Genomic DNA, 56,997 nt, shown 5'->3' on the forward strand with positions numbered 1-56,997 from the left:
TTGCCCGGCAGGTAGAACAGGTTGCCCGGGTGCGGGTCGGCATGGAAAAGCCCGTCCTGCACGATCATCCGGAGCACCGCCTGCGCGCCGCGCTGCGCCAGCACCGTGCGGTCAAAGCCCGCCTCGGTGGTCAGTGCTGCCAGGGCGCTGCCCGGCGTGCCATCGATGAAGTCCTGCACGTTGATGCGCTCGCGCGTGTAGGCCCAGTGCACGCGGGGGATCACGATGTGGGGCAGTGCCGCCATGTTGGTGGCAATGCGCTCGGCCTGGCGGCATTCGCCGGCCAGGTCCAGCTCGCGGCGCAAGGATCGTGCGAATTCGCGCACCAGTTGCTGGGGCCGGTAGGGCTTGAGCGAGGGCAGCTCGGCCTCGGCCAGCGCCGCCAGCCGCACCAGCAGGCGCAGGTCCGCGTGGATGGTGTCAGTGATGCCGGGGCGGCGGATCTTGACGACCACTTCGGTGCCGTCGTGCAGCCGCGCGCGGTGCACCTGGGCAATCGATGCGGCGGCCAGCGGCGTGGTATCGAACCAGGCAAACACAGCTTCGGGCTCGGCGCCCAGGTCCTCGCGCAGCTGCGGGCGCAGTGCGTCGATGGGCACCGCAGGCACGTGGCTGTGCAGCTTCTCGAATTCTGCAATCCACTCGGGCCCAAACAGGTCGGCGCGGCCCGCGAGGATCTGGCCGAACTTCACAAACGCCGGGCCCAGCTCCTCCAGCGCCAGCCGCACCTGCACCGGGGGCTCCACGCGGGCCAGGTCGGCGGCGTGCGTCCAGTTCAGTGCCTGGCCCGCGCGCTCCAGCCGGTCGGCCAGGCCCAGGCGGCGCACGGTGTCGCCAAAACCGTGGCGCACCATCACGCCCAGAATTTCCTTCAGGCGCCCCAGGTCGCGCGCGGTGTCCAGCGTCTCGATCAGCATGGGGGGATGATAGGCCCCCTGCACCGGGCGTGGGGCCGCGCGGATCAGTCCCACGTGGTGAGGCGTGGCGCCGCTTTGCGGGCGAGCGGGGCGGCCACCATCACCGCCCGGAAGGCGAACAGCCAGCACGTGAGCCATGCGCCTGTCCACAGGCCCAGGAAATCCTGGTGGGGTTGCACATGGCAAAAAGTGCAGATGCCCGGCGGACGGTTTTTGGTGCCTGGAACAGACCAGCCCCAGCGTCCGACGCCGCAGCGCGACGGGCTCACTCTGCCTTGGGCGTGCCCAGCTTGCGGTACACCGTGGCGCGGCTGATGCCCAGGGTGCGCGCTGCTTCGGCGACGTTGCCGCGCGCGTCCCGCACGGCGCGCCGGATCATGGCGACCTCGGCCTCGCGCAGCGGGGCTGGCGCGGGGGTTGCCCCCGCGATCTGCAACCTGTGCGCTGCGCCCGGGTTGCGCGGGTGTGTGGACGGTATTGCCAGGGCATGCAGTCGCAGGCCCGACCACAACGGGAGATCCAGCGGCTGCCTACTGTGCTGGCGGGCAGCGTCGAACACCATCGTCCACGGCATGGCCAGCAGGTCGCTGCAGTGGGTTGGCGATCCGGGTACCAGCGAGGGATGGGGAACGAGCTGGCGTGCCAGGCTGTTGGCGCCCACGACGTAGCCTTCGACGTCCAGTGCCATCAGGCCATCTCCGTCCCCGCCCAACGTGCAACCGGGCCAGTTCAGGCGCAGCAGCAGTGCGTGCGGCAGCTGCAGCAGCAGGGCGTCTTCCATGGCGCGTGCCGAGCGGGCCACCAGGTGGCGCAGCTCGGGCCGCTCGGGAACATCCACGCCGGTCAGGTCCAGCATGCCCACACACCGGCCCTGCGGGTCGAACAGCGGTGCGCCCGCGCAGCTGTAGCTGGCGTTGTCATCAAAGAAGTGTTCGCCGCGGTGCAGCCACACCGGCTGCAGCTCGGTCAGTGCAGCGCCGATGGCGGTGGTGCCCACTGCGGCTTCCGACAGGTCGATCCCCACGCGGCCGATGGCGCTGGCACGTGGGTCGTTGCGGTCGCAGTGGCCTTGCACGTCCACCACGATGCCCTGGGCGTCCGTCAGCATCGCGAAGTAGCGCATGCCGGCAATGGCGCGGGTGAGCTGCTGCAGCACCGGGCCCGCAGCACGCAGCAGGTGGTGGTTCTGCTCCTGGCTGAGGCGCAGCGCCGTGGCGCTGACGGCGTCAAACGCCACGCGCCGCGTGGGCTCCAGGCCCCGCGCCAGGCAGCGCTGCCAGGACCGTGCAATCCACGGCTCCACCTCGGCGCGCACGGGCGCTGCACCGTCGGACAGCAGGCTCTGGCGCGCCTGCGCAATCAGCGCGTGGCGGTCAGCAGCGGGGTGGGGCGCGGAGATCAGCATGGTGAACAGGCTCCTGGAGGTCCGCATCATGCGCCGGTGTGCACTGCAGCATGTTTCATTTTGAGAATATCCAGCCAAGGTCCCCGGAAATTAAGGGTTGTCCCTGAGGATGAGGCGGGGAGCCCGGCAGAAGATGCGTGAGCGATGAGCGTGTCCTCGATCCCCTCCGCGGGGTCGTGAGCGCGCTCCTATCCAGCCAGAACCACTCCAGGAGACAGCCAGATGCAAGTACAGTTCACGGTCAACGGGCGCGCTGCCAGTGTTGACGTCCCTCCCAATACCCTGCTTGTCCATGCGCTGCGAGAGCACCTCATGCTCACCGGCACCCATGTGGGTTGCGACACCAGCCAGTGCGGGGCGTGCACGGTGCATGTGAACGGCCGGGCCGTCAAATCCTGCGCCATGCTGGCGGTGCAGGCGCAGGGGGCCGAGGTGACGACCATCGAAGGCATGGCGTCGGAAGACGGCACCATGCACCCCATGCAGGCGGCGTTCAAGGAGTGCCATGGCCTGCAGTGCGGCTTCTGCACGCCGGGCATGGTGATGAGTGCGGTGGACCTGTGCAAGAACCACCCCAACGCCAACGAAGGCGAGATCCGCGAACTGCTCGAAGGCAACATTTGCCGCTGCACCGGCTACCAGAACATCGTGCGCGCGGTGCAGGTTGGCCAAAAAGCCATGGCGTCGGCTTAAACACAAAGGAGAAGAACCATGGGTGCATCCGACTTTTCCAAGCTGCCGCACATCGGCGAATCCATCAAGCGCAAGGAAGACTATCGCTTCCTGACCGGTGCGGGCCAGTACACCGACGACGTGGTGCTGGCCGCGCAAAGCCACGCGGTGTTTGTGCGCTCGCCGCACGCGCACGCCAAGATCAACAGCATCAACATTGACGCCGCCAAGGCCGCGCCCGGCGTGCTCGGCGTGTTCGTGGGCCCCGATGTGGCGGCCGACAGCATCAACGGCCTGCCTTGCGGCTGGCTCATCACCAGCACCGACGGCCAGCCCATGAAGGAGCCGCCGCACCCCATCCTGGCCCAGGGCAAGGTGCGCTATGTGGGCGACCACGTGGCCATGGTGGTGGCGCTGACCCAGCAGCAGGCGCGCGACGCGGCCGAGCTGGTGGAGGTGGACTACGACGTGCTGCCTGCCGTGGTGAACGTGGCCGACGCTGCGTCGGGTGCTGTGGAAGGTGCGGCGCTGCATGACATTGCGCCCGACAACCACTGCTTCAAGTGGGCCATTGGCGACAAGGGCGGCGTGGACGCCGCATTTGCCAATGCCGCTCACGTCACCAAGCTCGACCTGATCAACAACCGGCTGATCCCCAACGCCATGGAGCCGCGTGCGGCCATCGGCAGCTACAACCGCGCGAGCGACGAATACACGCTGTACGTCAGCAACCAGAACCCGCACGTCGAGCGCCTGCTGATGACGGCGTTTGTGATGGGCCTGCCCGAGCACAAGGTGCGTGTGATTGCGCCCGATGTGGGCGGCGGCTTCGGCTCCAAGATCTATCTCTACGCTGAGGACGTGTGCCTGACCTGGGCGTCCAAAAAGCTCAACCGCAACATCAAGTGGGTGGCCGACCGCAGCGAAGCGTTCTTGAGCGACGCGCACGGCCGCGACCACGTGAGCCACGCCGAGATGGCGATGGACAAGGATGGCAAGTTCCTGGCGCTGCGCGTGCACACCCATGCCAACCTGGGCGCGTACCTGAGCACCTTTGCCAGCGCCGTGCCCACCATCCTGTACGCCACGCTGCTGGCCGGCCAGTACAGCACGCCGCAGGTGTATGTAGAGGTGGACTCTTGGTTCACCAACACCGCACCGGTCGATGCCTACCGGGGTGCCGGTCGCCCCGAGGCCACCTACCTGTTGGAGCGCCTGGTCTCGCGCTGCGCATGGGATATGGGGCTGTCGCAGGACGAAATCCGCCGCCGCAACTTCATCAACACCTTCCCGTACCAGACGCCTGTGGCGCTGCAGTACGACACCGGCGACTTCAACGCGTGTCTGGATGGCGCCAACAAGCTGGCGGATGTGGCCGGGTTTGAGCAGCGCAAGGCGGCCAGCGCGGCCAAGGGCCTGCTGCGGGGTATCGGCTACTCGTCGTACATCGAGGCCTGTGGCATTGCGCCGTCCAACATCGCGGGCGCTCTGGGGGCGCGCGCCGGGTTGTTTGAATGCGGTGAGGTGCGCGTGCACCCCACGGGCAGCGTGACGGTGTTCACCGGCTCGCACAGCCATGGCCAGGGGCATGAGACCACCTTTGCGCAGGTGGTGGCCGCGCGCCTGGGCATTCCGGTCGAAAACGTGGACATCGTGCACGGCGACACGGGCCGCGTGCCGTTTGGCATGGGCACCTATGGCTCGCGCTCCATCAGCGTGGGCGGGGCGGCCATCATGAAAGCGCTGGACAAGATCGAAGCCAAGGCCAAGAAGATTGCTGCGCATTTGATGGAGGCCAGCGACGCCGACATCGACTTTGCCAACGGCGAGTTCACGGTGCGAGGCACCGACAGGAAGGTCCCGTTCGGCCAGGTGTCGCTGGCGGCCTATGTGCCGCACAACTACCCGCTGGATGTGCTGGAGCCGGGCCTGAACGAAACTGCGTTCTACGATCCCACCAACTTCACCTTCCCGGCAGGCACCTACATCTGCGAGGTGGAGATCGACCCGCAGACCGGCGTGACGCGCGTGGACAAGTTCACGGCGGTGGACGACTTCGGCACCATCATCAACCCCATGATCGTGGAAGGGCAGGTGCATGGCGGACTGGTGCAGGGCATTGGCCAGGCGATGATGGAAAACTGCGTGTACGACCGCGAGACCGGCCAGCTGCTCACCGGCAGCTTCATGGACTACGCCATGCCGCGCGCCGATGACTTCCCCGAGTTCAAACTGGGCCATGTGTGCACACCCTGCACCCACAACCCGCTGGGCACCAAGGGCTGCGGCGAGGCCGGGGCCATCGGCTCGCCACCAGCGGTGATCAACGCCGTGCTCGATGCGCTGCGGCCCCTGGGCGTGAAGGACTTCGACATGCCCGCGTCGCCCCACCGTGTGTGGGAAGCGATTCAACAAGCCAAGGCATAAGGAGACCAACCATGTACGCATTCAACTTTGAGGCTCCTTCCTCCACCGCAGCCGCTGCACAGCTCATCGCCCAGGGCGGCAAGCTGCTCGCGGGCGGGCAAAGCCTGCTGCCGTCCATGCGGCTGCGCCTGGCCAACCCTGAAAAGATCGTGGACCTCAACAGCATCCCTGAGCTGGCGGGCATCCGCCGCGAAGGCAACGCGCTGGTCATCGGCGCCATGACCCGCCACATGGACGTGGCGAACAGTGCCGACGTCAAAGCCGCCATCCCCGCACTGGCCGACCTGGCCGCCCACATCGGCGACCGGCAGGTGCGCGCACGCGGCACCCTGGGTGGTTCGGTGGCCAACAACGACCCAGCGGCCTGCTACCCCAGCGCCGTGCTGGGCCTGGGCGCCACGGTCATCACCAACCAGCGTGAGATCGCAGCCGACGACTTTTTTGTGGGCATGTACACCACGGCACTGGAAGAGGGCGAGATCATCACCGCCATCCGCTTCCCGATCCCGAAGCGCGCGGCGTACCTCAAGTTCAAGCAGGCGGCGTCACGCTTCTCGCTGGTGGGGGTGTTTGTGGCGCAGACCGATACCGGCGTGCGCGTGGCCATCACGGGCGCAGCCAGCAGCGTGTTCCGGCATGCGGGGCTGGAAGCAGCGCTTAACCAGAGCTTTACGGCGCAGTCCGCTGCGGCGGTGAAGATTGATGCGAGCGACCTGAACGCTGACATCCACGCGAGCGCGGCCTACCGCGCCAACCTCATCAGCGTGCAGACGCAAAGGGCCGTGGCGCAGATGCTGGGTTGAGATCCGTAGGTCGGATGAGCGCAGCGTAAGCCGACATTGCTGCGCCACTCTTTCCGTGGGTGTCGGGTTACGCCCTGCGTGCTAACCCGACCTACGGGGCCGCGAGGCCAGTTGCAATCATCTTGGGTGGCATGCAAGGTTAATTTTTGAATGAAATTGGCCTCTAGCGCTTGTCTATCAAACGCTAGTAGCTATAAAAAACATAGTAATGAACGTTTCCCCTGCTGCGCCCATGACCGCGGCCGCGCTGTCCTCCATCGACGCCCTGGTGTTGGCCTTGCAGGGCGTGGGCTACTTTGCCGACCGGCGGCTGGCCACGGCCGTGTTCCTGGCGCTCAAGCTGCAGCGCCCGCTGCTGCTGGAGGGTGAGCCTGGTGTTGGCAAGACGGCGCTGGCTAAGGCCTTGGGCGAGGTGCTTGAGCGCAGTCTGATCCGCCTGCAGTGCTACGACGGACTGGAGCAGCGCGAGGCACTGTACGAATGGAACTACGCCGCCCAGTTGTTGCATATGCGTGCCGCGGAAGGCAAAGGCAGTGCCGACATGGCGCAGGTCGAGCGCGAGGTGTACCAGGACCGCTTCCTTATTCGTCGCCCGCTGCTGCAAGCCCTGCAGGCGCCAGCGCCTGGTGCAGTGCTGTTGATCGACGAGGTGGACCGCGCCGATGAGCCCTTCGAGGCGTTTTTGCTCGAATACCTGGGCGAGTACCAGGTCAGCATTCCCGAGATTGGCACCGTGCGCGCCACGGCCACGCCGGTCACCCTCCTCACCAGCAACCGCACGCGCGACCTGCACGACGCCGTCAAGCGCCGCTGCCTGTACCACTGGCTGGACTACCCCGAGCGCGAGCGCGAGCTGGCCATCGTGCGTGCGCAGGTGCCGGACGCCAGCGCGGCTTTGGCCACCCAGGTGGCGGATTTTGTGGGGCGGCTGCGCAGCCAGCCGTTTGCCAACGCCTTCCAGCGCGCACCGGGCATTGCCGAGAGCGTGGAATGGGCCAAGGCGCTGGTGGCGCTCGACACCATCGTGGTGGACCCCGAGGTGGTGTCCGATACCGCAGGCATCCTGTTCAAGCAGCGCGAGGATGTGGCGGCGCTCACCCGCGACATGGCGGTGCAGTTGCTGCAGCCCGCCGATGCCAATGCATGAGAACCGCCCGATGGCCGAGGGCGCGATGTTCTCCCAACTCGGCGATGCCCGCACCGGCAAGCTGGCCGACAACCTGAGCGGCTTTGGCCGCACGCTGCGCCGCGCTGGCGTGCGGGTGGATGCGGCCCGCATGGCGCTGGCGCAGCAGGCGGTGATGCTGGTGGGCCTGCAGCGCGAGGACTTCAGCGCCGCACTGGAGGCGGTGCTGGTCAGCCGCGAGCAAGACCGCATGGTGTTCCGCGAGCTGTTCGACGCCTACTTTCGCAATCCCAACGTCGCACAGAAGCTGCTGGCACAGATGCTGCCCAGCGCCGAGTCCAAGGCCGAGCCCGTCAAGCGCCGCCCGCGCGTGAGCGAGGCCCTGGCCCCCGTGCGCGCCGCGCGCAATGCACCGCCCGCACGCAAAGAAGACAAGATCGAATTCGACGCCGCCATGACGGCCAGCGACCTGCAGCGCTTGCGCCACGCCGACTTCAACCAGCTCTCGGCCAGCGAATACCTGCTGGTGGAGCGTCTGGCGCGCGAAGTGCCCTTGCCCTTGCCGCGCTACGCGGCCCGGCGCACCCGCCCCGGTGTGCGCGGCAGCCGACCGCACTGGCCGGGCGCCATGCACCACGCGGCGCGCAACGGGGGCGAGGTGCTGTATATCCCGCTGCTGCAGCGGCGCCAGCAACCGCTGCCCCTGCTGGTGCTGGTGGATGTGTCCGGCTCCATGGAGCGTTACGCGCGGCTGCTGCTGGCGTTTTTGCATGCCGCGACCTCCGCGCGCCACACCGGCGCTGCAGGTGGGGTCGTGCGCCGCGACGTGTTTGCGTTTGGCACCGGGCTGACCGATCTCACGCCAGCATTTCGCCTGGCCGATACCGACGCGATGCTGCAGGTGGCCAGCCATTCCATCAATGATTTTGCGGGGGGCACCCGCATGGGCGACAGCCTGGCCCAGCTGCGTTTGCAGCATGCCCGGAGGCTGGTGGGGCGGCGCACCCTCGTGCTGCTGATCAGCGACGGGCTGGACACCGGCACGCCCGAGGTGCTGGCGCAAGAACTGGGGTGGCTGCGCCGCCACTGCGGCCGCCTGCTGTGGCTCAACCCGCTGTTGCGCTTCGAGGGCTATGCACCCACGGCACGCGGTGCGGCCGAACTGCACCGCCATGCCCATGGCATGGTGGCCGTGCACAACCTGAGCCGTCTGCAGGATCTGGCCGCCAGCCTGGCGGCCGTGCTGCGGCAGTGACCGATTTCAGAAATAACCAGACAACATAAGGAACCCACCATGGAAATGCAAGCCAGCCGAACCCTTGCCGTCAGCCAGCAACAGGCCTGGGAGGCACTCAACGACCCCGAGGTGCTCAAGCTGTGCATTCCCGGCTGCGACAAGGTCGAGCCCACGGCCGAGAACCAGTATTCGGTGGCCATGGCGCTCAAGATCGGGCCCGTGTCGGCCAAGTTCGCGGGCAAGATCACGCTGTCCGACATCGTGCCGCCCGAGAGCTACAACATCGCCTTCGATGGCTCCGGCGGCGTGGCAGGCTTTGGCAAGGGCAACGCCCAGGTCAAGCTGGTGCCGCTGCCCGCCGATGCGGCGGGGCAGGCCAGCTGCGAGTTGCATTACACGGTGCATGCCTCGGTGGGCGGCAAGATCGCCCAGCTGGGCCAGCGCCTCATCGACGGCGCAGCCAAGAGCATGGCTGAGGACTTCTTCAAGCGGTTCGACGACGAGATGCAGCGCCGCTTTCCGCGCGCTGAAGCCCCTCCAGCAGATGCAGCGGCAAGTGCCGATGCCATCACCCAGCCAGGCACAGTAGGAGAGGGCAGCGCCACCCAGGGCGGCGGTATCCCAGCGTGGGTGTGGGGTGTTGGTGTGGCGGCCTTCGTATTGCTGGCCTGGTGGTTCAATCGGGGTTGATTGCTCGGGGCTGCGGAAGGAAGTGAGTCATGGAAAATTTGGACGTCGTCGTGCTGCGCACGCTGCAGGGCTGGCGTGCCGCAGGGCGCCGTGCGCTGCTGGCCACGGTGGTGCGCACGTGGGGCTCGTCGCCCCGGCCCGTGGGCTCGATCATGGCGCTGTGCGAAGACGGCGCGGTGGTGGGTTCGGTGTCGGGCGGGTGCATTGAGGACGACCTGATCGACCGCCACACCCGCGCCTATGCGCAGGCGGGCGCGGCGGCAGACGGTACAGACCATCGCATCCCCAGCGGGCCGCCATCGTTCGTCAAATACGGCATCAGCGCCGACGAAGCCCATCGCTTTGGCCTGCCCTGCGGTGGCACGCTGGAGCTGCTGCTCGAATACGACCCCGACCCCACCCTGCTCGCCGAGTTGATTGCCCAGCTGGCCGCCGGGCGCCTGGTGCAGCGCACCGTGCGCCTGTCCGATGGCGCCGTGACCTTGGCGCCCACCCAGGCGCCTGAAGACCTGGTGGTGGATGCACTGCAGCTCACCAACACCTTCGGGCCCGAGTACCGCATGCTGCTCATCGGCGCGGGGCAGCTCACCGAGTACCTGGCCACCATGGCCTTGTTCAACGGCTTTGCCGTGACGGTGTGCGACCCGCGCGAGGAATACCGGGGCAGCTGGAACGTACCCGGCGCCACCGTGGTCAGCGACATGCCCGACGACGTGGTGCTGGCCTTCAAACCCGACCGCCGGAGCTGCGTGGTGGCCCTCACGCACGACCCCAAGCTTGATGACCTGGCGCTGCTGGAGGCATTGAACACCGAGGCGTTCTATGTGGGCGGCATCGGCTCGCGCCGTAACAACGAGGCGCGGCGCGCCCGCATGATCGAACACTTTGCGCAGACCGAAGCGAGCCTTGAGCGCCTGCGGGGGCCGATCGGCATCTACATCGGCAGCAAGACACCACCCGAAATTGCGGTGAGCGTGATGGCTGAAATCCTGGCCGTCAAAAACGGCGTGACCCTGCCGCGCGACATGGAGGTGGCCCAGGCCAAGAATGACCGGGAGCTGGCGCGCAACGACCCCGGTGCGATGGTGTGTGGGGTGCGCGCGGCGTAGTGCTAAAGCGGCTTGGACCGCAGCTGCAGCTGCTGCCGCACATGGCGCAGCAGGCCGTCGCAGGCGTCTTCCACCAGGTCCAGCACCTCTTCAAAGCCGGCAGCTCCACCGTAGTACGGGTCGGGCACCACGGGGCTGTCGAATTGTCGGCAGAACTCTGTCATACGGCGCAGTTTGCGGGCGTGTTCGGGTGGACAAAGGTCTTGCGCGAGGGCCAGGTTGTCCCAGTCCATCGCCAGAATCAGATCGTGGCGTTCAAAGTCGTTGGCCAGCATCTGCCGAGCGCGCAGATCCGACAGGTCGTAGCCCCGTTGCGCTGCGTGGCGTTGCGTCCGTTCGTCCGGTGCCTTGCCGGGGTGGTAGTTGTGGGTGCCTGCTGAGTCCACACGCACCTGGCTGGCCAAACCACTGTGAACCACCTTGTGCCGGAACACGCCGTGGGCCGTGGGGCTGCGGCAGATGTTGCCCATGCACACAAAAAGCACCGAGTAGGTAGCGACGCGGTCAGGCATTTCTGTGATCCCGACTATGTTCAGGCGGACATCACCACCGGGCCACCCTTGGCAATGCCGCGCTGGTACGCGGGGCGGGCCTCCATGCGCTGCTTGTAGGCCAGAAGGTTGGGGCACGCACCGGCCTTGCTGGCGCGTGAGAGGGCGGCCTCGACCGCAAAGCTCATCTGAAAATCGGCCATGGTGAGGTGCTCGCCCGCAAACCAGCGGTGCGTGCCCAGGTGCTGCTCCATGAAGTCCAGCGCAGCGTTCACGTTAGGGTCGATCAACTTCTCCTGGACCTTGCCGCACAGCGCCTTGGCAATGGGCTTGACGAAGAACGGCATGGGCTGGGTGGGAATGGTCATGAACACCAGTTTCATCACCAGCCAGTTCATGAGCGAGCCTTCGGCGTAGTGCATCCAGAAGCGGCACTGGCGGTACTCTGGCGTGCGCGGGGCGGGTTGCAGGTGGGTCAGGTCGCCGCCCGCCTGGGTGCCGAAGGTTTCCACCAGGTATTCGATGATCGCACCCGACTCGGCGATGACTTCCTTGCCGTCAGTGATCACCGGCGATTTGCCGAGCGGGTGGATTTTCTTGAGCTCAGGCGGGGCCAGCCGGGTGGCCTTGTCGCGCTGGTAGACCTTGAGCTCGTAGGGAACACCCAGTTCTTCGAGCAGCCAGAGAACGCGCTGCGAGCGCGAGGTTTCGAGGTGGTGGACAGTGATCATGCGCACCATCTTAGCGGGCACCATGACAGGCATGCACCTGGGGCCAGAAACAAGAATGCCCTCAAATTGAGGGCACTTCCGGGATGGCGGGGCCAAGCCCCAAGGCTATCAACCGCCCTTGCGCGAACGCTTGCCAGGGTTCTTCTTGCTGCGAGTGGCCACGCCACGTTCCAGGCTCACGCGCTGACCACGGCCGGGGGTGTTCAGCGTCACGCCGGGCATGGGCTTTGGCTGGGGGGTACGTTTACGGTCTGCTTCGGTGACGATCTTGTTGCCCATGGTAGGTCTCTGAGATAGTGGAAAAAAGGAGATATTAGGCCATAGTGGCGCAAACGTCTGCTGCGGACGGGGGCAAGCCCCGCTTCATGGCACGTGGAAACCCCCTGCAAAGCCTGCTCCATGGTCGGTCGACAAGGCGTCGGAACCATGGTTCGGCAGTACAAAGCCACGCGCTGCGTCTTCGATCGCCCGGGTGCGAATGACGGGTGGTTGCGCACGGACCCCTCCGAAAATCGTGGCGAATGCCACGTCGGCCGCATCCCGCCCGGTGCCAAAGCGCAGCAAACCCATGGGGATGGCGGTGCCCGAAGGGTCGAAGATGTACCAGCGGTCACCCAGATAAACCTCCACATAGGCGTGGAAATCAGGAGGGCCCAGGGCCGGGTCCGCACCGTAGTCTGTCCCGGTCGTGAAGCGGGCGGGGATGTTGATGGCCCGGCACAGCGCAATCATGAGGTGGGCGAAGTCCCTGCACACGCCCACCTGTTCGATCAACGTGTCCACCGCCGCGGTGTTGGAGTTGGATGTGTTGGACGTGAAGGCCACATGCTTTCGCACCCAGTCACAAATCGCCTGCACCCGGCTGTGGCCCTGCCAGAGCGATCCGAACTCATTGAGTGCCAGTCGCAAGAGGCGGTCAGACTGGCAGTAGCGGCTGGGGTAGATGTAGCCCAGTACCTCCTGGGGCAGATACCGCACCGGTACTTCCGCCAATTGGGCGGGGTCGCTGCGGTGGTGCGTGATGTCTACCGTGGCGCAGTACGACAGGTGCAGCGGCCCCGGCTCACCGTGCAGGCGCAGATAGCGGTTGCTGGTGGCGGGGTCCGTATGGATCTGGGTCGCGATGTCCTGGTTGATGACCAGACGCTCGGCGCTGACCGCCTGGCTGGGGGTTTGCGCCGCGTGGATGTTGAAGACGAAATCGGCCCCATAGGCGTCGATTTCGTAGTTCAGGTCAATCTCTAGTTCCATGCGCACGCGCTGTGGCATGGCACGCAGGGCTGGAGCCGTGCCGGGGCCTGGCACCTCGGGCCATGGGGCTGGACGGAGCGGAGAAGCGGGGGGCGCAGGGATGCTGTGGGTGTATGACATGGGTGCCTCTTAACCCCTGCGCAGAGCACGACTTGGCTCATTGCGCGTCTGCCAGACTTCCCGGCATGGGGCGTCACCCGAGCTTAGGTAACGTCGCCCACGGCTGCTGTAGGCGAACGGCCCGCTTTTACGCAGGCGGCGCGATACGACCCAGCACGCGCGCTTTGCCGCTGGGTCCTGGCGCGAGAATGAGCCCTTCGCCAGACTGCGCGGAGTAGCCCGTCAGGTCAGACAGCACAAACATGTGCGTGAACCAGGCTTCAAAGCGTCCAGTCTGGCCCGCCACCGCAACCAGTGCCTCCTGGAGTTCCTGCAAATGCTGCGCTCCCGTGCTTTCGCTGACGCCACGTGGCGAACCGAGCGCCGGCCACACCTGGGGGGCGCCAAAGGTCAGCGTGGCACTGTCGATGCAGCGGCACCAGGGGCTGGACCGCACCCGGGTGGGCTCCAGCTGGCGCGCGCGGAACCATTCCCCCATGCGGCGGGCCTGGTCCCTGCCTTGCTCGCTGAGATTGCGCTGGGTGCTGCAATCGCCCAGGCGAAACCCCGGCGGATCGAAAGTGCCGGGTGCCAACGCATGGCGAAATGCCACCACGACCCCACCCTTTCGGAGCAGGGCCTGGGGATTGCCTTCTTCCTGCACCGTCTGGGCATGCGCTGACGCCAGGCCGGAGCCCAGGGCCGCGCCCAGAAGGGTGCGGCGGCTCAGCAACCCTTCAGGTGGCAGGCTGGAACGCATAGCCGTTGCCTGACGCTTGCATGCGACCGAAGGCTGGGAACGGGAAGTGGAAGCCCCCCAGCATGGCATTGCTGGCGGTGATCCGCTGGAACACATCGCGGCGTACCTTGCGCGCTGCTTCGGCGTCCATGTCAAAAGTCACCGCCCAGTCCGGATTGCGTGCAAACAGGGCCGGCACGTTGGTCAGGTCTGCCACGTAGAAGAACGTCTGCCCTGCCGAGTTGAGTTCAAACAGCGTGTGCCCGGGGGTATGGCCATAGGCCGCCACCGACTTGATGCCGGGGGCGACTTCCGTGTCTGCCGCGAACTGCACCAGTGTGTCTGCGGGCATGGTGGCAAAGGTGCGGCGTACGTTCTCGAACGCGCCTTTCATGCCTGCGGGGGCTGCGGCCATGCGCGCGTCGTCCATCCAGAATGCGTGTTCAGCCGCTGGAACCATTACCTTGGCCTTGGGAAAAGTCCATTCGCCCGCCTTGTTGCGCAGGCCATTGATGTGGTCGCCGTGGAAGTGGCTGATCAGCACCGTGTCGATGTCAGTGGCCTGGAATCCGGCCGCGCGCAGGCTCTCCAGGAGCTTTCCGGTGGTGGCACCGCCGAACTCGCCCAGGCCGGTGTCGATGAGGATCCTTCTCGCACCGGCCACCACCAGGAAAGGCGTGTAGGGCACGTCGATGTAGTCCGTGGGCAGGCCTTGCGACGCCAGCAGCGCACGCACTTCGGTGATCGGAGCGTTCTTGACAAACTCTTCCCCCAGAGGGCGGCGCGTGATGCCATCGTTCAGCGCTATCACTTCCACGTCGCCGACTTTCATGCGGCGAAAGCCTGGGCTGGGCAGCGTGGGGGTTCCGAAGTTGGGCGCGTTTTGGGCCCACACGGGGACAAAGGAGCCCGCCGCGTAGACGGTGGTGGCCAGGCTTGCGCCCAGGAAGTGACGGCGTGACAGCATTAGACTCTCCAGTATCAAGTTGAACCAAGGAGTCGCAACTGTAGCGGCGCTGACGCAATACGCCGCTTTCGGCCCGGTAACCTGTATGGACCGTGGGGCTTTTGAGAGCCTTTGGGAGCAGCCTTGGGGATTCAACCCACTTCGAAATCGCCCCGCAGCGCAGCGCAGAAATCTGCGCTGCCGCTGAGGGTGAAGGTGATGGTGGTGCGGGGTGACCCTGGTATCCCGGTCGTTGTGTGGAGTGCCCCGGATGCTTCGTCGAACGACAGTTTCAGAGGCGTGCTTTTCTCCAGCGATCCGTGCAGGTCGTAGTGCCACACCCCGCCGTCCTCCAAAGGGGCACAGGCATCGGGCCAATGCCGGTGCGCCCAGGCCAGCATCGCGCTGATTTCTGCGTGCAACGCAGGAACCTGCGCGGGCGATACGCTCGCCATCGCATCAAAAGTGCCCGTGCCGTCCGCGTCTTCGCTGTAGTCGAAATCCAGGTAGTTCAGGTTCATAGATTGCATTCACGCTCATGTCCAGGTGCGGCCCAGGGCCTGGGCTGCTTCGCTCAGGCGGGGCACCTGCTGCAGCGCCTGGGCGAGTGCCATGCGGGCTGCTGGCGCCTGCAATGCTACGGCGCTGCGCACCGGGCGCCGCCCCCCGGCCAGCACGGGCACGGCCACGCAGACAAGACCGTCCACAAACTCCTCGGCGTCGGTGGCGTAGCCTTGCCGCAGGATCTGCTCCAGCTCGGCCTCCAGGGCGGCGCGGTCGGTCAAGGTGGTGGCCGTGTGGCGGGTCAGTGGCAGGCCGTCCAGGATCGCCGCCCGGCGCGCGGCCGACAGGTGGGCCAGAAACAGCTTGCCGCTGGCCGAGCAGTGGATCGGCACGCGCGTGCCGGGCCGCAGCTCCATGCGCAGCGGAAAGGCCGACTCCACGCGGTCCAGGTAGATCACCTCGGCGCCGCTGAGCGCCGTGAGGTTGCAGCTCTCGCCAATGTCGGCCACCAGCTGGCGCAGCACCGCGTGGCGCACGCCATGCTGCGTGCCTGCACTGAGGGTACTTTCGGCCAGCCTCAGCAGCCGCGGCGCCGGGGTGTAGCGGCGCCCGTCGGGCTCGCGCGCCAGCAGGCCACCGCTTTCGAGCTGGCCGAGCATGCGGTGCACGCTGGGTTTGGGCCAGCCGGTGGCCTCGATGGCATCTGCCAGGCTGAACGGGCGGCCGTGGGCGCACATGATTTCCAGCAGCTCAAACAGGCGCAGGCTGGGGGATGAGTTGGTCATAAATCCCGGAATTCGAGACGAATCCATAAAACATTTCGGGATTATTGGGCATTGTGGCTAAGCTGCAAACCAACATTTCACGGGGTGCTCATGGCGGCGACTTTTCGGAACGCGGTACTCACAGGCGCTTGTGGTGGCCTGGGCCAGGCCCTGGCGCGGGAGCTGATCGGCCAGGGCGCCGCCGTGGCGCTGGTGGGGCTTCACTTGCCCACGTTGCAGGCACTGGCTGCGCTGGCGCCTGGGCGCTGCGCGGTGTACACGCCCGATGTGTCCGACAGCACGGCGATGCAGGCCATGGCGGCCGACTGGATGGCGCGCTCGGGCGCGGTGCCCGACCTCGTCATTGCCAACGCGGGCGTGGCAGGCGGCTTTGACACTGCCGAAGCCGACGACCTCGCGGTGCTGCGCCGTATGCTGGAGATCAACCTGCTGGGCGCGGCCACCACCTTTCAGCCGTTTGTGAAAGCCATGCGCGCTCAGCGGCGCGGCGCCCTGGTGGGTGTGGCCAGCATTGCGGGCTGGCGCGGCATGCCGGGCAACGGTGCCTATTGCGCGAGCAAGGGCGGGCTCATCCGCTACCTGGAGAGCCTGCGTGCCGAGCTGCGCGGCGAATCCATTGTGGTCAGCACGGTGAGCCCTGGCTACCTTCGCACCACGCTCACGGCGGGCAATCGTTTTGCCATGCCGGGCCTGATGGAGCCCGAAGCCGCAGCCCGGGACCTGCTGGCGGGCGTCGCGCAAGGTCGTACCCACATCGTGCTGCCCGCGCGCATCGGCTGGCTGGCCCGCTTGCTGAACCTGTTGCCCGACGCCCTGCACGACCGACTTCTGCTCGGCCAGCCGCGCAAGCCGCGCGTGGGCGAGGCGGGGGCCACGGCCATTCCGGGCCTGCCGTTGCCTGCGGAGACACCGATACACAACGAAAGCAAGAACGCATGACAACGGAGACAACACCCACTGTGGCAGATACCGGCACCCAGATCGCTCTGATAGGCGCAGGCCCCAGTGGCCTGGCGGCTGCGCGCAACCTGCAAAAGCTGGGCGTGCCCTTCCAGGGCTTTGAAGCACACACCGACGTGGGCGGCCTGTGGAACATCGAGAACCCGCGCAGCACGGTCTACGAATCGGCACACCTCATCTCCAGCAAACACACCACAGAATTCACCGAGTTCCCCATGCGGCCCGAGGTGGCCGACTACCCCAGCCACCGCGAGATGCGGCAGTACTTCATGGACTTTGCCGCGCACTTTGGCCTGCGTCCCAGCTACTGGTTTGGCACCCGCGTCTTGAAGGTGGAACCCGTGGGCGAGGGCGCAGCGCCGCTGTGGCGCATCACCTGGAGCCAGCACGGCGGACCCGCGCAGACCGCAGAGTTCAAGGGTGTGGTGATTGCCAACGGCACGCTGGCCGAGCCCAACATGCCGCGCTTTGAAGGCCAGTTTGATGGCGAACTGCTGCACACCAGCGCCTACAAAAGCGCCGAGTTGTTCAAAGGCAAACGCGTGTTGGTGGTGGGCGCGGGCAACTCGGGCTGCGACATAGCCGTGGATGCGGTGCATTACGCGCGCAGCGTGGATCTGTCGGTGCGGCGCGGCTACTACTTCGTCCCCAAATACGTGTTCGGCCAGCCCGCCGACACGCTGGGCGGCAAGTTCAAGATGCCGCCGTGGCTCAAGCAGAAGGTCGACAGCGTGGTGCTGCAGTGGTTCACCGGCGACCCGGCGCGGTTTGGCTTGCCCAAGCCCGACTACAAGATGTACGAGTCGCACCCCGTGGTGAACTCGCTGGTGCTGCACCACCTGGGCCATGGCGACATCCATGTGAAGCCCGACATCGCACGCTTTGAAGGGCATACCGTGCACTTCAAGGACGGTAGCGCGCAAGATTACGACCTGGTGCTTTGTGCCACCGGCTACAAGCTGCACTACCCCTTCATCGACCACAGCCTGCTCAACTGGCAAGGCATGGCGCCGCAGCTGTACCTCAACATCCTGTCGCCGCGTTTCGACAACCTGGCGGTGATGGGCATGATCGAGGCCAGCGGCATCGGCTGGCAAGGCCGCTACGAACAGGCGGCGCTGGTGGCACGCTTTTTCAAGGCGCAGGCTGAGGGGTCGCCGCGTGCCGAGGCCCTGCGCCAGGCCAAGGCCGGGCCTCCACCCGATCTGTCGGGTGGCTTCAAGTACCTCAAGCTCGAACGCATGGCGTACTACGTGCACAAAGACACCTACCGCAACGCGGTGCGGGCAGCGGCCGCTGCCCTGGCATGAAAGCCCCCCTGAGGCGCTGCGCGCCTTCCCCCCGCTCTCGCAGCGCTGCGCACTGCGGGCAAGGGGACGACGCCCTCGCGGCGGGGCGGCCCTTGCTCGGCGTCCCGCGCTGTCGCTGCGACAGTTTCGTGCGTTGCGCGTTTCGCAATACGCGGTGAAGAACTGAACTCAAAGGTTATCTATGCTGCCCGTCGACGAAATACGCCTCAACTTCAACCCCGCGTCCTTGGTGGCGCTCAACGTGGTGCTGGGCTTTCTCATGTTCGGCATTGCGCTCGATACGCGCGTGGCCGACTTCAAGCGCGTGCTGCGCATGCCCGGTGCGATGGCGGTGGGCATCGCCGCCCAGTTCATCGTGCTGCCTGCAGTGACCTTTGTGCTCACGCTGCTCCTCAAACCCGGCCCCAGCATTGCGCTGGGCATGATCCTGGTGGCCTGCTGCCCGCCGGGCAACGTGAGCAATATCCTCACGCACCGTGCGGGTGGGAATGTGGCGCTGTCGGTGTCGATGACGGCAATCTCGAACGCGCTGGCCATCGTGCTCATGCCGCTCAACTTTGCCTTTTGGGGCGGCATGCACCCCACGGCGGCACCGCTCTTGCGCAGCATTGCGCTCGACCCGCTGGAGATGGCGGCGCACATCGTGGTCATCATCGGGCTGCCGTTTGTGTTCGGCATCCTGTGCGCCGAGAAATTGCCACGTTTCACGAAACGGGTGACCAAGCCCGTGCGCATCCTGAGCTTTGTCTGCCTGATCGGTTTCATCGTCGGCGCCGTGGCGGGCAACTGGCGCTACTTCTTGGACTACGTGGGGCTGGTGCTGCTGGCCGTGGTGTTGCATGACGCGCTGGCTTTTGGCACCGGCTATGCCTGCGCGCGGCTCAGTGGCTTGCCGGACTATGACCGGCGCGCGGTAAGCATTGAAGTGGGTATCCGCAACGCCGGGCTGGGCCTGGTGCTGATCTTCAGCTTCTTTGGTGGCCTGGGCGGCATGGCGGTGGTAGCGGGTGTGTGGGGCTTCTGGGACATCATCGCGGGCCTGGCGCTGGCGGGGTGGTGGGGGCGCAAGCCCGCCGTGGTGCCCTTGGTAGCCGCAGCCAAGGAGCACGGCGCATGACGGACTCTGCATTGATGTCGCGCCGCATTCTGGTGACCGGGGCCGACGGCTTTCTGGGCCGGGGTGTAGTGGCCGCGCTTGCGCGCGAGGGGGTGCACACGCTGGTGGCGGCCGATGTGCGCGAGGTGCCTGCCGAGCGCCGCCTACCCGGCGTGACCTATCTGGTGCAGGACGTGCGCGACCCGGCACTGGTGCAGACGCTCGCCGACCATGCCATCGACAGCGTGGTGCACCTGGCCTCCATCGTCACGCCGGGCAAAGGCTCCAACCGCGAGTTTGAGTATTCCGTGGATGTGCTCGGCAGCAAGAATGTGCTCGATGCCTGTGTGGCCACGGGGGTCAAGCACATCGTGGTCAGCTCCAGCGGCGCGGCCTATGGCTACCACGCCGACAACCCTGCCTGGCTGCGCGAGACCGATGCGCTGCGCGGCAATGAGGTGTTTGCCTATGCCCACCACAAGCGGCTGGTCGAGGAGATGCTGGCGCAGTACCGCGTCGACCACGCCGCGCTGGCGCAGACGGTGCTGCGCATCGGCACCATCCTGGGCGAGCGGGTGGACAACCAGATCACCGCGCTGTTCGACAAACCGCGCCTGCTGGCCATCCGTGGCAGCGAGAGCCCGTTTGTTTTCATCTGGGATGAGGACGTGACCGGCGCCATCCTGCATGCGTTGCGCACACAGCGCGCTGGCTGTTTCAACCTGGCGGGCGATGGTGCGCTGCCGCTGCGCGAGATCGCCTGGCGCCTCGGTAAACCGGTGCTGGAGTTGCCTGCGGGCCTGCTGCGTGCCGCGCTGGCGGTGGGCTCCGCGCTGGGCCTGAGCCGCTACGGGCCCGAGCAGCTGGACTTTCTGCGTTACCGCCCCGTGCTGCTCAACACCGCGCTCAAGGAGGTGCTGGGCTACGCGCCCGGCAAGACCAGCGCTGAAGCGTTCGAAGCCTTTGTGGCTGCCCGGGCGCGCCAAGGGCGGCCGGTGGCTGCGGCTGCGGCGGTGGCTGCATGACGGCGCGGACACTGAGCCGTGGCGACCTGCTGCGCGCGCTGGCCGTGGTGGTCATCTGGGGGCTGAACTTTGTGGTGATGAAGCTGGGCTTGCAGGGGCTCAGCCCCATGCTGCTGGGTGCCCTGCGTTTCAGTGCGGCATCCCTGCCATTTCTGCTGTTCGTGCCCCGCCCATCCATGCCCTGGCGTTTTGTGGTGGGCTACGGGCTGGCGCAGGGGCTGGGGCAGTTCGGCTTTCTGTTCTTGGGGCTGCAGCTGGGCATGACGGCGGGCATGGCGTCGGTGGTCATGCAGACGCAGGCGTTTTTTACGCTGCTGCTGGCTGCACCGCTGCTGGGTGAGCGCGCCAAACCCTGGCAGTGGTGGGGTCTGCTGCTGGCGTTTGGCGGGCTCATGACGATTGGTCTTGCCCATGGAGAAGGGCCCGGGCAGATGACGCTGGCCGGTTTTGTGCTCACCCTCGGCGCGGCCTTCATGTGGGCGGTGTCCAACCTGGTGGCGCGCCGCGCTGCGCAGGCAGGGGCTTATGCGCCGTTTCCGTTCATCGTGTGGAGCAGCGTGGTGCCCATCGTTCCGTTCTTTGCGCTGGCGGTGTGGATCGAAGGCGCCAGCGGTGTCGTGGCGCAATTGCAGGCGGTGGACGGCAGGGCCTTGCTCGCAGTGCTTTACCTCGCATTGCTGGCCACCTTGCTGGCCTACACGCTGTGGACGCAGCTGCTGCAACGCCACGCGGCCGGGCGGGTGACGCCGTTTTCGCTGCTGGTGCCGGTGGTGGGGCTTTGGGCTGCATACGCTTTTTTGGGCGAGACACCCTTGCCTCTGCAGTGGGCGGGCGCAGCCGCCGTGTTGTGTGGCCTGGTGGTCAACCAGACCGGTGGCTGGCTGTGGGCACGGTGGCGGCGCAAAGCCGAGACCCACTCGACCGCTCTCTAGAATCCTGGACCGGCGCAGGCTTGTACGGAATGTCCTGCGCAACATACCCAAGGAAGCAGGATGTCTGAGAACGTGGTGTTGCAGGTGGATGGGCTGTGTTTTGCCTATCCCGAATGTGGGGTGCTCAACCAGTGGTCGGTGGCGCTGCCCGCAGGCCTGGCGCTGGTGCGTGGCGACGAAAGCAGTGGCAAGACCACGCTGCTGCGCCTGCTGGCGGGTGAACTCACGGCGCAGGCCGGGCGCATCACGCTGCAGGGTGTGCGCCTGAGCGACACGCCCAAGGCCTATGCGCAAAAAGTCTTCTGGGTCGACCCCCGCTCGGGCGATCTGGACAAGCTCACGGCCCGGGGCTGGCTGGACACCTTGCCCGCCCGCTACCCCCAGTGGGACGCCGCAGCCCTGGCGGCGCACATCGAGGGCTTCACGCTGCACGAACACCTGGACAAGCCGTTCTACGCCCTCTCCACCGGCAGCAAACGCAAGGTGCTGATGGCCGGTGCGCTGGCGTCGGGCGCGCTGCTCACGCTGATCGACGAGCCTGTGGGCGGGCTCGACAAGCCGTCGGTGGCTTACCTGGCGCGTGCGCTGACGCAGGTGGCTGCCAAGCCGGGGCGCGTGGTGGTGGTTGCGCACTACGAGGCGCTGCCCGGCGTGCCCTGGGGCACGGTGGTAGACCTGCCCGGCTAGACGGATGGGCTGACTACATCGCCTTGAACAGGTGGGCATAAAGCCGGCTTACCGGCAGCTTCTCGGCCCGGCCCGCCAGCTCCAGGTGCAGCTTGCCCGCCTCGTCGCGCGTCACCGTGGTGATGGCGCTGGCGCGCACCAGGGTGCTGCGGTGGATCTGCCAGAACACCTGCGTATCCAGCTGGCCCGTCAGTTCCTTGAGCGGCGTGCGGATCAGATACTCACGCGCTGCCGTGAGCACACGCACGTATTTGTCTGCCGCTTCAAAGTACAGCACGTCGGCCACCGGCACCATGTGGATCTGGCTGCCGCTGCTGGCCTGGATGAGGGTGAGGGGGGCGGTGCTGCTAGGTGCCGCTGCAGCAGGTGGCGAGGCAATGCCGGGCGCTGCCAGCAGATGCCGCAGCTGTTCCATTGTTGCTTCCAAATTGATAGCTGGTTGCGCTTTATTCATAAGCGCTAACTGCAGTTTTTGCACTGTTTTTTGCAGCCGGGCCGCCTGCACGGGTTTGAGCAGGTAGTCCACGGCCTGTGCCTCAAACGCCTGCACGGCGTACTGGTCGTAGGCCGTCACAAACACCAGCGCGGGAAAGGGCCGGTCGGCAGGCCATGCGTCGGCCAGCTCCACGGCGGCGTCCAGACCGCTCTGGCCCGGCATGCGGATGTCGAAGAACAGCAGGTCGGGCAGCAGCGACAGGGCCTGCTGCACGGCCGATATCCCGTCGCCCACCGTGGCCGCGATCTGCAGCGTAGGCCATGCGTGGGCCAGCTCCTGTTGCAGCGCTGCGGCCAGCAGGGGCTCGTCTTCGGCGATCAGGGCGCTGGGCGGGGCAAACATCATGGTGTGCTCACAGGTTTCTCTAAGGGAAAAGTGACTGTGGCGCTTGTCCCACCTGCGCTGACAGCTATCAATTCGAGAGTTCCCTGGCTGCCGTGCAGGGTGGCCAGTCGCTCGCGCACCTGGGCGAGGCCAAAGCTCTGGCCGGGCCCCGGGGTGGGCAGCGCAGCGGGCAGGCCTGCGCCCGTGTCGTTCACTTCGATGACCAGCAGCGGGCCCGTGGCCCCCGGGCGGGTGCTGGCGCGCACGGCGATGTGGCCGCCCTGCACCTGGGGCTCCAGTCCGTGGCGGATGGCGTTTTCCACCAGGGGCTGCAGCAGCAACGGCGGCACGGGCGCGTCCTGCAGCGCATCGGGCAGCTCCAGCGTGTAGGCCATGCGTGGTCCCATGCGCACGGCCATGAGTTCCAGGTAGTCCTGCAGCCGCGCAAACTCCGCCGACAGCGGGTGCCGTGTGCTGCGCGACGCCGCCAGCGTGGCGCGCAGGTAGCCGATCATTCGGTCCAGCATGTGCTGCGCGCGGGCGGGGTCGCTGCCGATCAGCACGCGCAGGTTGGCCAGCGTGTTGAACAGCATGTGCGGCTCCAGCTGCGTTTCCAGCAGCTTCAGGCGCGCGTCGTTGGCGTGCATGCGCGCCTCGGCCATCTTGTCTTCCAGGTAGGCCGACTTGTGGATGGCATAGAAGTAGTAGGTGCCCACCAGCCCGGCAATTGCCGTGATGAGGATGGAGGTGCGCTGGTCTGCGCCCGACAGCGAGGCGCCCGCGGGGTAGAAGTGGAAGTAGTACACGCACAGCGCATCGGCCAGCAGCGTGCCCGCCACATATCCCAAGACGATGCCCGCCGCCACCAGTGCAATGCCTTGCCAGCCCTGGGGCCAGCCGGTTTCGGCGGCCGAGGGCAGCAATTCGCGCCCCAGGTCAATGATGGCCCAGGTGAAGCTGCCGATCAGCACCGAATACACCACCGGCGGCCCGTAGGGTTTGTCGGGCATGAAGGCGTACTGCAGGGTGGCCACCACCAGCGTGAAGGCCAGCACCTGAAGGTAGTGGCGCAGCTTGGTGATGCCGTTGAACGGGCGCTGCAGCAGCATGGCGCGGGCTACTCGCGGGGCTGCTTCTTGGCCTGCTCACGCTGCAGCGCATCGCGCTCACGCTGCACCATGCGTTCCCGCAGGCCGCTGCCGCCGCCCAGCAAAAACACCGACACCCCGTGCAGCGCCAGACCCAGCCCCCAGCCCAGCAGCGGGTACACCGACCACGGCCGTGTGCCGAACCCATGGCGCGACAGAGCAAACAGCAGCGCGTTGACGAGCACGAACACAATGGCGTGCACATACCAGCCCAGCTTGGCATTGGCGCGCCGCTGGGCCAGCGCTTCGATCTCTTCGGTGCTCAGGGGGGAGGGCATGGTGGTGGGTCGATGCTGGATGGCGCTGCAGAGATTCTAGGCGGGGCTATGCCGGGCAGGCGTGCTGCGCCACGGCGGCCACGGCCTGGGCATCCAGCGTGAGGCCCATGTGGTTCACGCCGGGCACGAGAGTGACGGGAACATGCTTGCCGGACTGGGCAAACAACGCGGCATAGCGGTCGGCATAAAACAGTTCATCGTCCTGCCCGGCCACGATGCACACGCTGCCCCGGGCGCTCCGGATGTTGCTGGCGTAGTCGAGCTGCGGGCGGAAGTTCATCGCCAGGCTGTAGGAGTAGCTGGGCGTCAGGCCCGCGCGCGATGCTTCGTCCAGCGCAAAGCGCAGCACCGGCAGGTGGTTCCACTGCGTGATGCCCGCGCGGTTGAGCAGCGTGAGCGCGATCAGCCGGGGTACGCCCACTGCTGCCCAGCCGCCTGCGTCGGGGCGCGCCGTGGGGGCATCCTGGTGGATGAAGGGCGACAACAGCACGTAGTGGTCGAACCGCGCCTGCCGCTCCCCGCCCGCAAACCGCAGGGCAAACCCGCCGCCTGCAGAAAAGCCCATCAGCGTCTGCGGGCCGGCGTGGGGCACGGCGTTCAGGAAGTCCTCCACATCGTCTTCCAGCTGGCCGATGTACGCCACGTGCCCGCGCGGGCCGGATTCACCATGGCCGCGCATGTCGAGCGCGGCTACCGCGTACCCCTGGGCTGCCAGGGCGCTTGCCAGCACATGCAGCGACCGCGCGCGCGATGACGAGCCGTGGACCAGCACCACGCGCCGTACCGGCGCACCTTCCGCAGTGGCGCCAGGTGCAGGCGCGTAGCCGTACCAGGCGAGCGGGGTGCCATCACGTGCCGTGAAGCGCTGCGCAGGCGGGACGCGGCTGAAGTCCACCTTCTCAAACGGGTTGTTGACGCTAGCCAGCGGCGCAATGTCGCGCGGTCCGCCCAAGACAAGGGCAGAGGCCAGCACGGCCACGAAGGCGATCAAAACCAGGGCAAAGGTCACGAGCATGGGGGTGATGCGGCGCTGCCGCAGGAGGGAGGGCCGCGCCATGGTACCGAGCAGCCCAAGGGAAATGGCGGAGATGAGCAGCATGGGGGGGAGCCGTTCAGTGCGGCGCTGCCGCAGCAGCCACGGGCAGCAGGTGCTGGGCAAGGAACGCCGCCATGCGGTCGACCAGACCGGGGGGGGTGTAGGGCATGGGTCCATCTCCTCAGGGTTCAGCTGCCAGCGCCCGGTTGCCGGGCCACGCGCTTGCGTTCGGCCTGCACCATGCGGTCGTAAATGCCTGCGCCGCCGGTGGTGATGAACACCACGGCGCCGTGCACCGCCAGCCCCACCCCCCAACCCAGCAGGGGGAACACAGCCCAGCCCCGGCCGCTGGATAGGGACAGGGTCACCAGCAGCGTGTTGACCAGCAGGTAGACGATGACATGGACCAGCCAGCCCAGCTTGGCGCTGGCGCGGCGGCGGGCCAGGCGTTCGGTGGCATCGGCGGGGTCAGAGAGTGTGTTAGAGCGCATGGTGAGTGTCTCGCTGGAAAAAAGGTGTGAATCAGGAAGCCACGCTCAGGCGGTGGGGTGGGCCAGGCCGGTGGGCGCCTGCTGCGCCGTGCTGCCCCGGACGAGACGCCACAGACGCAGAGCGCGGGCGGCAAACAGGCCGTTGAAAATGCCATACAGCGTGCCGATCTGCAGGGCAAACTCGCCACTGGCGGCGAGTGTGGGCTGCAGCGCCAGCTCCACACCCACAAAGTACTTGGTCAGGAAGATGGCCATGATGAGCGCCATCGGCATGGCGCTGCCAGGGATCCAGAAGCTCCGCGCCTGCGGCAGGTACTGCGTGTTGGCAGGGGCTGTGGGCTGGAACCACAGGGCCATCGCTGCCAGGGCCGTGGCCGCCACCAGCCACGCGCCCAGCGCCGTGGTGGCCTGCCCTGCGGGTGCAAAGGCCGAGGCTACGCCATAGACCGACAGTGCCGCCATGGCCAGGGGCGTGGCCAGTGCCCGCACCCGCCCCACCGGGCGGTCGCGCAGCTGGCTGGCACCCAGCCACAGCAGGCCGGCCAGCAGGCCCCAGACCCAGGTGGGTGTGCGCTGGAGGATGGGCCCCAGCGTCTGGGGCTGTTGGATGATCAATTGCATCAGCATGGTGAAGTTCCTGAAAGAGGTTGGCCAGGGGTCGATGGCGGTGGGGTCAGATCACGCCCAGTGCGGACCACAGGGCATGGCCCAGGACGCGCTCGGGCAGCAGCGTGAAGACGCCCGCCGTCACGCAGGCGCCGAAGTACAGGCCCTGCATGGTCTTGCGGTGGGCGGAGATGTTGCCCCGCGCCAGGTAGATGAACGAGCCCACCAGGCCGAACAGCGTGACGGGCACGAGCAGATGGATGACGCCAAAGCCGGCCAGGCGCGGACCCACGCTGCCACTGATGAAAAGGGCGGATACCGCCGTGGTCGCCATCAGCGTGACCCAGGCGTAGCCTGCCGCGCGGTGCAGGCGAGGGCGCTGCTGCCGGCCCTTGCGGGCCCAAAGGGCCAGCGGGCCGATGGCGGTGGCAGCCACGGCTGCGGCCAGGTGGATGGCGATGGCGGGGGTGAGCTGCATGATCGTGTCCTCGGGGCGGGTGTCGGTGCGATGGGCCGGACTGTGCCCGCCCGACCCCGGCGGCGCCACCGGCGTGCGATGAAATGGCGGGTCGGCGCCGTGAAATGCACATGCGTGGCGCGACCTGCGGGGCCAAACGCGGCTCGCTGTCGCCGGCACAAGCGTTTTGACCCCAAGGTTTACTTTTCTTCGCACGGCATTCAAGGCAGAGGCGGGGCTGACCCTCTACGATTCGGTACGGCGCGGGTCCATGGCATTCCATAGAGGCCATTGCAGCGACGCGCAAGGCCCGCCGCCCCAGAACCCGAATCAGGACCGCCATGAACCCGCAAGAAGTCAACGCGCCCCCATCTGCCCCCCAGCCACCAGACCCCCTCCACAAACCGCGCAGTCGATCCCGATGGGCGGGGAGCTTGCTGGCGCTGGCGCTGGTGGCCCTGGTGGGCGCCGCGGCGTGGTACCTCATTCAGCGGGCCAATGGTGAATCGGGTGGGCCCCCGGGCTTTGGTGGCGGCGGACGTCCCATGGTGACGGTGGGCGATGCCGCGGTGCGCAAGGCCGAGCTGCCCGTGGTCATCGACGCGCTGGGCACCGTCATCCCCGCCACCACCGTCACGCTGCGCCCCCAGGTGTCCGGCATGCTCACCCAGGTGCTGTTCACCGAGGGACAGATGGTCAGGAAGGGGCAGCTGCTGGCCCAGATCGACCCCCGGCCTTTCGAGCAGGCCCTGATGCAGGCCCAGGGCACCCGCCAGCGGGACGAGGCGCAGCTGGAAAACGCGCGTCTGACCCTTGCGCGCTATCGCACGCTGCTGTCGCAGGACTCGATTGCCCGCCAGGACGTGGACACCCAGGCCGCACTGGTCAAGCAGCTGGAAGGCACGGTAATGACCAACCGTGCGCAGGAGAGCGCGGCCCGCTTGAACCTGGACTACACACGCATCACGGCGCCCGTGTCGGGCCGCATCGGCCTGCGCACCGTGGACGCGGGCAACTACGTCACCTCGGGCGATGCCGCTGGCCTTGCCACCATCACGCAGGTGGCGCCGATTGACGTGCAGTTCTCGGTTCCGCAGGACCGCGTGGGGGACATTCTGGCTGCCCAAGCCGATGCGACGGCGCTGGCCGTGACGGCGCTGGACCGCACGCGCAAGGCCGAGCTGGACAAGGGCCGCTTCTCCACGCTGGACAACCAGGTGGACACCACCACCGGCACCGTCAAGGCCAAGGCACGGTTTGACAACGCTGCAGGCACGCTGTTTCCCAATCAGTTCGTGAACGTGCAGCTGCTGCTGCGCAATGTTCCGGCGGTGGTGGTGCCTGTCACCGCAGTGCGCACGGGCGCCAATGGCGACTATGTATATGTGATCAACGAAGACCGCACGGTGTCGCTGCGAAAGGTCAAACGCGGGCAGGCCACGGTGGGGCTGATTGCCATCGTGGAAGGCCTGCAGGAGGGCGAGCGGGTGGTGACGGAAGGCGGTGACCGCTTACAGGACGGCATGGCCGTGCAGCTGCCGGGCGCCGCAGGCGCCCGGGGGCCGCGCAATGGCGCATCCGCGCCCCGCGGAGGTGCTTCGGCGCCGGGGGAAGGCGGCCAGCGCCGCCAGCGCCCGCCGCAGAACCCTTGAAGGGGCAGCATGAGTCCTTCGCGTCCGTTCATTGAAAGGCCGGTGGCCACGGCGCTGCTGATGGTGGCCATCGTGCTGGCTGGGCTGGTGGGTTTCCGCTTTCTGCCGCTGTCGGCCTTGCCGGAGGTGGACTACCCCACCATCCAGGTCCAGACCTTGTACCCGGGTGCCAGCCCCGAAGTGATGAGCCGCACGGTGAGTGCCCCGCTGGAGCGCCAGTTCGGCCAGATGTCGGGGCTCGAGCGCATGGCGTCCACCAGCGCGTCGGGGGTATCGATCATCACGCTGCAGTTCAGCCTGGGGCTGGCGCTGGATGTGGCCGAGCAGGAGGTGCAGGCGGCCATCAATGCGGGCAATTCACTGCTGCCCGCAGACCTGCCCGCGCCCCCGGTGTATGCCAAGGTGAACCCTGCCGACGCACCGGTGCTGACGCTGGCCATCAGCTCCGACACGCTGCCGCTGACCGAAGTGCAGAACCTGGTGAACACGCGCCTGGCCCAGAAGATCAGCCAGGTGGGCGGCGTGGGCCTGGTGTCGCTGGCGGGCGGTCAGCGCCCGGCGATGCGCATCCAGGCCGACACCAGGGCGCTGGCCTCGTACGGCATCGGCCTCGACACCTTGCGCACGGCCATCACATCGGCCAATGCCAACAGCGCCAAGGGCAGTTTTGACGGGCCCCAGCGGTCCTACACCATCAATGCCAACGACCAGCTCCTGACGGTGGACGACTACAGGAACCTCATCGTCTCCTGGCGCAATGGGGCGCCCGTGCGCATGCTGGACGTGGCGCGGGTGGTGGAAAGCGCCGAGAACAACCGGCTGGGCGCTTGGGCTGGCCTGAGCGCCGCGCCGGGCCGCCCCAAGCAAGCGAACGCTCCCTCGGGGGGCAGCGAACCACGCGAAGCGGGGAGTGTGGGGGCCACGCTGACCCCCGCGATTATTTTGAACGTGCAGCGCCAGCCAGGCGCCAACGTGATCGCCACAGTGGACAACATCAAGAAGCAGCTGCCCGAGCTGCAGGCCGGTCTGCCCGCCTCGCTCAAGGTCGAGGTGCTGTCAGACCGCACCAAGGGCATCCGGGCCTCGGTGCACCATGTGGAGATGGAGCTGGCGCTGGCCGTGCTGATGGTGGTGCTGGTCATCTTCTTCTTTTTGCACAGCCTGCGCGCCACCATCATTGCCAGCCTGGCGGTGCCCATCTCGCTCATCGGGACCTGCGGCGTGATGTACCTGCTGGGCTACAGCCTGAACAACCTGAGCCTGATGGCGCTGACCATTGCCACCGGCTTTGTGGTGGACGACGCCATCGTGATGATCGAGAACATCGCCCGCTACCTCGAAAAGGGCGAGCCGCCGTTCCAGGCCGCGCTCAAGGGTGCCACGCAGATCGGCTTCACCATCATCTCGCTCACGGTGTCGCTGATCGCGGTGCTGATCCCGTTGCTGTTCATGAGCGATGTGGTGGGACGGCTGTTCCGCGAGTTCGCGGTGACCCTGGCCATCACCATCCTGATCTCGGGCGTGGTATCGCTCACCCTGGTCCCCATGATGGCGGCGCGCTGGCTGCGTGCCGAGCCGGAGGGCGGTCCCGGCGGCCTGGCCGGGCGCATCAACCGGGGCTTTGACTGCGTGATTGCCGGCTATGACCGCTGGCTTCAATGGGTGCTTCGGCACCAGGGTGCCACCCTGCTGGTGGCCGTGCTGACGCTGGCGCTCACGGCGCTGCTGTATGTGGTCATCCCCAAAGGCCTCTTCCCCACGCAGGACACGGGCCAGCTGCAGGCGCGCATCGAGGCCTCGCAGGATGTATCGTATGCGCGCATGAGCGAGCTGCAGCAGGCGGCGGCGCGGGCCATCCTGCAGGACCCGGACGTGGAGTCGCTGAGCTCGTTTGTAGGGGTGGATGCGGCCAACAACACCATGCTGAATGCGGGGCGCATGCTCATCAACCTCAAGCCACGTCGCGATGATCAGGCTGCGATCATCGAACGGCTGCGCCAGCGGGTCCAATCGGTGGCGGGGGTCACCCTCTACCTTCAGCCCACACAGGATCTGACGATCGACGCGGAAACCGGGCCCACGGAATACCGCCTGTCGATTGGCGGTGTGGATTCCGCCCAGGTCAACGCCTGGACGCACAAGCTGGTGGAGCGCCTGCAAACCGTGCCGCAGGTGCGCAATGCCACCACCGATGCGGGCGCACAGGGTTTGTCGGCCTATGTGGACATCGACCGCAACACCGCGTCACGCCTGTCGGTCACGGCCAGTTCGGTGGATGACACGCTTTACAGCGCGTTCGGCCAGCGCATCGTCTCCACCATCTTCACGGAAACCAACCAGTACCGTGTGATCCTGGAGGCGCAGCAGGAGCACCTCGCCTCCCCCGAGGCGCTGGGTACGTTGCAGCTGCGCACCGGGTCCGGTGCTCCCACGCCGCTGTCGGCAGTGGCCACCATCCGTGAGCAGCTCGCGCCGCTTCAGATCACGCGTGTGGCGCAGTACCCGGCAGCCACGCTGGGTTTTGACAAGGCCGGGGGAGTGTCCCTGGGCCGCGCGGTAGACGCCATCCGGGCGGCCGCGCAAGAGATCGGCCTGCCGCAGGGACTGACGATGGAGTTTCAGGGTGCCGCTGGCGCCTACGAAAAATCGCTGTCCAGCCAGCTCTGGCTCATTCTGGCGGCCATGGTGTGCGTATACATCGTGCTGGGGGTGCTGTACGAGAGCTACATCCATCCGGTGACCATCCTCTCCACCCTGCCGTCGGCCGGCGTGGGTGCGCTGCTGGCGCTGATGCTCACCGGCAACGACCTGGGGGTGATCGGCATCATCGGCATCATCCTCCTGATCGGCATCGTGAAGAAGAACGCGATCATGATGATCGACTTCGCCATCGACGCCGAGCGCAATCAGGGCATGGGGCCCGAGCAGGCGATCCACCAGGCGGCGCTGCTGCGTTTTCGGCCCATCCTCATGACCACGCTGGCGGCGCTGTTTGCAGCTCTGCCGCTGATGCTCGGCTGGGGCGATGGCGCCGAGCTGCGCCGGCCGCTGGGGCTGGCCATCTTCGGCGGGCTGATCCTGAGCCAGTTGCTCACATTGTTCACCACGCCGGTGATCTACCTGGCGTTTGACCGCCTGGGGCGCCGGGCGACCGGCCGGGGGACTGCGGCGGCACCGCTGCAGGCGGGGGAGCCGCAGTGAATCTTTCGCGCCCCTTCGTCGAGAGGCCTGTGGCCACAGCCCTGCTCACCATCGGTGTGGCGCTGGCGGGCATTGCAGCGTTTTTTGTGCTGCCGGTGGCGCCCCTGCCGCAGGTGGACTACCCGGCCATTTCGGTATCGGCCAGCCTGCCCGGTGCCAGCCCGGAAACCATGGCTACCAGCGTGGCGACGCCGCTGGAGCGGCGGCTGGGCGTGATTGCCGGGGTCAACGAGATGACATCGACCAGCTCCAACGGGTCTGCCCGCGTGAGCCTGCAGTTTGATCTGAACCGCGATATCGACGCAGCGGCCCGCGAGGTGCAGGCGGCCATCAACGCCTCGCGGGCCGACCTGCCCGCCACGCTGCGCAGCAACCCCACCTACCGCAAGCGCAACTCGGCGGCTTCGCCCGTCATCATCCTGGCGCTCACGTCCAAGACGCGCACGCCCGGCGAGATCTACGACGCGGTCTCCAACGTGGTGAGCCAGCGCCTTTCGCAAGTGGATGGGGTCGGCGAGGTGGAAATCGGCGGCGGCTCGCTGCCCGCCGTGCGCGTGGAGCTGCTGCCGTTTGCGCTCAACCGCTACGGCATCAGTACCGAGGATGTGCGCGCGGCGATCCAGGCGTCCAACGCCAACCGCCCCAAGGGCGCCATCGAAGGCGATGGCCGCCGCCTGCAGATCTACACGCCATCGCCCGCCCGCAAGGCAGCCGAGTACCAGTCGCTGGTGATTGCCTGGCGCAATGGCGCTGCCGTGCGGCTGGGGGATGTGGCCCGGGTGGTGGATGGCGTGGAAAACCGCCGGACCCTGGGCCTGTTCAATGGCGAGCCCGCCATCGTGGTGCTGGTGACGCGCCAGCCCGGCGCCAACATCATCGAAACGGTGGATGCGGTGCGGGCCTTGCTGCCCGATCTCCAGGCCCAGTTGCCCCAGGACATCCAGATTGCCGTTGCGTCCGACAGCACCAACTCCATCCGCTCCTCCCTGCACGAGATCGAGCTCACGCTCATGGTCTCCATCGCCCTGGTGGTACTGGTGGTGGGGCTCTTTTTGCGCAAGGCGCGCGCCACGGTGATTCCCGCGGTGGCCACCGTGGTGTCGTTGCTGGGCACCTTCGGGGTGATGTATTTCCTGGGATTCAGCCTCAACAACCTGAGCCTCATGGCCCTCACGGTGGCCACCGGGTTTGTGGTGGATGACGCCATCGTGGTGCTGGAGAACACCATGCGCCACATCGAGGCGGGCATGGGCCGCGTGCAGGCCGCGCTGCTGGGTGCGCGTGAAGTGGGCTTTACGGTGCTGTCCATCAGCCTGTCTCTGGTGGCCGTTTTCATCCCCCTTCTGTTCATGGACGGGCAGGTGGGGCGGCTGTTCCGCGAGTTCGCCGTCACCCTCTCGGTGGCGGTGATGATTTCGCTGGTCATCTCGCTCACCACCACCCCCATGATGTGCGCGTGGTTGCTGCGCGCGCACGACCCTGCCAACGACAAGCCGCCCTCGCGCCTGGCGCGCTGGGCAGAGCGGGGCTACGAGGGCGTGTTGCGGGGCTACGGGCGCAGCCTGGACTGGGCGCTGGCCAGCAAGGGGCTGGTCGTGCTCATCCTCCTGGCGGTGATCGGGCTCAACGTCTACCTGTTTGCCAAGATACCCAAGGGCTATTTCCCCGAGCAGGACAACGGCCAGCTCAACGCCGGTCTGCGGGCGGACCAGAGCATTTCGTCGGATGCGCTGGCGCGCAAGCTTCGTGAGGCGGTGGAGATCATCCGCAAGGACCCCGCCGTGGATACGGTGGTCGGATTCTCGGGCGGCAGCCGTGCCGGAGGGGGCTTCATGTTTGTGAGCCTCAAGCCGCTCAAGCAGCGCACCGACACCACGCCGGCGGTCATTGCCCGCCTGCGCCCGCAGCTCAACCAGATCACGGGGCTGCGCGTGTTTCTGAACCCCGTGCAGGACCTGCGGATGGGCGGGCGGTCCAGCAACTCCACCTACCAGTACACGCTCAAGAGCGACAACCTGGCCGACCTGAAGCAGTGGGCCACGCGCCTGGCCGACAGGCTCAAGGAAGAGGCCCTGCTCAAGGACGTGGACACCGACCAGTCCGAGAACGGCGTGGAAACCTATGTGGAGGTGGACCGCGCCAGCGCATCGCGCCTGGGGGTGAGCTCCACCGCCATCAACAATGCCCTGTACAACGCGTTCGGGCAGCGTTCCGTGGCGACCATCTATGGCGAGCTGAACCAGTACGCCGTCGTCATGGAATGGGCGCCGGAATACACCCGCGGCCCGCCCGCGCTGAATGACGTGTACGTGGCCTCCAACCTGACGGGCGTGACCGGAACGACAGCCAACCCCGGGCAGCGGGGCGCCTCCACCGGCAACGTGATCAGCACGGCGCCTGCCACCATGGTGCCGCTCAGTGCCGTGGCCAGGGTGGCAGAGCGGGCGTCGCCCACCTCCATCAGCCACCAGGATGGCGAGCTGGCGACCACCATCTCTTTCAACATTGACCCGGGCACCTCGCTCGGGCAGGCGCAGCAGGTGATTGCCCAGGCCGAGGCAGACATCGCCATGCCCACCAATGTGCGGGGCAGTTTTCAGGGCACCGCGCTGAGCGCCCAGCAGTCCCAGGGACAGCAGGCGTTTCTGATCCTGGCGGCCATCGTGGTGATCTACATCGTGCTCGGTGTGCTGTACGAAAGCCTGATCCACCCGATCACGGTGCTCACCACCTTGCCCTCGGCCGGCGTGGGGGCTGTGCTGGCGTTGCTGCTGTTTGACATGCAGTTCACCATCATTGCCCTCATCGGCGTGTTCCTGCTGATTGGCATCGTCAAGAAAAACGCCATCATGATCATCGACTTTGCGCTGGAGGCCGAACGCGCCCGGGGCCTGACGGCACTGGCGGCCGTGCGCGAGGCGTGCATGCTGCGGTTTCGCCCCATCCTCATGACCACCATGGCGGCAGCCCTGGGTGCCTTGCCGCTGGCCATCGGGTTTGGACAGGGCTCTGAACTGCGGCAGCCGCTGGGCGTGTCCATCATCGGCGGCCTGATTGCCAGCCAGTTGCTCACCCTGCTGACCACACCGGTGGTCTATGTGCTGCTGGACAGACTGCGCAGACCCGCCCCCAACGAACACCAACTGAGCCGCGCCGCAGTCCCTGGCGCCGCCACCTGATTGCGCCCATGAACCGTCTTTTCACCCCCTCCGACGCCGGCGCGCGCGCTGCACGCCGGGTCAGCCTCGGGCTGGCGTTGGCTCTGCTTTCTGCCTGCTCCGTCACCACGCCCTACCAGCGTCCCGAGTTGCCGGTGCCGGCCGCCTTCAAGGAGGCCGGCGCCACCTGGGTGCCCGCCGCGCCCGCCGATGCGCTGGATCGTGGCCCGTGGTGGGAGCTGTTTGGAGACGCCGAGCTGAACCGGCTGGCAGAGCAGGTGCAGCTGTCCAACCAGAACATTGCCGCAGCTGTGGCGGCCTATGCCCAGGCGCAGGCCGTGGTGCGGCAACAGCGCGCAGGGCTGCTGCCCTCCGTCGGCCTGTCGGGCGGCGCCACGCGCTCGGGCGGGGAGGGCGCCAGCCGGTCGGGCACCTCTACCCAGGCCGCCCTGGGGGTGGACTGGGCGCCCGATCTGTGGGGGCGGCTTGAAAGCAGCGTCAACAGTGCCCAGGCGAGTGCGCAGGCCAGCGAGGCGGATCTGGCCTCGGCCCGGCTGTCTGCCGTGGGCAGCCTGGCAGCCGCCTACTTCCAGCTGCGCGAAGCCGACGCGGAAATCGGGCTGCTGCAGGCCACGGTGGAGGGCTACGAACGCAGCCTGCAGATCGCCCGTAACCGTTATGCCGCCGGGGTGGTGGCCCAGACCGACGTGCTGCAGGCCCAGACCCAGCTGGCGAACGCGCGGGCCGAGCTGGCCACCGTGCGCCAGAACCGGGCGCGGTTCGAGCACGCCCTGGCGGTGCTCACCGGCAGGGCCCCCGCAGACTTCGCGCTGCCCAGCGCGCCGTGGGTGGCTGAAGTGCCTGCGGTACCGCCGGGCGTGCCCTCGACCCTGCTGCAGCGCCGTCCCGACATTGCGGCGGCGGAGCGGGCGGTGGCAGCGGCCAATGCGCAGATCGGCATTCAGCGTGCGGCCTACTTCCCCAGCCTCAGCCTGGGTGCCACGCTGGGCAGCGGTGGCAGCAGCGTGGCCGATCTGTTCAGGGCCTCGGGCACGGTGTGGTCGCTGGGGCTGTCCATTGCGCAGACGCTGTTTGACGCAGGGGCCACGGCCGCGCGGGTGGACGAGGCGCAGGCCGCAAGCGATGCCCGTGTGGCGGCCTACCGGCAGACGGTGCTGACGGCCTTCCAGAGTGTGGAAGACCAGCTCACGGTGCTGCGCACGCTGCAGGAACAGGAGCCCCTGCGGCGCGAGGCCGTATCGGCCGCCGAGCGCACGGCGCAGCAGCTGCTCAACCGCTACCGTGAGGGGCAGGTGGGTTACACCGAAGTCGTGGCAGCGCAGGTGTCGGCGCTGTCTGCCCAGCGCGCGCTGCTGCAGTTGCAGGTCAACCGCCAGCTGGCCGTGGTGGCGCTGGTGCAGGCCCTGGGGGGCGGGTGGGAGGCGCCGTGGCAAGCCCCTGCCTGAACGCGGGGCAGGGGTGGGTGGGCATATACTCCTGTTTTGATAGCTGTTAGCGCTTGATGGACAAGCGGTAGAGCCTTGTTTTATTCAAATTTTCTCAAGGAGTGTGCGTGGACGTTGTATTGCTGGTCAAGGCCGCCATCATGGGCGTGGTCGAAGGCCTGACGGAGTTCCTGCCCATTTCCTCCACGGGGCACCTGATCCTGGCGGGCTCCCTGCTGGGGTTTGATGACGCCAAGGCCAAGGTGTTTGACATCGCCATCCAGACCGGTGCGATCTTTGCGGTGATCCTGGTGTACTGGCAAAAGATCCGCGCCACGCTGGTGGCCCTGCCTACCGAGCGGCAGGCGCAGCGGTTTGTGCTCAACGTGGTCATCGGTTTTGTACCTGCCGTGCTGCTGGGCCTGCTGCTGGGCAAAGCCATCAAGGCCCACCTGTTCACCCCGGTGGTGGTGGCCAGCACCTTCATCATTGGGGGCTTCATCATTTTGTGGGCCGAGCGCCGATCGCCCGCTGCCACGCGCATCCATTCGGTGGATGACATGACACCGCTGGATGCCCTCAAGGTGGGCCTGGTGCAGTGCCTGGCCATGGTGCCGGGCACCAGCCGCAGTGGCGCCACCATCATTGGCGGCATGTTGCTGGGGTTGTCACGCAAGGCGGCCACCGACTTTTCGTTCTTTCTGGCCATTCCGACGTTGATTGGTGCCGGGGTGTACAGCCTGTACAAGGAGCGTGCGTTGCTCTCCATGGCCGACCTCCCCATGTTCATGACGGGCCTGGTCTTCTCCTTCCTCAGTGCCTGGCTGTGTGTGCGCTGGCTGTTGCGCTACATCAGCACGCACAGCTTTGTGCCGTTTGCCTACTACCGCATCGTGTTCGGCATCATTGTTCTGGTGACCGCGTGGACCGGATGGGTGCAGTGGGCCGACTGATAATCCAGCCATGAACCGTTCAGCCCCCCGTTTGTCCGTTTCCTGCGCCCTGGCGCTGGCCTGCTGGTGGGCGTCGCCCGCTGCACATTCGGAAGAATCCCCCGAGGTTGCGGCGCCGGCCAAACCGGCGTTCAACTATGCACTCGGCGCGATCGCCAGTTCCAGCCCGGACTACGCCGGGGGCGATGGCCGCAAGACGCGCCTTCGGCCTGCCTGGGCCATCGAGTACGGGCGTTTCCGGATCAGTACGTCACGGGGGAGTGCGTTCATGGGGCATGGTCTGGGTCCGCGCGAATCCGGTGCGAGTGCCACCCTGGCGCAGGGAGACCAGTTCCGCCTCAGTGCGTCGCTGCGCATTGACAACGGTCGTGATGGCTCCGATGCGCCGATCCTCGTGGGCTTGCCCTCGGTCCGGTCCACGTTGCGCGCCAGGCTGAGTGCCGGTTACGCGCTGACGCCACGGTGGTCGGTGGGAGCGGGGCTCTCCCAGGACATACTGGGCCGTGACGGTGGCGCGCAGTTGTCCACCAGCGTGGGTTACACCTGGCCCGTGACCGAGCAGACCAAAGTCAGTTTCAGCGCGGGTGCGAGCTTTGGGGACCACACCTACCTGCGCGGCCACTTTGGCGTGCCTGCCGGTGGATCCGGCGCGTTGCCTGCGTTTGACCCCCGCGCGGGGCTGTACAGCGTGGACGCCGGGTTTGAAGTCATGTCGGCCCTCAGTCGCCATTGGGTGGTGCTGGCCGGGGCACGTGTATCGCAGCTTCAGGGCGACGCCCGGCGCAGTCCGCTGACGTTGGAGCCCACGGGGTACTCCGTGTCCGTCGGTCTGGCGTACCGCTGCTGCCGCTGAGTTTTTTCGCCAGGGGGCCGTGCGGCCACGCGGGGTGCGCGGCGGCTGAAAGTGATAAGCTGGCGCGGGCAGGTTGTTGCCCGTAGCAGGGCAACGCAAACGCCGCCACCTCCGCAGGGGCAGAGCGCGGGATGGCCTCTCTTGTCATGACTCTTTCCCCGCCGGGGCCTTCGCCGCATGATGCAACACGAGCCTGAGTTGTCCCAGCCCCCCACGGCCGCTCTCCAGGGTTCCTGGTCCAAGGCGGAGTTGCTGGATGTGATCACACGCAGCGCGGGCGCCACCATGGCCGTCATCGACCGCAGCCTCGTCATGATTTATGTCAACGACGAATACGCCCGGTGGTTTGGCACCGTCCCAGAGCAGCTGATTGGCAAAACGCTGGTCCAGGTGTATGGCGAGTCCGACTGCGCGCGCTTCATGCCCTTTGTGGAGCGCGTGCTGCAGGGCGAACGTGTGCAATACCAGCGCCTTTTGCGCACACCCTACGGCGTGGACGAATGGCGCACCATCTGCCTGACCCCATGGCAGAACCCGCAGGGCATGGTTGAGGGCTTCATCACCACGGCCCTTGACGTGCACGAACTGCAGGTCACCATGAACGCGCTGCGCGCGGCCAACCAGCGCCTGTCCTCGCACATGGAAAACAGCCCCCTCGCGGTGCTGGAGATGGACCACAACCTGCGGCTTCTGCACTGTTCGCAGCGCGCCGTGCAGCTTATGGGTTGGCTCCATGTCGCGGGCCTGGAGGGGCGTCTGCTCACCGAGCTGATGGCACGCTCCTCCCAGGATGAGGGACTTCACCACGCGTTGCAGCGTCTGCAGTCCGGGGAGGAGTCGCAGAACCGCGCCGAGACCTGCTTTGTGCGCGACGACGGCAGCGAGGTGCACTGCGAGTGGTTCAACTCCGCGCTGACCGATGCGCAAGGACAGGTCACATCGATCATGGCGCTTGTCCAGGATGTCTCGGCCAAGATCCAGATCGCCCGCCAGCAGCATTACCTGGCCAACCACGATTCACTCACCGGCCTGCTCAATCGCGCGGCTTTTCAGAGTCGGCTGGAGCAGTCCCTGGCGCAGGTGCGAAGCAGTGCCGGGTCGGTGGCGCTGCTGTTCATCGACCTGGATGGTTTCAAGGGCGTGAACGATGCCGAGGGCCACCGCGCCGGTGATGAGGTGCTGCGAATCGTGGCCCAGCGCATTGCCAGCACGGTGCGCGCGGGCGACACGATGGCGCGGCTGGGGGGCGATGAATTCCTGGTCATGCTCGACCGCGAGGTCACGCGTGATGTGACCGATACCATCGGCCACCGCATCATCGAGGCCCTGCACCAACCCATGGCGGTAGAAGGGCGCGACCTGTACATCGGCGCCAGCATTGGCGTGGCCATGCATCCGCCGCTGGAGGGCGATATCGATGCCCTGATGAACCGGGCTGACCAGGCCATGTATTCGGCCAAGCGGGCCGGCAAGGGCAGGCTCCATTACGCGGAGGCGGCCACGTCCTGACAGCGGCAGCGGCCTGTTCCCGCTGCACGTTTTTGTCGCGTGGCTCTACGGGCCTGGCAGGCGGATGCTTTGCTGGAAGTGGAAAAAATTCCCGGGGTCGTACTGCGCCTTGACATGCTGGAGTTGCGGGTAGGCCGGGCCCCAGTAGGCGTGGGCGAAGTCCTCAAGGCGTGCGTCCGGGTAGTTCTGGTACACATGTCCGTTCAGGAAGGGCCTGACCAGGTTCATGAACCCGTCGAGCCAGGCTTCCATCCGGGCTCGCTCCGTGTCATCGGTCCAGAACACGTCCGCCACGAGGTTCGCATCCACATGGCGGTGGATGAAAGCGCTGTCGGCCTCCGGATAGCGGTTGATGGCGCCGCCATAGGGTTCCAGATAGGCCAGCGACCAGGGGTTGGGCGAGGTCTTGAAGTAGTCGATGATGCGTTGCCAGTCGGCCTTTGACAGCGGCGTGCTGATGTAGCCGCAGGCCTTGGTTTCTGCCACGTGCTCGGGCAGCCCGTCTGGCAAGGTGTAGGGATGGTCTTCCAGCCAGAGGTTCATGTCCGGGTAGGTTCCCGACCGGTCCACCAGCAGTTGCGCGCCAGGGATCGCCAACAGTTCTGCGATGGCTTTCAGGCCCGCATCGCGCGTGCCGCAGAGCATGCCCTGCACCATGTAGACCGGCTGCCCGCCCTGAAATCCGAGGTTCATCATGTAGCCCAGCGCATCCGGGGCGCCGGTTCGCATGTAGCGGGCCTGCAGGGTGGTCAGAGCCTCGGCGGCGTGTGCGGCATCCCAGCTGATGGACCAGGCCCATACCTGTTCCAGCCGGTGCATGTGGTAGGTGACCTGCAGCATCACGCCAAAATTGCCGCCGGTGCCGCCCCGCATGGCCCAGTAGAGCCCCGGATTTTCCTGCGCGCTGGCCGTGACGATGCTGCCGTTGGCCAGCGCCACCCGGAACGATTCCACCAGATCACTCTGGATGCCGAAGGCCCGCGAGGTATAGCCATAGCCGCCGCCCTGCACGAAGCCTCCCACGCACACGCTGCCACAGGCCCCGGTGGGAACATGCCAGCCGGTGTGGTTCATGGCGCCGTTGAAATGGTCGAAATCGGTGCCCGGCAGCACATGCACGCATTCGCGGGGGCGGTCGAGCACCACGCCTTTCATGTCGCTCAGGTCAATCACCATGCCGCTGTTGACCGAGTAGCCGGCCGTGCTGTGGCCGCCGCAGCGCACGGCCACCCACACGTTGAAGGCACGGGCCACGGCCAGGCATTCGAGCACATCGTGCTCGCACGCGCAGTACACGATGATCTCGGGGTACGCCTGGAACGCAGGGTTGGATTCCCGCCGGGCCGTGTCGTAGTCGGGGCTGGTGGGCAGCACGATGCGGCCCACCAGTCGGGCCTCCAGCGCCGCCACGGCGTCCCAGGTCAGGGCTGCGCCCGTCGCGTTCCGTGCGGCCTGTTGGGTGGCCAATGCCCGCAAGCGCGCAATGCGGGCGCCCTTGGCAATGCGGGAGGGGCTTTTGCGGTGGGCCATGGCGAACGATCCTCGGGTGAACGCGAAGCCCCGTGTGTACCGGAAGCCGGGGCGTTTGACCAGTTCGAAATGGCCAGGTGGGACGGGCGCAGACCCGGGGCCCCAGGCCGATGACAGTGCCAGATCGCCGGTGTTGCGGCGCAGGCAGAACTTGCCGCCCTGCTTGCCGCTGTACATGGCAGCGTCGGCCAGCTTGAGCAGGCCCAGTGCATCGTTGCTGTCGTCCGGCGCGATCGCGTAGCCGATCGTCAGCCCCACCTGCACCTGCAGGTTGCCCAGCGAGAAGGGCGTACGGAACGCATCCAGCAGCTTGTATCCCAGCTCCTGGGCCTGCTGTGCGCTGCTGAGCTGCCCCGTCATCACCACGAATTCATCGCCCCCCAGGCGGGCGACTACATCGGACTGGCGCACATGGCTTTGAAGGCGGCGGGTCACTGCGATCAGAAGCTCGTCGCCCACATCGTGACCGTGCCGGTCGTTGACCGGCTTGAAACCGTCGAGATCCATCACGTAGACCGCCAGCAGCTTGTCAGGACCGCAACGTGCCAGTGCCGAGGCCAGGGAAATGTTGAGGCCGCGGCGGTTGGGCAGGCCGGTCAGGGGGTCGGTATGCGCCAAAGAACGCATGACATCGCGCTCGCGGTTGGCATCCAGTGCCTCCAGGCGCAGCGCCTTGGTGCGCAGGCCCAGCACACGCATGAACAGGAGCATGTCCAGCGTGGCGCCAAACTGGAAGGAGTGGAGGGTCCAGAAATTCACGGGCACCCAGCCCCGGATCACACCGATGACCGTCGCCGTCGCCACAAAGTAGACCAGCCATGCCAGCAGCAGGCTGGTGCCCACCGGATCGCCCTGGCGTGCACGCCGCACCGCCCCGGGTATGCCCATCAGCGCCGGCACCAGCCCCAGGATGCTGACCACGCCGGTAATGGCGCGGGTACTCAGGAGGTCGAGGGCATACGCCAGCCCCAGCACTGCGCACAGGATGGCTCCGCCGCGCATGGTCCGCAGCAGCAGGCTCCTGGGGCGGTGCCCGGCCAGGGCCTGGCTGATGAACAGGAACGAGCCGCAGGTTGCCATCAGGGCAGACAGGCCGGCTGCATGGCTTTCCATCCACGGGTTGTCGCGCCAAAGGTATTGCGTGCCCAGCCCGAACAGGTGGAGCGAGAACAAAAGGCTGCCCATCAGCAACAGTGCGTACTGTATGAACAGCACGTCGCGCAGGTTGACCCACTGTGCCAGGCTGTAAATGAGCAGGCAAAGCGCCAAGCCCGTCAGGATCCCCTGCAGCATCTGCTCGTTCAGGGCTCGGCTGTGCCAGGCGGTTGGCTTGTTCAGCGTGATGGGCAGCACCATCGCGCCGCGCGTCTCGATGCGCAACAGCAAGTCGTAGCTTTGCCCCGGCCGCAGCTGCATCCCCAGGGAATGCGACCGGCTGAGCAACGGGCGCTGGGAGAACGGCTGCAGGCTGCCCAGGGTGGCTTGCCGCAGCACCTGGCCGTTGGCGGTCAGATAGATCTCGACCCGGTTCAGAACCGGGTAGTCGATGTCCAGCACCCAGATGCCGTCCGACGTTGTCGAAACAGAGACGGGAATGCGCAGCCACATGGGGTCGGCCTGTACGCCCAGCGTGCCGTCGGTGCCAGGCGGCCGCACAAACGCGGCCGACCGCGCCAGCATGTCCTGCACCGACAGCGTGCGCGACGGGTCCGGGAGAATGGACACGGCCGACCATGCCTCGATGGTCGGCATGTCATCGCGCAGCACCAGCGGGTTGCCGGCAGCCCTGGCATCGGCGCCTGCAGCCAGCACCACCAGCCACACCAGGCATGCTGCCGCCCATCGAATGACCAGCGCGGACCATCTCTGCAGCGGTGGGGGGCAGGTGGTACGCATTGCGGAAATTCTCTCAGGACGAAAGCGCGAGCTCACCACTGTTGCGCCGCACGGAGTGTTTGCCGCTTTGCTTGCCGGCGTACATGGCGGCATCGGCCAACCGGATCAGTGCCTGGGCGTCGTCCGTGTCGAGCGGTGCCAGCGCGTAGCCGATGGTCAGCCCCACCTTCAGGCGCAGATGGCTGAGCGCAAACGGCGTATCGAAGGCACGCAGCAAAGAACGGCCGAGCTCCTGCGCCGCCTCGGGCGTCTCCAGGTTGCGGGCCATGATGATGAACTCATCCCCGCCCAGTCGGGCGACCACGTCGGTGTCGTGGCGCACATTGGCTTGCAGCCTGTGGCCCACGGCCACCAGCAGATCGTCTCCCACATCGTGGCCATACGAGTCATTGACCGGCTTGAAGCCGTCCAGATCCATCAGGTACACCGCCACCAGGCTGCGGGGGGACGCGGTCGTCAAAGCGATCTGCAAGGCATGCTGCAGGCCGCGGCGGTTGTACAGGCCGGTGAGCGGGTCGCTGTGGGCCAGCGAATGCATGATGTCCCGCTCGCGAATGGCCTCCTGTGCCTCGACCCGCACGGCCTGCGCACGCAGCGCCAGTACCCGCAGAAAAAGCAGCATGTCCACCGTGGCGCCAAACTGGAACGAGTGCAGCGTCCAGAAGTTGGCCGGCACCCAGCCCGCGACAAGGCACACCATGACACCTGCGGCCACCCCATAGACGATCCAGGCCACCAGCAAGGTGGTGCCGATCGGGTCCTTCTGGCGGACCCGTGCGATGGCGGCGGGCAGACTGATCAGCGACGGCAGTGGCCCGGCCAGGCTCATGAAGGCAATGGCCGCGGGCACGCTCAACACGCCGAGCACCAGGGCAGCGCAGACCAGCGCCGTGACTGCTGCGCCCGCGCGCATGGCACGCGCGTAGAGGCTGCGCGACGCGTTGCCCGCGAGGATGTGACCCAGGAAGAGGAAGGAACCGGCCAGCGCAATAAGCCCCGTTGCCGGTCCGGCATACCGGTGCATCCACAGGTTGCCAGACCACAGGAACTGCGCACCCGTGCCGAAAACCTGCAGTGAGAACCCCGCACTGCCGAACACCACCAGGGCATAGAAACCGAACAAACGCTCACGCTGCGTGGCCCACTGAAAGAGGCTGTACACCAGAAGGCAGAGCGCCACCCCGTTGAGCACGCCCTGCAGCATCTGCTCGCGCAGTGCCTGGTTCAACTGATAGGGCATCTCGCCCAGCGTGATCGGCAGGATCAGTGGCCCCGTGGCTTGCACCCGTATCAGCAGGTCATAGGGCTGCCCGGCCTGCAGATCAAACGCCATCGCGGGCGTTCGGGTGGACAACTGCGTCTCACCCGGCCGGCTGGTGCTGACCTGCTGGATCACCTGGCCGCCTTTGACCAGATAAATCTCCGCCTGAAGCGAGCTGTAGCCAATATCAACCACCCAAGGCGTGCGCAGTGGCTCGGGGGCGATGAGTGGGATGTGCAGCCACATTGCGGCCTTGCGTACGCCCAGCGAGCCGTCGGGCGCAGTGGGGGCCTCGAACTCGTCCAGGCGCTCCAGCATGTCCTGTACCGACAGCTTGTAGCTGGCATCCGCCTTGAGCGTGATGGCATCCCAGGCGTTCACATGCGGCCTGTCCTGTGGCAACACCAGGGGCTTGCCTGCGTGTGCATTCAAGGGCAGTGCCATTGGCAGTACCAGGCAGAGCAGTGCAGTCGCCACGCCGCAGCGCTTGCCCCAGCGAAGCCGGGCCGACATTAGAAGAGTGCAGAGCAGTGCGTACATCGGCATGGGAGCAACAGTCAGGGGGAAGGGCGGGCTGGTGCCGGGCTTGTCACCTGCGCCTTGCCTGCCAGGCCCATGCCCCAGCTGCCGCGGGTGGTCAGGCGGTCTTCCAGCCTGTTCAGCCAGCCTGGCGCATGGCGGTCATCGCTCCAGCTGTGCACCACATCGTCCACCTGGTTGAGCAGCTCCGTGGGAAGCTGCAGCGGGCGCGTCTGGCTCATCAGCACACGGCTCATGAAGTGATAGCCGAGCACCCGCGTGAGCGCCCGCACGATCGAAAAACGCGGCCTGACCCAGCGCACAACGGTGTCGATGATGCGCGCCACCAGCAAGACGCCCCAGAAGAGCACCGCGGACCGCCAGGGCACCGGCTGCGTGAGCCCCAGGTCGCTGGCTGTGGCGCGACCGCACAGGTAGCGCGTCATGAGTTGCGGGAAGGGCTTCACGATCCGCCAGGGCAGGGAGTTTTCCATGGTGTGCATCAGGGCCTGGCCCAGCGCAGGGCGCGGGTCGGGCGCCACGGGCGCGGCCCGGCCCCTGGCCTGCATCTGTGCCATCAGGGCCTGGCCCTGGTCCATGGTCTCGACCATCAGCGCGCGTTCGATACCCAGGATATGCCCCACCACGTTCCAGGCGTGCAGATAGGCCTCTTCATCGGCCTGGGGCAAGCCAATGCCCAGGCGGCGCAGGCTGCGCAGGAAAACATACCCGAAGGTGAGCAAGGTGTAGGCCAGCTCTTCCTGATTGCAGGGCAGGCCGTTGGCCTGCAGGTTCCAGCCCCGGGCGTACAGCGTCTGGAACAGCGCCTGGCGGCCACCCTGTCGCGGCATGGCCTGCGGCGCAACGGACCCGCCGCCGCCTTCCAGCATCCGCGCCACTGCACTTTGCGGGCTGCCGTGCAGGATCAGGTTGCGGATGGTGGCGTGGATCAGCCGGACCTTGAGCACCTGCGCCACGCCCGCGCCGCGCGGGCCCAGGCCGCCGTGCATCATCACCGGAAAGATCATCGCCGCGGTGGACCGGATGCGGTACTCGGCGTTCTGCTCGAGCTGTCCGGATGTGTGCAGCACGCTGGAGAGGTCAGGAATCACATAGCACTCGGGCAGGCTCGCGCAAAACAGCAGGATGCACGACAGCGCTCCGTGCTCCATGAACAGCTTCTCGGCGCGCTCGATCTTGCGTGCGTCGGCCCAGGGCGGCAGCACCTGCGCAGTCTGCACATAGTGGTTCAGCGCCAGCGACATGGCCGCATCCACGCCATCACCGTGGGCGGTCCAGCCCTGCAGGCTGGCGTTGTCCTCCCACTGCGCAAAAAGGCGGTTCACGGTGTCGATGCGTGCCCATTGCGGTGCGTCCACGCCCACATCGCCCTGTGGCCATTCGCCCAGAATGCGTTCAAGGGTCTGGTCTGCCAACGGGTCTGCATGGTGCTGCATCGCCGCCAGTTCGGCGTCTGACAGCTTGCTGTGCGTGTGGCCATGGGCCCGGTTCATACGCGTACCTCCCGCGCTGCGGCGCGCCAGCGCTGCAGGCCGGCCAGGGCGCATAGCAGCGGAATGCCCATGACAAAGGGTGCGATCGAGCGGATTTCGACCGGATTGCCCAGCACCATCTGAAACACCATGCCCGAGGCGTAGATCGCCAGCGGCACCATGGCATGCCGTGGCAGGAACCGGCCGCCCGGTTGCAGAGCACGGTGGCGCACCGATAGCCGAAAGCCGAAGATGATGACAAACGCCACAAATACCCAGCCAAAAAAGCCCTGCACGGTTTCCCCGAACCAGGCGCCATCGGTCTTGGCCATGATCCACGCCTTCAGGGTGTAGACCAGATAAGGGTCGGCCCCCAGGTCGAAGGCGGTCACGATCATGGCCGCCAAAAATGACAGCATGACGGCATTGCCCAGCCCGGGCGCCGCATCTACAGGCGACTGCCACACGATGAGGTTGCTGATCACATAGCCCGAGTACGCCAGCGCGAACCACATCATCGGGATGACGATGGGCACATCCACCAGGCGCGCGCCCAGCACATCGGTGTAGGTGTAGTGGCCAAAGAACCAGCCGTGCGTGGTTCCCATCTGCTCTGCAAACCAGCCAAAGCCCACCGCGATGGCCACGAACTGCAGGGCCACCCGCGCGCCCAGCAGGTGGGTGGCACTGGCCCAGCAGCACGCGAACATCAGTACCGACGCGAGCACGATGGCGATCGTGGTGTCGTTGTGGGTGCGCGCAGCCGTGGCTGCCAGATAGGCAGACAGTAGGACAAAGCTCAGCGCCGGCAGGCGCCTGGCCAAGGGGGATTGCGCAGGCATGGTGGCTGTATCACGCTGTAACAATCCTCCAGTGTAGGGGATGGAGGCGTGAAAGCCTCCGCTGGCTACCCCCAACTTCGCGTACTACCTGCTTTTTGGTGCAGGTTTACAACCCGTTGGTGTGATTTTTAGCGGTGTTGCGGCTTGAATGCCGCGAGATTGAGGAGCGAAGCCTCAATGGCCGCTGCTGTGGCCACCGGTTGCTCCATGGGGAACAGGTGGCTGCCATCGAGCATCATGGTGCGGCCTTCGGTGATGCGCAGCGTCATGGCCATGCCCACCTGCTTCATCTCGTCCGAATCCCGTCCGCCGATGAATGCTGCCGGGCAGCGTAGCGGGTGGGTGCTGAGCAGGCGGCCCAGGTTGTGCGGCAGCGTGTTGTAGATCGCGGTCTCCACGGCGCGGTCGAAGCCCAGCACACGTTTGCCCTCGTGGTCGCGCAGGCCATGGGTGATGTAGTCCTGCAGCACCTCGGGGTTCCAGCGGGCAAAGGCTTTTTTCTTTCGAAAGTGCTCCAGCGCCTCATCGTTGCTGGCCCAGCTGAAGCGCCGCTGCCGGCTCACCTTGCCCGGCGAGATGGAGCCCACCACCTGGGTGCGCTTGGCCACGCCCAGCGCGTTGGCCTTCCAGCCCCCCAGAAGCGGGGAGTCGATCAGCAGCACACCGCGCGCCAGCTCCGGGTGGCGCGCTGCGGCCATCACGCTCAAAAACCCGCCCAGCGAATGGCCCACCAGAAACACGGGCTCGCCCAGGCGCTTCACCTGGGCCGACGCAAAATCCGCCAGTTGCTGCACCAGATGCGGCCAGTTGTTGGTCACCGGGTATTGGGGGTCGTGGCCGAAGCTGTCGACCGCGCTGACGTCAAACCCCCGGGCCTTGAGGTGCCTGAAAAGCACACGGTAAGTGCTGGCCGGAAAGCTGTTCGCGTGCGAGAAAACGATGGGAAGCATGGAGTGGTGAGGGGGGCCGCGCGCAACACACCCTGCGGTGGCGCACCAGGCCCGCTCGGGCAGGTCAGACGAGTTTGTCCAGATGGTTCGTGATCTTCTTGAGCGGCTTGCTGCGCGAAGGGTTCACAAGGATAGGCACGCTCGTGGCGCCACCGCCCCAGGCGGGGTCTTCGATGCTGTCGAACACCTGGCGCAGCTTTTCGCCCCAGCTGTCGTGCAGCATCCGGAAATACGGGTTGTTCTCATCGATGCAGACCACCTTCTCGGTGCAAAAGCGGTCCACCTCGTACACCACCAGGTCCAGCGGCAGGCCCACGGACAGGTTGGACTTGAGCGTGCTGTCCATCGACACCAGCGCGCATTTGGCGGCTTCATCCAGCGGCGTTTCGGGGGTGAGAACGCGGTCGAGCACCGGCTTTCCGTATTTGGATTCGCCCACCTGAAAGTAGGGCGTCTCCGGCGTGGCCTCGATGAAATTGCCGGCCGAATACACCTGGAACAGGCGCATGCCCTCGCCCTTGATCTGGCCACCAAACACCATGGACACATTGAAGTCCACGCCCGAGCGCTTGAGCGCCGTGCCGTCGCGCTCATGCACATGGCGCACGGCGGCGCCCAGCACGCGGGCGGCGTCGAACATGCTCTTGGCGTTCCAGATCGAGATCGTCTCGCCCGAATCTCCGTCCTTGAGCTGCTCCGTCTGCAGGATCTCGCGCACCGACTGGGAGATGGACAGGTTGCCTGCCGACAGCAGCACCATGAAACGGTCGCCCGCCTTCTCGTACACCATCATCTTGCGAAAAGAGCTGATCTGGTCCAGGCCCGCATTGGTGCGCGAATCGGACAGGAAAACCAGCCCGGCGTTGAGTTTGATGGCGACGCAATACGTCATGAAGGAATGGCAATCGTTGGACAGGGGAGACGGGGAGTTTAAGTCGGGCGCGGCGGGCGGGCGCTGGCGCGCGCAGGGCGGGCCCGGCAGAACCCCCGATAGATCATAAAAATGATAGCTGCCAGCGCTTGATGGATAAGCGCTGGAGCCACTTTTTGCCATATAAATCGCGCCGCCGTCCTTCCGCCGATGGTTCCAGCCCGCTCGGCGGGTGGTTTTCCGGCAGCAGCGGGCAGCGCCGGGCGCACGCTCCTATCATCGGTGGCATCACCCCCGAAAGCCCCGCCATGTTCACCCTCCCGATGACGCTGTCCGCAAGTCGCCGCGCGTTGGCGCTGGCCCTCATCGCCACGCTGGCCGCCTGTGGCGGCGGGGGCAACGATGACCCCGCCGATGGCGGCACCCCGCCACCGCCGCCCCCGCCGCCGGTGCGCGCCGGCCAGCTCGAAACAGCGGCCCGCCTTGGCAGCATTGCCGCCGCCGACATTGCTGCCGCCCTGGCCGCCAAGGAGTCGCTGGCCGAGGGCGTCGTGCCGCGCTACAGCGTTACCGCCTACCGGCTCGAATACCTCACCACCGACGCCGACGGCCGCGAGGTGCGCGCCTCGGGTCTGGTCAGCGTGCCGCAAAAGCCCGCCGGCGCCCAAAGCCCCGTGCTCAGCTACCAGCACGGCACCCTGTTCCGTGATGCCGAGGCGCCCAGCAACAACGCCGTGGCGTCGGAGGTGGCGGTGGTGCTGGCGTCGCTGGGCTACATCGTGGTGGCACCCGACTACGTAGGTTTTGGTGCGTCCAGGGGCACGCCCCACCCCTACCTGCTGGCCGCGCCGTCCGCAGCCGCCACGGTGGACTTTCTGACCGCAGCCCGCACCTGGCGGGGCCAGGCTGGCGTGGCCGACAACGGCCAGCTCTTTCTGACCGGCTACTCCGAAGGCGGCTACGTCACCCTGGCCGCCCACCGCGCGCTGCAAGCCAGCGCATCACCCCACCTGCAGCAGCTGCGCATGGTGGTGCCGGGCGCCGGGCCCTACGACGTGCAGACCACCATGGACGGCCTGGTAGACCTGGTGCGGCAGGAGCAACCGGTGATCGGCGCGCTCCTTAACCCGGGGCTGCTGCGCTACCTGGGCGGCAGCGTGCAGCGCGAAGTGCGCCGCCTGCTGCTGCGCGCGCTCATCCCGGGCGATGCCGACGTGGCCTACGACACGCGCTTCATCGACCACTTTCTGGCCGACGATGTGCGGGCCCTGGACCGTGCCAGCAACGTGTACGACTGGAAACCCGGCGTGCCCGTGCGCCTGTACCACGGCCGCGATGACCGCACCGTGCCCTACGCCAGCTCGGTCAGCACCGTGCGCGCCATGCAGCAGCGGGGCGCGGGCGACCTGGTGAGCCTGACCGAATGCCGCGCGCAGCCCGTGGCCGGGCACCTGCAATGCGTGCCGCCGTTCATCACCTTCATGCTGGGGCAGTTCGCAACGGTGGCGCAGGATTTGTGAGCCCGCCGCGGTGCAGCCCTGGGGGCCTGCGGCGCGGCTCATACCTCTTCCCAGAACGCCTCGATCAGCTCCCCCTGCGCGTCCAGCAGCCACCACTCGATCACCACATCCCGCGGGCCCACACCCAGAAGGCCCAGCGCCCCGCGGGGCGCCGACAGGCGCGGGCAGCGCCACAGCTGGTCGCCCGGCTGCGCCATGGCCAGCACCCGGGTGCGGATGGACTGCGGCACCACGGGGTTGTGCACATCCACCAGGCGGTCCTCGCCGTCGCCAACTTCCTCGGGTGTCGCAGGGGCAGGGCGCATGTCAGGCTCCTTCAGATGTGCAGCGTTGCAGATTCAGCGCCAGCAGGCGGCGCAGGATTTCATCATCGGGCATGTCTGCCGTGTAGTCCGCCCAGCCATAGGCTGCTGCCACCGCTGCATCCAGCTGCGCATGGGCCGCAGCCAGCCAGGCGGGGCGCTGGTTGTACAGGTTGGTGAGCGTGCGCTTGGCCAGGTCTTTTTCGAAACCGGGCTTGGGCACCGTGCGGTCGGGGTAGGGCGAGTGCTGCAGCCCCAACGGCACCACCTCGGGCACGGTGTCCGTCCACTCGGGCGGGTTCAGCCAGGCCTGGCGCAGGGCGTTCAGGCGCTGGGCGGCCTGTGCAATCGCGGTGGCCGCCTGGCGGGGTGGTATGGTTTTGATAGCTGCTGGCGCTTGATGGGCGGGCGCTAGAGGCTGATTTGGCTTGAAATCCTCTGTGGGCAAGGCGTCTGACAAAGTATCTGGAAGGTCGGCCGGAATCAGCGCGCCGCCTTCCACCGCCTCGGTGCGCTGGTGCGCGGTGTCTGCCGGGGTGAGGCCTGCGGGAAAGGGGAAGGTTTCGAAGCAGGTGGTGGGGGTGTAGCGCGGCCGGTCTTCCAGCGAGGTGCCCATGCGCAGCGCCCAGAGTTCGTGGAAGCGGCTGTGCAGGATGCCGAAGGTGGTGTCGTCGGCGCGGGCGATGGCGATGACGGTCTGATGCGGCCAAACAATGCTCGGCTGCCACACGAAAACGCGGTGTTTTGATACTTGCGAAGTCGCTAGATAACGCGGAATCTGGGCCGTCGCCGCTCGGTAGTCGGTACCTGAGCGTCCGTGGAGCCACCAGCGGGCTTTTCGACTCGCGTCGTTGCTGGCCATTCGCATCGGCTTCACGGCTTTCTCAACATGCGTGAATGGCTCCGTGTAGAGCGATGCTTCCGCAATGGGCCGACTACTGAAGTCAACCACCCATAAGCCCCGGCTTCGACTTGTAATGTCCTTGCCGTTCGTGAGTGGGCGTAACACCTCTGCGTTGGAATGTCCATGTGGGTTGGGACTTGCCAGCCACGCGATTGCTATGTCAGCCCCCACCTCGAAATCGCCCACCAGCACGGGGCCTTGAAAGCTAACTCCTGCATTGGTGCGCAAGCGTTGCGCGGTGGAGAGGTCGGTGGTGTGCTCGCCCGCAGCGTGCAAGTCGCTGTAGATTGCCGAGACGGGAGAGCCGTCGAGCAATGCAGGCTGCTCAGCAGTGCCAAACGCCACCAGCGAAACCCGCACCGCTGCACCGTTGTTCACCCACGGCTCATCGCTCCAGGCCTCAAAGATGCGCGTCTGTGTGCAGATCGCATCCAGCACCTTGCGGTTGGCGCCGCCGCGAATCGAGTTGGTGGTGACCAGCCCGGCGCGCAGCAACTGGCCTGCCGCCATCTGCGCGCGGGCCTTGTCGAACCAGTAGCACACCAGGTCGGCGCCGCCGGGCACGCGGCCTTCGTAGGTTTTGCGCAGCAGGGTGGTGGTGGCGTCGCCCAGTTCGGCGCGCATTTTCTTGTCGCCCAAAAACGGCGGGTTCCCCACCACCACATCCGCCGCAGGCCACGCGGCTTCGGCGCCGCCCTCGGCCAGCAGCGCATCGCGGCATTCGATGTGCTCCAGCGTGTCGAGCACGGGGTTGGTCTTGAACTCGTAGCCGTGCGCCAGGCGCCATTGCAGTTCGCCAATCCACACGGTGACGCGGGCCAGTTCGGCGGCGTATTCGTTCAGCTCGATGCCCAGCACGTTGTGCGGGCCGGTCACCAGGTCGGCCTCGCGGTCCAGGCCCAGTTCGGTGGCCTGCAGGTGGCTGTGGTGCTCCACATCCTTGAGGCACTTGAGGGCGAGGTACAGAAAGTTGCCGCTGCCGCAGGCCGGGTCGAGGGCGCGGAAGTGCTTGAGTTCGTCGAGCCAGGTGACGAACAGGGCGTGCGCTGCGCGGTAGTGTTTGTCGCCTTTTTTGGTGATTTTGGCCGCCAGCCCTTGTATCTGTTGCGCTACCAGCTCCCATTTTTGTAGCAATGGGCGGCGGATGACGGGGTTGATGAGGCGCTCGATGGTGGCCGGGTCGGTGTAGTGCGCGCCAAGCTGGCTGCGTTTGGCAGGGTCCAGGCCGCGTTCGAACAGGGTGCCGAAGATGGAGACGTCGATGGCGCTCCAGTCCAGGTCGGCGGCGCGGCGCAGCTCTGCCAGGTCTGGCGCGGAAAGGGCGGGCACGGCGATGGTCTGGAACAGCCCGCCGTTGAACCACGGAATGTCGTCCACGCCGTAGAGGCCGCCGTCTTTCATGGCGCTGAACAACTGCGTGAGCCCCTGGCCGAGGCGTTCGGGCGTGGCTTGCTTGTTGTTGAGCAAGCGCTCGAACATGCGCCCCGGCAGCAGGCCCACGTCTTCGGCAAAGAAGCAGAACAGGCACTGCGTGAGGAAGTGCGCCACCTGGTTGGCGCGCTGCTGCTGGCTGGCGGCGGCTTCATCGTTGGTTGCGCCGCGCTGGCGCAGGCCTTCGGCCAGGGCGGCAAAGCTGCGGGCGGCGGCCTCGGTGATGTCGCGGTTGGTCTGGCGCGGCTTGAAACTTTCTGGGGCCTGCCAGATGCGGCGCAGCAGGGCCAGCTTGTCCGGCTGGTCCATCTCGTCGATGGCGACGGTGTGCGTGGCGCTGGGGTGGCCCGTGAACTGGGTGTGGATGCGGATGCTGAGCCGATCGGACACGACCAGGATGGGCGGGTTGGACAGCGCCAGGCTGTAGGTGAGCAGTTGCTTGAGCGCGGTGTCGAGGTTTTTGCCGGGCGCTTTGTTCTCCCACGCAAACACGCCGCGCATGAAAACGTCGCAATAGCCCGTCTTGCCGCCAATGACCGCACTTTTTTCTTCAAACCGGTAGCCCTCGGCACTGCCGGGCTTGGGCACGCCGAGCAGTTCGCACAGGTCCAGAAAGTGGCTTTGCGCGCCTTGTTCTTCGTTCAGGGCGTAGGCCGGGCCGGGCACGCCACCGGGCGCGCCCCATTTGGCGATGAAGTCTTGGGGGGTCATGGGTTACTTTGGTTGCTCGGCCGTTGGCCTGTACGCCAGCGGCGTACGCGCTGGGAGTACGGCTCGCGTTGCTCGGCCCAAGCGTTGTATTGGTTGACTTCAGCCGTGGATGCCAAGGCCAACGATGGCGGAATGAGGGCGCTGCTGGCCTCGACATTGTTGGGCAGGGCCATCGCCGGGGGTGTTGTTTCCCTTGGGCACATGGGGCACCGTGGGTGGTTAGTAGCCATGCAGGGCGTAGTCGAGTGCGTCCCAGATGGCCTGGGCATCTTGGCCGAGATTGGCGAGTGGACTGCGGAGTTCGCCAGGTTCAAAGGAACCGATGGCCAAAGTCTCCAGCACGAAAGCCTGCCCTGCCACCTCCAGCTTGGGGTTCAGCACTGTGGCGTGTTGTGGGTTGTCCAGGGGGGCGAGTGGAACCGCCATGACGGCGACAGGGCGCTTGAGGAAATGGCTTTGCACTTGCACCACGTAGGGGTGGGTGGCGCGCAACTCCTCCAGCGGGTTCGGGTAGACGTCAAACTGCGCCATCGGTTGCTGCTGCCTGCTGCGCTTTGGCCTTGCGCCACTCGTGAATGCGGCGCGCCATGGAGCCAATGTTGGCCATGCGCTGGTTCATGGCCTCAATGGCTTCCTTGTTTTCTTCTTCCCACTGGTTGCGCGCGGCTTCCATTTCAGCCGGGCTGCGTGCGGCTGCGGCAGCGCGGCGCGCCAGGCGCTCGGGGGTGAGCCAGCCATCTCCGCTGGTTGACGTGGCGGCGTAGCGGGCGGGCTCCTCCTGTGCGGTGAGGGGGGCGGGCACCACTTTCACCGGCATCAGCGTGATGGTGCCGTCGGGCGCCGTTTGCACCTCGAACAACTGCCCGGCGTACTTCTTGCCCAGCGATATCTGGCCGCTGGCGCCCACTTCCTTGAGCATGGCGTGCTCCTTCAAAAAACGTCATGCCATCATGCGGCATGAAATGGAGGGAGTCAAACCAGGTCGATCAGGCCCGCACCATCTTCTTGAGCTGGTACAGCGCATCCAGCGCCTCGCGGGGGCTCAATGTGTCGGGGTTGATGGCGGTCAGTGCGGCTTCCAGCGGGCTGGCGCCCGCGCTCTCGGGCACCTCGGGGGCGGCGAACAGGTCTACCTGCAAATCATCTTCACCCGCGCGTTCTTCGAGCGCGGCCAGCGCATGCCTTGCGTGGTGCAGCACGGGCGAGGGCATGCCCGCCAGCTTGGCCACCTGGATGCCGTAGCTGCGGCTGGCCGGGCCGGGCTGGATCTCGTGCAGGAAGACGATGTCGGTGCCGCTCTCGGTGGCGCTCACATGCATGTTGATCGCGTGGCGCGCCTTGGCGGGCAGCTCCGTCAGCTCGAAATAGTGCGTGGCAAACAGCACGAAGGCGCGGGTCTTGTCGTGCAGGTGCGTGGCAATGCCGCTGGCCAGCGCCAGGCCGTCGAACGTGCTGGTGCCCCGGCCGATCTCGTCCATCAGCACCAGGCTGTGGGGCGTGGCGGCGTGCAATATCTGCGCGGCCTCGGTCATCTCCAGCATGAAGGTGGACTGCGCGTTGGCCAGATCGTCCGCCGCGCCGATGCGGGTGTGGATGGCATCGATGGGCCCCAGCCGGCAACTGGCGGCGGGCACATGGCTGCCCATGCTGGCCAGCAGCACGATCAGCGCGACCTGGCGCATGTAGGTTGATTTACCGCCCATGTTGGGGCCGGTGATGACCTGCATGCGCGTGTTGGCGTTCAGGCGCGTGTGGTTGGCGATGAAGCTGCCGCTCGATGTCTCAGCCAGACGGGCTTCGACCACGGGGTGGCGGCCGCCCTCGATCTCGATGCACGGCTCGGGCACGAACTGCGGCGCGCACCAGTTCAGCGTGAGCGAGCGTTCGGCGAGTGTGCACAAAACGTCCAGCGTGGCCAGCGCCTGCGCCAGGCGGGTGAGGGCGGGCACGTGGGGCTGCAGCTGGTCGAGGATCTGCTCGTACAGCCATTTCTCGCGGGCCAGGGCACGTTCGTTGGCCGACAGGGCCTTGTCCTCGAAGGTTTTCAGCTCGGGTGTGATGAAGCGCTCGGCGTTTTTGAGCGTCTGGCGGCGGCGGTAGTCGTCGGGCACGCGGTCGAGGTGGCTGCCGGTCACTTCAATATAGAAGCCGTGCACCTTGTTGAACTGCACGCGCAGGTTGGGGATGCCGGTGCGCGCCTTCTCGCGGGTTTCCAGGTCCAGCAGGAAGGCGTCGCAGTTGGTCTGGATGGCGCGCAGCTCATCGAGCTCGGTGTCGAAGCCGTTGGCAATCACGCCACCGTCGCGCACCAGGGCGGCGGGCTCTTCGGCGATGGCGGCCTGCAGCAGGTCGGTGCAGCCCTCGGGCGGTTGCAGATGGCCGAAAATTTGAATCAAATAGGGCTCTAGCGCTTGTCCATTAAGCGCTAGTAGCTCTGCTTTTTGTAGCGTTTTGCCCAGGCCCACCAATTCGCGCGGGCGTACCTGGCGCAAGGCGATGCGGGCGGTGATGCGCTCGACATCGCTCACCCCTTTGAGTTCGCCGCGCAGCAAGGCCCAGGGGCCACTGCCGCCACCGGCGCCGCCCGCACCGCGCAGCGCGGTGGTGGCCGACAGTCGCTGGCGCGCTGCGGCGCGGTCGCGGCGCGGCTCCAGCAGCCAGGTCTTGAGCAGGCGGCTGCCCATGCCGGTCATGCAGGTGTCGAGCAGCGAAAACAGCGTGGGAGCATCGTCGCCACGCAGGGTCTTGACGAGTTCCAGGTTGCGGCGCGTGGTGGCGGGCAGGTCGATGAGGTCGTCGCACCGCTGCACCTGCACGCTGTGCACGTGCGTAAGCGTGCGGCCCTGCGTGTGCTCGGCATAGGTCAGCAACCCGGCAGCGGCTGCGTGCGCCTCGCCCAAGTCTTGTGCACCCCAGGCCTGCAGGCTGGCGGCGCCCAGGTTTTCGAGCAGCTTGCGCTCGCCCAGGGCGCTGTCGAACTGCCAGTCGGGCCGGGGGCTCATGGGGCAGGTGAAGGCGCCGCCCTGGCGCAGCACCTGCAGTTGTTGTTCAAAGCGTTCGGTCACCCCTGCGCTGTAGATCAATTCACTGGGCGCCACGCGGGCCAGCCAGGCGCCGAGTTCGTCCTGCGCACATTCGGCCAGGAAGACGCGGCCCTGCGTCACGCTCAGCCAGGCCAGTCCACAGCGCGCACGCGGCGCCTGGTGCACGGCCATCAG

Annotated in this window: 50 protein-coding genes (2 of these 50 running past the window's edge); 21 read left to right on the forward strand and 29 right to left on the reverse strand. The window is 66.7% G+C overall.

All coding sequences use genetic code 11. From position 1 onward, the window contains the following. The 3 genes in view from KYG_RS00265 to KYG_RS00275 are tightly spaced (at most 44 nt apart) and all read right to left on the reverse strand, a layout consistent with a single transcriptional unit that may run on beyond the window. Positions 1-917, reverse strand: partial view of an AarF/ABC1/UbiB kinase family protein gene (locus KYG_RS00265; RefSeq protein ID WP_008902818.1) — the 5' portion only. The gene continues 781 nt to the left of window position 1, outside the view; the window shows 917 of its 1,698 coding nt (coding positions 1-917); it begins with the start codon at positions 915-917; its stop codon lies off the left edge, out of view. A 44-nt stretch (positions 918-961) separates the two neighbouring features. Then, the gene (locus KYG_RS25325; protein WP_034692332.1) at positions 962-1,186 is read right to left on the reverse strand and encodes a DUF2798 domain-containing protein; all 225 of its coding nucleotides are present in this window, start codon (positions 1,184-1,186) and stop codon (positions 962-964) included. Then, on the reverse strand, positions 1,183-2,322 hold the full coding sequence (locus tag KYG_RS00275; RefSeq protein ID WP_008902820.1) for a helix-turn-helix domain-containing protein: 1,140 nt from the start codon (positions 2,320-2,322) through the stop codon (positions 1,183-1,185). Before KYG_RS00275 ends, KYG_RS25325 begins: the two co-directional genes overlap by 4 nt. A gap of 222 nt (positions 2,323-2,544) precedes the next feature. On the opposite strand from KYG_RS00275, the gene KYG_RS00280 reads away from it, so the two are divergent. The 7 genes from KYG_RS00280 (at position 2,545) to KYG_RS00310 (ending at position 10,386) form a co-directional block, all read left to right on the forward strand. Further along, complete coding sequence (locus tag KYG_RS00280; RefSeq protein WP_008902821.1) at positions 2,545-3,015, forward strand: (2Fe-2S)-binding protein; 471 nt, start codon at positions 2,545-2,547, stop codon at positions 3,013-3,015. 18 nt (positions 3,016-3,033) lie between these two features. Further along, entirely contained in the window at positions 3,034-5,421 is a 2,388-nt protein-coding gene (locus KYG_RS00285; protein WP_008902822.1) for a xanthine dehydrogenase family protein molybdopterin-binding subunit, read from the forward strand. Positions 5,422-5,432: 11 nt separating this feature from the next. Continuing rightward, complete coding sequence (locus tag KYG_RS00290; RefSeq protein WP_008902823.1) at positions 5,433-6,224, forward strand: xanthine dehydrogenase family protein subunit M; 792 nt, start codon at positions 5,433-5,435, stop codon at positions 6,222-6,224. Positions 6,225-6,456: 232 nt separating this feature from the next. Continuing rightward, positions 6,457-7,371 (forward strand): MoxR family ATPase, encoded by a 915-nt coding sequence (locus KYG_RS00295; protein ID WP_008902824.1) that lies wholly within the window; start codon positions 6,457-6,459, stop codon positions 7,369-7,371. Between the two features lie 10 nt (positions 7,372-7,381). Further along, positions 7,382-8,605, forward strand: coding sequence for a VWA domain-containing protein (locus tag KYG_RS00300; RefSeq protein ID WP_008902825.1), 1,224 nt, complete (start codon positions 7,382-7,384; stop codon positions 8,603-8,605). Between the two features lie 39 nt (positions 8,606-8,644). Next, positions 8,645-9,277, forward strand: coding sequence for a CoxG family protein (locus KYG_RS00305; protein ID WP_008902826.1), 633 nt, complete (start codon positions 8,645-8,647; stop codon positions 9,275-9,277). Between the two features lie 29 nt (positions 9,278-9,306). Beyond that, positions 9,307-10,386, forward strand: coding sequence for an XdhC family protein (locus KYG_RS00310; RefSeq protein WP_008902827.1), 1,080 nt, complete (start codon positions 9,307-9,309; stop codon positions 10,384-10,386). Positions 10,387-10,388: 2 nt separating this feature from the next. Here the strand turns inward: KYG_RS00310 and KYG_RS00315 are convergent, their stop codons facing one another. From KYG_RS00315 to KYG_RS00345, 8 genes are all read right to left on the reverse strand, one after another. After that, the gene (locus KYG_RS00315) at positions 10,389-10,898 is read right to left on the reverse strand and encodes a low molecular weight protein-tyrosine-phosphatase (RefSeq protein ID WP_008902828.1); all 510 of its coding nucleotides are present in this window, start codon (positions 10,896-10,898) and stop codon (positions 10,389-10,391) included. A gap of 20 nt (positions 10,899-10,918) precedes the next feature. After that, positions 10,919-11,608, reverse strand: a complete 690-nt coding sequence (locus KYG_RS00320) for a glutathione S-transferase family protein (RefSeq protein WP_192810304.1) — start codon at positions 11,606-11,608, stop codon at positions 10,919-10,921. A gap of 108 nt (positions 11,609-11,716) precedes the next feature. After that, positions 11,717-11,887 (reverse strand): hypothetical protein, encoded by a 171-nt coding sequence (locus KYG_RS24780; protein WP_008902830.1) that lies wholly within the window; start codon positions 11,885-11,887, stop codon positions 11,717-11,719. Between the two features lie 84 nt (positions 11,888-11,971). Next, on the reverse strand, positions 11,972-12,877 hold the full coding sequence (locus tag KYG_RS00325; RefSeq protein WP_008902831.1) for a transglutaminase family protein: 906 nt from the start codon (positions 12,875-12,877) through the stop codon (positions 11,972-11,974). 229 nt (positions 12,878-13,106) lie between these two features. Continuing rightward, positions 13,107-13,718: a histidine phosphatase family protein gene (locus KYG_RS00330; RefSeq protein ID WP_008902832.1), complete on the reverse strand. Its 612-nt coding sequence runs from the start codon at positions 13,716-13,718 to the stop codon at positions 13,107-13,109. After that, entirely contained in the window at positions 13,696-14,664 is a 969-nt protein-coding gene (locus KYG_RS00335; protein WP_008902833.1) for an MBL fold metallo-hydrolase, read from the reverse strand. The genes KYG_RS00330 and KYG_RS00335 overlap by 23 nt, the downstream gene beginning before the upstream one ends. Positions 14,665-14,795: 131 nt before the next feature. Next, on the reverse strand, positions 14,796-15,173 hold the full coding sequence (locus KYG_RS00340) for a hypothetical protein (protein WP_369749565.1): 378 nt from the start codon (positions 15,171-15,173) through the stop codon (positions 14,796-14,798). A 6-nt stretch (positions 15,174-15,179) separates the two neighbouring features. Further along, complete coding sequence (locus KYG_RS00345) at positions 15,180-15,932, reverse strand: IclR family transcriptional regulator (RefSeq protein WP_008902835.1); 753 nt, start codon at positions 15,930-15,932, stop codon at positions 15,180-15,182. A gap of 90 nt (positions 15,933-16,022) precedes the next feature. On the opposite strand from KYG_RS00345, the gene KYG_RS00350 reads away from it, so the two are divergent. From KYG_RS00350 to KYG_RS00375, 6 genes are all read left to right on the forward strand, one after another. After that, positions 16,023-16,871 (forward strand): SDR family oxidoreductase, encoded by an 849-nt coding sequence (locus KYG_RS00350; RefSeq protein WP_008902836.1) that lies wholly within the window; start codon positions 16,023-16,025, stop codon positions 16,869-16,871. Then, positions 16,868-18,202: an NAD(P)/FAD-dependent oxidoreductase gene (locus KYG_RS00355; RefSeq protein WP_008902837.1), complete on the forward strand. Its 1,335-nt coding sequence runs from the start codon at positions 16,868-16,870 to the stop codon at positions 18,200-18,202. The genes KYG_RS00350 and KYG_RS00355 overlap by 4 nt, the downstream gene beginning before the upstream one ends. A gap of 181 nt (positions 18,203-18,383) precedes the next feature. After that, positions 18,384-19,319, forward strand: coding sequence for a bile acid:sodium symporter family protein (locus tag KYG_RS00360; RefSeq protein WP_008902838.1), 936 nt, complete (start codon positions 18,384-18,386; stop codon positions 19,317-19,319). Continuing rightward, on the forward strand, positions 19,316-20,323 hold the full coding sequence (locus KYG_RS00365) for an NAD-dependent epimerase/dehydratase family protein (protein WP_008902839.1): 1,008 nt from the start codon (positions 19,316-19,318) through the stop codon (positions 20,321-20,323). Before KYG_RS00360 ends, KYG_RS00365 begins: the two co-directional genes overlap by 4 nt. Further along, positions 20,320-21,255 carry an EamA family transporter gene (locus KYG_RS00370; protein WP_008902840.1) on the forward strand — a complete coding sequence of 312 codons (936 nt, stop codon included), beginning with the start codon at positions 20,320-20,322 and terminating at the stop codon, positions 21,253-21,255. The genes KYG_RS00365 and KYG_RS00370 overlap by 4 nt, the downstream gene beginning before the upstream one ends. A 60-nt stretch (positions 21,256-21,315) precedes the next feature. Further along, the gene (locus KYG_RS00375) at positions 21,316-21,942 is read left to right on the forward strand and encodes an ATP-binding cassette domain-containing protein (RefSeq protein WP_008902841.1); all 627 of its coding nucleotides are present in this window, start codon (positions 21,316-21,318) and stop codon (positions 21,940-21,942) included. A 13-nt stretch (positions 21,943-21,955) separates the two neighbouring features. On the opposite strand, the gene KYG_RS00380 is transcribed toward KYG_RS00375, so the two are convergent. The 7 genes from KYG_RS00380 to KYG_RS00410 all read right to left on the reverse strand — a co-directional run bounded on the left by KYG_RS00380 (position 21,956) and on the right by KYG_RS00410 (position 26,799). Further along, positions 21,956-22,783, reverse strand: coding sequence for a LytTR family DNA-binding domain-containing protein (locus tag KYG_RS00380; protein WP_008902842.1), 828 nt, complete (start codon positions 22,781-22,783; stop codon positions 21,956-21,958). Beyond that, the gene (locus tag KYG_RS00385) at positions 22,780-23,871 is read right to left on the reverse strand and encodes a sensor histidine kinase (protein ID WP_008902843.1); all 1,092 of its coding nucleotides are present in this window, start codon (positions 23,869-23,871) and stop codon (positions 22,780-22,782) included. Before KYG_RS00385 ends, KYG_RS00380 begins: the two co-directional genes overlap by 4 nt. A gap of 8 nt (positions 23,872-23,879) precedes the next feature. Further along, entirely contained in the window at positions 23,880-24,188 is a 309-nt protein-coding gene (locus KYG_RS00390) for a 2TM domain-containing protein (RefSeq protein ID WP_008902844.1), read from the reverse strand. Positions 24,189-24,234: 46 nt separating this feature from the next. Next, positions 24,235-25,287, reverse strand: coding sequence for an alpha/beta hydrolase (locus tag KYG_RS00395; RefSeq protein ID WP_008902845.1), 1,053 nt, complete (start codon positions 25,285-25,287; stop codon positions 24,235-24,237). 125 nt (positions 25,288-25,412) lie between these two features. Beyond that, positions 25,413-25,715 (reverse strand): 2TM domain-containing protein, encoded by a 303-nt coding sequence (locus KYG_RS00400; protein ID WP_008902847.1) that lies wholly within the window; start codon positions 25,713-25,715, stop codon positions 25,413-25,415. A gap of 45 nt (positions 25,716-25,760) precedes the next feature. Then, a complete protein-coding gene (locus tag KYG_RS00405) occupies positions 25,761-26,342 on the reverse strand; it encodes a DUF6622 family protein (protein ID WP_008902848.1) in 582 nt (193 codons plus the stop codon). A 46-nt stretch (positions 26,343-26,388) separates the two neighbouring features. Beyond that, entirely contained in the window at positions 26,389-26,799 is a 411-nt protein-coding gene (locus tag KYG_RS00410) for a DUF2306 domain-containing protein (RefSeq protein WP_008902849.1), read from the reverse strand. Positions 26,800-27,119: 320 nt separating this feature from the next. On the opposite strand from KYG_RS00410, the gene KYG_RS00415 reads away from it, so the two are divergent. From KYG_RS00415 to KYG_RS00445, 7 genes are all read left to right on the forward strand, one after another. Beyond that, on the forward strand, positions 27,120-28,430 hold the full coding sequence (locus KYG_RS00415; RefSeq protein ID WP_034692339.1) for an efflux RND transporter periplasmic adaptor subunit: 1,311 nt from the start codon (positions 27,120-27,122) through the stop codon (positions 28,428-28,430). A 9-nt stretch (positions 28,431-28,439) separates the two neighbouring features. Further along, on the forward strand, positions 28,440-31,631 hold the full coding sequence (locus tag KYG_RS00420; protein ID WP_034692342.1) for an efflux RND transporter permease subunit: 3,192 nt from the start codon (positions 28,440-28,442) through the stop codon (positions 31,629-31,631). Next, positions 31,628-34,810: an efflux RND transporter permease subunit gene (locus KYG_RS00425; RefSeq protein ID WP_034692344.1), complete on the forward strand. Its 3,183-nt coding sequence runs from the start codon at positions 31,628-31,630 to the stop codon at positions 34,808-34,810. The genes KYG_RS00420 and KYG_RS00425 overlap by 4 nt, the downstream gene beginning before the upstream one ends. A gap of 8 nt (positions 34,811-34,818) precedes the next feature. Beyond that, a complete protein-coding gene (locus KYG_RS00430) occupies positions 34,819-36,255 on the forward strand; it encodes an efflux transporter outer membrane subunit (RefSeq protein WP_008902853.1) in 1,437 nt (478 codons plus the stop codon). Between the two features lie 107 nt (positions 36,256-36,362). Continuing rightward, positions 36,363-37,187 carry an undecaprenyl-diphosphate phosphatase gene (locus tag KYG_RS00435; protein ID WP_008902854.1) on the forward strand — a complete coding sequence of 275 codons (825 nt, stop codon included), beginning with the start codon at positions 36,363-36,365 and terminating at the stop codon, positions 37,185-37,187. Positions 37,188-37,197: 10 nt separating this feature from the next. Beyond that, positions 37,198-38,040: a MipA/OmpV family protein gene (locus KYG_RS00440; RefSeq protein ID WP_237707171.1), complete on the forward strand. Its 843-nt coding sequence runs from the start codon at positions 37,198-37,200 to the stop codon at positions 38,038-38,040. A gap of 177 nt (positions 38,041-38,217) precedes the next feature. Continuing rightward, positions 38,218-39,549: a diguanylate cyclase domain-containing protein gene (locus tag KYG_RS00445; RefSeq protein ID WP_008902856.1), complete on the forward strand. Its 1,332-nt coding sequence runs from the start codon at positions 38,218-38,220 to the stop codon at positions 39,547-39,549. 45 nt (positions 39,550-39,594) lie between these two features. On the opposite strand, the gene KYG_RS24950 is transcribed toward KYG_RS00445, so the two are convergent. The 6 genes from KYG_RS24950 to KYG_RS00480 form a co-directional block, all read right to left on the reverse strand. After that, positions 39,595-42,975 (reverse strand): diguanylate cyclase domain-containing protein, encoded by a 3,381-nt coding sequence (locus KYG_RS24950; RefSeq protein ID WP_008902857.1) that lies wholly within the window; start codon positions 42,973-42,975, stop codon positions 39,595-39,597. Between the two features lie 13 nt (positions 42,976-42,988). Further along, on the reverse strand, positions 42,989-44,749 hold the full coding sequence (locus KYG_RS00460) for a diguanylate cyclase (RefSeq protein WP_008902858.1): 1,761 nt from the start codon (positions 44,747-44,749) through the stop codon (positions 42,989-42,991). Between the two features lie 44 nt (positions 44,750-44,793). Then, positions 44,794-46,269, reverse strand: coding sequence for an oxygenase MpaB family protein (locus KYG_RS00465; protein ID WP_008902859.1), 1,476 nt, complete (start codon positions 46,267-46,269; stop codon positions 44,794-44,796). Next, on the reverse strand, positions 46,266-47,090 hold the full coding sequence (locus tag KYG_RS00470) for a carotenoid biosynthesis protein (RefSeq protein ID WP_008902860.1): 825 nt from the start codon (positions 47,088-47,090) through the stop codon (positions 46,266-46,268). Before KYG_RS00470 ends, KYG_RS00465 begins: the two co-directional genes overlap by 4 nt. A 128-nt stretch (positions 47,091-47,218) precedes the next feature. After that, a complete protein-coding gene (locus KYG_RS00475; RefSeq protein ID WP_008902861.1) occupies positions 47,219-48,040 on the reverse strand; it encodes an alpha/beta fold hydrolase in 822 nt (273 codons plus the stop codon). 64 nt (positions 48,041-48,104) lie between these two features. Continuing rightward, positions 48,105-48,932, reverse strand: a complete 828-nt coding sequence (locus KYG_RS00480) for a proteasome-type protease (protein WP_008902862.1) — start codon at positions 48,930-48,932, stop codon at positions 48,105-48,107. Positions 48,933-49,219: 287 nt separating this feature from the next. Here KYG_RS00480 and KYG_RS00485 point away from each other — a divergent pair, with 287 nt between their 5' ends. Further along, positions 49,220-50,431, forward strand: a complete 1,212-nt coding sequence (locus KYG_RS00485; RefSeq protein ID WP_034692371.1) for a S9 family peptidase — start codon at positions 49,220-49,222, stop codon at positions 50,429-50,431. A gap of 38 nt (positions 50,432-50,469) precedes the next feature. On the opposite strand, the gene KYG_RS00490 is transcribed toward KYG_RS00485, so the two are convergent. The 5 genes from KYG_RS00490 to mutS form a co-directional block, all read right to left on the reverse strand. Continuing rightward, positions 50,470-50,736 (reverse strand): hypothetical protein, encoded by a 267-nt coding sequence (locus KYG_RS00490; RefSeq protein WP_008902864.1) that lies wholly within the window; start codon positions 50,734-50,736, stop codon positions 50,470-50,472. Between the two features lies 1 nt (position 50,737). Further along, positions 50,738-53,779, reverse strand: coding sequence for a DNA methyltransferase (locus KYG_RS24955; RefSeq protein ID WP_008902865.1), 3,042 nt, complete (start codon positions 53,777-53,779; stop codon positions 50,738-50,740). A gap of 219 nt (positions 53,780-53,998) precedes the next feature. Next, complete coding sequence (locus tag KYG_RS00500; protein WP_008902866.1) at positions 53,999-54,310, reverse strand: CcdB family protein; 312 nt, start codon at positions 54,308-54,310, stop codon at positions 53,999-54,001. Next, the gene (locus tag KYG_RS00505; RefSeq protein ID WP_008902867.1) at positions 54,297-54,698 is read right to left on the reverse strand and encodes a hypothetical protein; all 402 of its coding nucleotides are present in this window, start codon (positions 54,696-54,698) and stop codon (positions 54,297-54,299) included. The genes KYG_RS00500 and KYG_RS00505 overlap by 14 nt, the downstream gene beginning before the upstream one ends. Before the next feature lie 67 nt (positions 54,699-54,765). Next, on the reverse strand, positions 54,766-56,997 hold the 3' portion of the coding sequence (mutS, locus tag KYG_RS00510; RefSeq protein WP_008902868.1) for a DNA mismatch repair protein MutS. The gene runs 390 nt beyond the window's last position; 2,232 of the gene's 2,622 nt are visible here — the last part of the coding sequence; the start codon falls outside the window, past its right edge; the stop codon is at positions 54,766-54,768.

Origin of the sequence: Acidovorax sp. NO-1, assembly GCF_000238595.1 — a bacterium.
Taxonomy (GTDB): Bacteria; Pseudomonadota; Gammaproteobacteria; order Burkholderiales; family Burkholderiaceae_C; genus Acidovorax.

Excerpts from the sequence above, each read along its gene's own strand:
- KYG_RS00390 (WP_008902844.1), bottom strand. The coding sequence starts at position 24,188 with ATGCCCTCCCCCCTGAGCACCGAAGAGATCGAAGCGCTGGCCCAGCGG.
- KYG_RS00335 (WP_008902833.1), bottom strand. The coding sequence starts at position 14,664 with ATGCTGTCACGCCGTCACTTCCTGGGCGCAAGCCTGGCCACCACCGTC.
- KYG_RS00340 (WP_369749565.1), bottom strand. The coding sequence starts at position 15,173 with ATGCAATCTATGAACCTGAACTACCTGGATTTCGACTACAGCGAAGAC.
- KYG_RS00350 (WP_008902836.1), top strand. The coding sequence starts at position 16,023 with ATGGCGGCGACTTTTCGGAACGCGGTACTCACAGGCGCTTGTGGTGGC.
- KYG_RS00360 (WP_008902838.1), top strand. The coding sequence starts at position 18,384 with ATGCTGCCCGTCGACGAAATACGCCTCAACTTCAACCCCGCGTCCTTG.
- KYG_RS24955 (WP_008902865.1), bottom strand. The coding sequence starts at position 53,779 with ATGACCCCCCAAGACTTCATCGCCAAATGGGGCGCGCCCGGTGGCGTG.
- KYG_RS00415 (WP_034692339.1), top strand. The coding sequence starts at position 27,120 with ATGAACCCGCAAGAAGTCAACGCGCCCCCATCTGCCCCCCAGCCACCA.
- KYG_RS00505 (WP_008902867.1), bottom strand. The coding sequence starts at position 54,698 with ATGCTCAAGGAAGTGGGCGCCAGCGGCCAGATATCGCTGGGCAAGAAG.
- KYG_RS00300 (WP_008902825.1), top strand. The coding sequence starts at position 7,382 with ATGGCCGAGGGCGCGATGTTCTCCCAACTCGGCGATGCCCGCACCGGC.
- KYG_RS00500 (WP_008902866.1), bottom strand. The coding sequence starts at position 54,310 with ATGGCGCAGTTTGACGTCTACCCGAACCCGCTGGAGGAGTTGCGCGCC.
- KYG_RS00485 (WP_034692371.1), top strand. The coding sequence starts at position 49,220 with ATGTTCACCCTCCCGATGACGCTGTCCGCAAGTCGCCGCGCGTTGGCG.
- KYG_RS00490 (WP_008902864.1), bottom strand. The coding sequence starts at position 50,736 with ATGCGCCCTGCCCCTGCGACACCCGAGGAAGTTGGCGACGGCGAGGAC.
- KYG_RS00310 (WP_008902827.1), top strand. The coding sequence starts at position 9,307 with ATGGAAAATTTGGACGTCGTCGTGCTGCGCACGCTGCAGGGCTGGCGT.
- KYG_RS00290 (WP_008902823.1), top strand. The coding sequence starts at position 5,433 with ATGTACGCATTCAACTTTGAGGCTCCTTCCTCCACCGCAGCCGCTGCA.
- KYG_RS00325 (WP_008902831.1), bottom strand. The coding sequence starts at position 12,877 with ATGCCACAGCGCGTGCGCATGGAACTAGAGATTGACCTGAACTACGAA.
- KYG_RS00470 (WP_008902860.1), bottom strand. The coding sequence starts at position 47,090 with ATGCCTGCGCAATCCCCCTTGGCCAGGCGCCTGCCGGCGCTGAGCTTT.
- KYG_RS00275 (WP_008902820.1), bottom strand. The coding sequence starts at position 2,322 with ATGCTGATCTCCGCGCCCCACCCCGCTGCTGACCGCCACGCGCTGATT.
- KYG_RS00465 (WP_008902859.1), bottom strand. The coding sequence starts at position 46,269 with ATGAACCGGGCCCATGGCCACACGCACAGCAAGCTGTCAGACGCCGAA.
- KYG_RS00385 (WP_008902843.1), bottom strand. The coding sequence starts at position 23,871 with ATGCTGCTGCAGCGCCCGTTCAACGGCATCACCAAGCTGCGCCACTAC.
- KYG_RS24780 (WP_008902830.1), bottom strand. The coding sequence starts at position 11,887 with ATGGGCAACAAGATCGTCACCGAAGCAGACCGTAAACGTACCCCCCAG.
- KYG_RS00320 (WP_192810304.1), bottom strand. The coding sequence starts at position 11,608 with ATGATCACTGTCCACCACCTCGAAACCTCGCGCTCGCAGCGCGTTCTC.
- KYG_RS00445 (WP_008902856.1), top strand. The coding sequence starts at position 38,218 with ATGATGCAACACGAGCCTGAGTTGTCCCAGCCCCCCACGGCCGCTCTC.
- KYG_RS00440 (WP_237707171.1), top strand. The coding sequence starts at position 37,198 with ATGAACCGTTCAGCCCCCCGTTTGTCCGTTTCCTGCGCCCTGGCGCTG.
- KYG_RS00480 (WP_008902862.1), bottom strand. The coding sequence starts at position 48,932 with ATGACGTATTGCGTCGCCATCAAACTCAACGCCGGGCTGGTTTTCCTG.
- KYG_RS00460 (WP_008902858.1), bottom strand. The coding sequence starts at position 44,749 with ATGTCGGCCCGGCTTCGCTGGGGCAAGCGCTGCGGCGTGGCGACTGCA.
- KYG_RS00345 (WP_008902835.1), bottom strand. The coding sequence starts at position 15,932 with ATGACCAACTCATCCCCCAGCCTGCGCCTGTTTGAGCTGCTGGAAATC.
- KYG_RS00400 (WP_008902847.1), bottom strand. The coding sequence starts at position 25,715 with ATGCGCTCTAACACACTCTCTGACCCCGCCGATGCCACCGAACGCCTG.
- KYG_RS00395 (WP_008902845.1), bottom strand. The coding sequence starts at position 25,287 with ATGCTGCTCATCTCCGCCATTTCCCTTGGGCTGCTCGGTACCATGGCG.
- KYG_RS00410 (WP_008902849.1), bottom strand. The coding sequence starts at position 26,799 with ATGCAGCTCACCCCCGCCATCGCCATCCACCTGGCCGCAGCCGTGGCT.
- KYG_RS00475 (WP_008902861.1), bottom strand. The coding sequence starts at position 48,040 with ATGCTTCCCATCGTTTTCTCGCACGCGAACAGCTTTCCGGCCAGCACT.
- KYG_RS00305 (WP_008902826.1), top strand. The coding sequence starts at position 8,645 with ATGGAAATGCAAGCCAGCCGAACCCTTGCCGTCAGCCAGCAACAGGCC.
- KYG_RS00365 (WP_008902839.1), top strand. The coding sequence starts at position 19,316 with ATGACGGACTCTGCATTGATGTCGCGCCGCATTCTGGTGACCGGGGCC.
- KYG_RS24950 (WP_008902857.1), bottom strand. The coding sequence starts at position 42,975 with ATGCGTACCACCTGCCCCCCACCGCTGCAGAGATGGTCCGCGCTGGTC.
- KYG_RS00380 (WP_008902842.1), bottom strand. The coding sequence starts at position 22,783 with ATGATGTTTGCCCCGCCCAGCGCCCTGATCGCCGAAGACGAGCCCCTG.
- KYG_RS00405 (WP_008902848.1), bottom strand. The coding sequence starts at position 26,342 with ATGCTGATGCAATTGATCATCCAACAGCCCCAGACGCTGGGGCCCATC.
- KYG_RS00315 (WP_008902828.1), bottom strand. The coding sequence starts at position 10,898 with ATGCCTGACCGCGTCGCTACCTACTCGGTGCTTTTTGTGTGCATGGGC.
- KYG_RS00430 (WP_008902853.1), top strand. The coding sequence starts at position 34,819 with ATGAACCGTCTTTTCACCCCCTCCGACGCCGGCGCGCGCGCTGCACGC.
- KYG_RS00285 (WP_008902822.1), top strand. The coding sequence starts at position 3,034 with ATGGGTGCATCCGACTTTTCCAAGCTGCCGCACATCGGCGAATCCATC.
- KYG_RS00370 (WP_008902840.1), top strand. The coding sequence starts at position 20,320 with ATGACGGCGCGGACACTGAGCCGTGGCGACCTGCTGCGCGCGCTGGCC.
- KYG_RS00375 (WP_008902841.1), top strand. The coding sequence starts at position 21,316 with ATGTCTGAGAACGTGGTGTTGCAGGTGGATGGGCTGTGTTTTGCCTAT.
- KYG_RS00295 (WP_008902824.1), top strand. The coding sequence starts at position 6,457 with ATGACCGCGGCCGCGCTGTCCTCCATCGACGCCCTGGTGTTGGCCTTG.
- KYG_RS00280 (WP_008902821.1), top strand. The coding sequence starts at position 2,545 with ATGCAAGTACAGTTCACGGTCAACGGGCGCGCTGCCAGTGTTGACGTC.
- KYG_RS00355 (WP_008902837.1), top strand. The coding sequence starts at position 16,868 with ATGACAACGGAGACAACACCCACTGTGGCAGATACCGGCACCCAGATC.
- KYG_RS00330 (WP_008902832.1), bottom strand. The coding sequence starts at position 13,718 with ATGCGTTCCAGCCTGCCACCTGAAGGGTTGCTGAGCCGCCGCACCCTT.
- KYG_RS00420 (WP_034692342.1), top strand. The coding sequence starts at position 28,440 with ATGAGTCCTTCGCGTCCGTTCATTGAAAGGCCGGTGGCCACGGCGCTG.